48 protein-coding genes and 2 pseudogenes (1 of these 50 cut by a window edge) are annotated in these 57671 nt (G+C 71.9%); 35 read left to right on the top strand and 15 right to left on the bottom strand.

All coding sequences use genetic code 11. The features are described from left to right. Positions 1 to 210, bottom strand: partial view of a hypothetical protein gene (locus ACFZBP_RS02915; protein ID WP_391409510.1) — the 5' portion only. 93 nt of this gene lie to the left of the window's left edge; the window shows 210 of its 303 coding nt (coding positions 1-210); its start codon is at positions 208 to 210; its stop codon lies off the left edge, out of view. A gap of 479 nt (positions 211 to 689) precedes the next feature. Here ACFZBP_RS02915 and ACFZBP_RS02910 point away from each other — a divergent pair, with 479 nt between their 5' ends. The 4 genes from ACFZBP_RS02910 to ACFZBP_RS02895 are packed head-to-tail and all read left to right on the top strand — an operon-like array spanning position 690 to position 3952. Beyond that, entirely contained in the window at positions 690 to 1100 is a 411-nt protein-coding gene (locus ACFZBP_RS02910) for a transposase (RefSeq protein ID WP_391409509.1), read from the top strand. Between the two features lie 32 nt (positions 1101 to 1132). Then, positions 1133 to 2431, top strand: a complete 1299-nt coding sequence (gene pcaC, locus ACFZBP_RS02905; RefSeq protein ID WP_391409508.1) for a 4-carboxymuconolactone decarboxylase — start codon at positions 1133 to 1135, stop codon at positions 2429 to 2431. Between the two features lie 49 nt (positions 2432 to 2480). Next, the gene (locus ACFZBP_RS02900; RefSeq protein WP_383446917.1) at positions 2481 to 3116 is read left to right on the top strand and encodes an MBL fold metallo-hydrolase; all 636 of its coding nucleotides are present in this window, start codon (positions 2481 to 2483) and stop codon (positions 3114 to 3116) included. 56 nt (positions 3117 to 3172) lie between these two features. Then, a complete protein-coding gene (locus ACFZBP_RS02895) occupies positions 3173 to 3952 on the top strand; it encodes an exodeoxyribonuclease III (RefSeq protein ID WP_391409507.1) in 780 nt (259 codons plus the stop codon). A gap of 107 nt (positions 3953 to 4059) precedes the next feature. Here ACFZBP_RS02895 and ACFZBP_RS02890 read toward each other — a convergent pair whose 3' ends face one another. Beyond that, positions 4060 to 5826: a GDSL-type esterase/lipase family protein gene (locus ACFZBP_RS02890; protein WP_391409506.1), complete on the bottom strand. Its 1767-nt coding sequence runs from the start codon at positions 5824 to 5826 to the stop codon at positions 4060 to 4062. 232 nt (positions 5827 to 6058) lie between these two features. Between ACFZBP_RS02890 and ACFZBP_RS02885 the strand changes: the two genes are divergently transcribed. Together ACFZBP_RS02885 and ACFZBP_RS02880 are read left to right on the top strand one after the other, a co-directional pair. Further along, entirely contained in the window at positions 6059 to 6466 is a 408-nt protein-coding gene (locus tag ACFZBP_RS02885) for a DUF6278 family protein (RefSeq protein WP_383446927.1), read from the top strand. A 132-nt stretch (positions 6467 to 6598) separates the two neighbouring features. Beyond that, positions 6599 to 7342 (top strand): amino acid ABC transporter ATP-binding protein, encoded by a 744-nt coding sequence (locus ACFZBP_RS02880; protein WP_383446931.1) that lies wholly within the window; start codon positions 6599 to 6601, stop codon positions 7340 to 7342. Between the two features lie 226 nt (positions 7343 to 7568). Here the strand turns inward: ACFZBP_RS02880 and ACFZBP_RS02875 are convergent, their stop codons facing one another. Further along, positions 7569 to 9137 carry a CocE/NonD family hydrolase gene (locus ACFZBP_RS02875; protein ID WP_391409505.1) on the bottom strand — a complete coding sequence of 523 codons (1569 nt, stop codon included), beginning with the start codon at positions 9135 to 9137 and terminating at the stop codon, positions 7569 to 7571. A gap of 116 nt (positions 9138 to 9253) precedes the next feature. Next, positions 9254 to 10018 (bottom strand): hypothetical protein, encoded by a 765-nt coding sequence (locus tag ACFZBP_RS02870; protein WP_391409504.1) that lies wholly within the window; start codon positions 10016 to 10018, stop codon positions 9254 to 9256. Between the two features lie 120 nt (positions 10019 to 10138). Between ACFZBP_RS02870 and ggt the strand changes: the two genes are divergently transcribed. Next, positions 10139 to 11938: a gamma-glutamyltransferase gene (gene ggt / locus ACFZBP_RS02865; protein ID WP_391409503.1), complete on the top strand. Its 1800-nt coding sequence runs from the start codon at positions 10139 to 10141 to the stop codon at positions 11936 to 11938. 30 nt (positions 11939 to 11968) lie between these two features. Here ggt and ACFZBP_RS02860 read toward each other — a convergent pair whose 3' ends face one another. Together ACFZBP_RS02860 and map are read right to left on the bottom strand one after the other, a co-directional pair. Beyond that, positions 11969 to 14524: an AAA family ATPase gene (locus tag ACFZBP_RS02860; RefSeq protein ID WP_391409502.1), complete on the bottom strand. Its 2556-nt coding sequence runs from the start codon at positions 14522 to 14524 to the stop codon at positions 11969 to 11971. 191 nt (positions 14525 to 14715) lie between these two features. After that, entirely contained in the window at positions 14716 to 15483 is a 768-nt protein-coding gene (gene map / locus ACFZBP_RS02855) for a type I methionyl aminopeptidase (protein ID WP_383446952.1), read from the bottom strand. Between the two features lie 64 nt (positions 15484 to 15547). Here map and ACFZBP_RS02850 point away from each other — a divergent pair, with 64 nt between their 5' ends. From ACFZBP_RS02850 to ACFZBP_RS02810, 9 genes are all read left to right on the top strand, one after another. Next, the gene (locus tag ACFZBP_RS02850) at positions 15548 to 15832 is read left to right on the top strand and encodes a helix-turn-helix domain-containing protein (RefSeq protein ID WP_391409501.1); all 285 of its coding nucleotides are present in this window, start codon (positions 15548 to 15550) and stop codon (positions 15830 to 15832) included. Positions 15833 to 15962: 130 nt separating this feature from the next. Continuing rightward, the gene (locus ACFZBP_RS02845; RefSeq protein ID WP_391409500.1) at positions 15963 to 17702 is read left to right on the top strand and encodes a hypothetical protein; all 1740 of its coding nucleotides are present in this window, start codon (positions 15963 to 15965) and stop codon (positions 17700 to 17702) included. 191 nt (positions 17703 to 17893) lie between these two features. After that, the gene (locus tag ACFZBP_RS02840) at positions 17894 to 18736 is read left to right on the top strand and encodes a nitrilase-related carbon-nitrogen hydrolase (RefSeq protein WP_383446962.1); all 843 of its coding nucleotides are present in this window, start codon (positions 17894 to 17896) and stop codon (positions 18734 to 18736) included. Continuing rightward, positions 18733 to 20016, top strand: coding sequence for an aminotransferase class III-fold pyridoxal phosphate-dependent enzyme (locus ACFZBP_RS02835; protein ID WP_391409499.1), 1284 nt, complete (start codon positions 18733 to 18735; stop codon positions 20014 to 20016). Before ACFZBP_RS02840 ends, ACFZBP_RS02835 begins: the two co-directional genes overlap by 4 nt. Before the next feature lie 38 nt (positions 20017 to 20054). After that, the gene (locus ACFZBP_RS02830; RefSeq protein WP_391409498.1) at positions 20055 to 21638 is read left to right on the top strand and encodes a PucR family transcriptional regulator ligand-binding domain-containing protein; all 1584 of its coding nucleotides are present in this window, start codon (positions 20055 to 20057) and stop codon (positions 21636 to 21638) included. A 155-nt stretch (positions 21639 to 21793) separates the two neighbouring features. After that, positions 21794 to 22636 (top strand): nitrilase-related carbon-nitrogen hydrolase, encoded by an 843-nt coding sequence (locus ACFZBP_RS02825; RefSeq protein ID WP_391409497.1) that lies wholly within the window; start codon positions 21794 to 21796, stop codon positions 22634 to 22636. 115 nt (positions 22637 to 22751) lie between these two features. Beyond that, positions 22752 to 24155: a dihydropyrimidinase gene (hydA, locus tag ACFZBP_RS02820; RefSeq protein WP_383446976.1), complete on the top strand. Its 1404-nt coding sequence runs from the start codon at positions 22752 to 22754 to the stop codon at positions 24153 to 24155. An 11-nt stretch (positions 24156 to 24166) separates the two neighbouring features. Beyond that, positions 24167 to 25192, top strand: a complete 1026-nt coding sequence (locus tag ACFZBP_RS02815; protein WP_391409496.1) for a TIGR03842 family LLM class F420-dependent oxidoreductase — start codon at positions 24167 to 24169, stop codon at positions 25190 to 25192. Positions 25193 to 25360: 168 nt separating this feature from the next. Then, a complete protein-coding gene (locus ACFZBP_RS02810; protein WP_391409495.1) occupies positions 25361 to 26908 on the top strand; it encodes an NCS1 family nucleobase:cation symporter in 1548 nt (515 codons plus the stop codon). A gap of 52 nt (positions 26909 to 26960) precedes the next feature. Here ACFZBP_RS02810 and ACFZBP_RS02805 read toward each other — a convergent pair whose 3' ends face one another. Next, on the bottom strand, positions 26961 to 27629 hold the full coding sequence (locus tag ACFZBP_RS02805) for a hypothetical protein (protein WP_383446986.1): 669 nt from the start codon (positions 27627 to 27629) through the stop codon (positions 26961 to 26963). 161 nt (positions 27630 to 27790) lie between these two features. Beyond that, complete coding sequence (locus ACFZBP_RS02800; RefSeq protein ID WP_391409494.1) at positions 27791 to 28798, bottom strand: carboxymuconolactone decarboxylase family protein; 1008 nt, start codon at positions 28796 to 28798, stop codon at positions 27791 to 27793. A 167-nt stretch (positions 28799 to 28965) separates the two neighbouring features. On the opposite strand from ACFZBP_RS02800, the gene ACFZBP_RS02795 reads away from it, so the two are divergent. Together ACFZBP_RS02795 and ACFZBP_RS02790 are read left to right on the top strand one after the other, a co-directional pair. After that, the gene (locus ACFZBP_RS02795) at positions 28966 to 30069 is read left to right on the top strand and encodes a histidine kinase (protein ID WP_391409493.1); all 1104 of its coding nucleotides are present in this window, start codon (positions 28966 to 28968) and stop codon (positions 30067 to 30069) included. Then, complete coding sequence (locus ACFZBP_RS02790; protein WP_391409492.1) at positions 30066 to 30755, top strand: response regulator; 690 nt, start codon at positions 30066 to 30068, stop codon at positions 30753 to 30755. The genes ACFZBP_RS02795 and ACFZBP_RS02790 overlap by 4 nt, the downstream gene beginning before the upstream one ends. Here ACFZBP_RS02790 and meaB read toward each other — a convergent pair. Genes meaB through ACFZBP_RS02775 form a run of 3 tightly spaced genes read right to left on the bottom strand, consistent with a single transcriptional unit; the run spans position 30704 to position 35728 of the window. Beyond that, positions 30704 to 31747, bottom strand: a complete 1044-nt coding sequence (gene meaB / locus ACFZBP_RS02785) for a methylmalonyl Co-A mutase-associated GTPase MeaB (protein ID WP_391409491.1) — start codon at positions 31745 to 31747, stop codon at positions 30704 to 30706. The genes ACFZBP_RS02790 and meaB overlap by 52 nt on opposite strands. A gap of 4 nt (positions 31748 to 31751) precedes the next feature. After that, complete coding sequence (gene scpA, locus ACFZBP_RS02780; protein ID WP_391409490.1) at positions 31752 to 33926, bottom strand: methylmalonyl-CoA mutase; 2175 nt, start codon at positions 33924 to 33926, stop codon at positions 31752 to 31754. After that, a complete protein-coding gene (locus ACFZBP_RS02775; protein WP_383447000.1) occupies positions 33926 to 35728 on the bottom strand; it encodes a methylmalonyl-CoA mutase family protein in 1803 nt (600 codons plus the stop codon). Before ACFZBP_RS02775 ends, scpA begins: the two co-directional genes overlap by 1 nt. A 265-nt stretch (positions 35729 to 35993) precedes the next feature. On the opposite strand from ACFZBP_RS02775, the gene ACFZBP_RS02770 reads away from it, so the two are divergent. The 13 genes from ACFZBP_RS02770 to ACFZBP_RS02710 all read left to right on the top strand — a co-directional run bounded on the left by ACFZBP_RS02770 (position 35994) and on the right by ACFZBP_RS02710 (position 50839). Next, complete coding sequence (locus tag ACFZBP_RS02770; protein WP_391409489.1) at positions 35994 to 37820, top strand: gamma-glutamyltransferase; 1827 nt, start codon at positions 35994 to 35996, stop codon at positions 37818 to 37820. A gap of 128 nt (positions 37821 to 37948) precedes the next feature. Continuing rightward, on the top strand, positions 37949 to 38794 hold the full coding sequence (locus tag ACFZBP_RS02765; protein ID WP_391409488.1) for an inositol monophosphatase family protein: 846 nt from the start codon (positions 37949 to 37951) through the stop codon (positions 38792 to 38794). A gap of 144 nt (positions 38795 to 38938) precedes the next feature. Then, positions 38939 to 40351, top strand: a complete 1413-nt coding sequence (locus tag ACFZBP_RS02760; protein ID WP_391409487.1) for an FAD-dependent oxidoreductase — start codon at positions 38939 to 38941, stop codon at positions 40349 to 40351. A gap of 198 nt (positions 40352 to 40549) precedes the next feature. Continuing rightward, positions 40550 to 41548 carry an SCO3242 family prenyltransferase gene (locus ACFZBP_RS02755; protein WP_391409486.1) on the top strand — a complete coding sequence of 333 codons (999 nt, stop codon included), beginning with the start codon at positions 40550 to 40552 and terminating at the stop codon, positions 41546 to 41548. Between the two features lie 32 nt (positions 41549 to 41580). After that, positions 41581 to 42435, top strand: coding sequence for a TIM barrel protein (locus ACFZBP_RS02750; protein WP_391409485.1), 855 nt, complete (start codon positions 41581 to 41583; stop codon positions 42433 to 42435). Positions 42436 to 42725: 290 nt separating this feature from the next. Then, entirely contained in the window at positions 42726 to 43433 is a 708-nt protein-coding gene (locus ACFZBP_RS02745; RefSeq protein WP_391409484.1) for an EboA domain-containing protein, read from the top strand. Between the two features lie 2 nt (positions 43434 to 43435). Further along, positions 43436 to 44290: a TatD family hydrolase gene (locus ACFZBP_RS02740; protein ID WP_383447024.1), complete on the top strand. Its 855-nt coding sequence runs from the start codon at positions 43436 to 43438 to the stop codon at positions 44288 to 44290. 7 nt (positions 44291 to 44297) lie between these two features. Next, positions 44298 to 45455: a metabolite traffic protein EboE gene (gene eboE, locus ACFZBP_RS02735; protein WP_391409483.1), complete on the top strand. Its 1158-nt coding sequence runs from the start codon at positions 44298 to 44300 to the stop codon at positions 45453 to 45455. Continuing rightward, the gene (locus ACFZBP_RS02730) at positions 45452 to 46858 is read left to right on the top strand and encodes an alkaline phosphatase family protein (protein WP_391409482.1); all 1407 of its coding nucleotides are present in this window, start codon (positions 45452 to 45454) and stop codon (positions 46856 to 46858) included. The genes eboE and ACFZBP_RS02730 overlap by 4 nt, the downstream gene beginning before the upstream one ends. Further along, complete coding sequence (locus ACFZBP_RS02725) at positions 46855 to 48039, top strand: cytochrome P450 (RefSeq protein WP_391409481.1); 1185 nt, start codon at positions 46855 to 46857, stop codon at positions 48037 to 48039. Before ACFZBP_RS02730 ends, ACFZBP_RS02725 begins: the two co-directional genes overlap by 4 nt. 41 nt (positions 48040 to 48080) lie before the next feature. Beyond that, a complete protein-coding gene (locus ACFZBP_RS02720; RefSeq protein WP_383447036.1) occupies positions 48081 to 48590 on the top strand; it encodes an O-acetyl-ADP-ribose deacetylase in 510 nt (169 codons plus the stop codon). Positions 48591 to 48728: 138 nt separating this feature from the next. Further along, positions 48729 to 50231 (top strand): carboxylesterase family protein, encoded by a 1503-nt coding sequence (locus ACFZBP_RS02715; RefSeq protein ID WP_391409480.1) that lies wholly within the window; start codon positions 48729 to 48731, stop codon positions 50229 to 50231. A gap of 131 nt (positions 50232 to 50362) precedes the next feature. Further along, positions 50363 to 50839 carry a hypothetical protein gene (locus ACFZBP_RS02710; protein ID WP_391409479.1) on the top strand — a complete coding sequence of 159 codons (477 nt, stop codon included), beginning with the start codon at positions 50363 to 50365 and terminating at the stop codon, positions 50837 to 50839. Positions 50840 to 50848: 9 nt separating this feature from the next. Here ACFZBP_RS02710 and ACFZBP_RS02705 read toward each other — a convergent pair whose 3' ends face one another. After that, positions 50849 to 51211: a metalloregulator ArsR/SmtB family transcription factor gene (locus ACFZBP_RS02705; protein ID WP_217212654.1), complete on the bottom strand. Its 363-nt coding sequence runs from the start codon at positions 51209 to 51211 to the stop codon at positions 50849 to 50851. A 179-nt stretch (positions 51212 to 51390) separates the two neighbouring features. On the opposite strand from ACFZBP_RS02705, the gene ACFZBP_RS02700 reads away from it, so the two are divergent. From ACFZBP_RS02700 to ACFZBP_RS02690, 3 genes and pseudogenes are all read left to right on the top strand, one after another. Beyond that, entirely contained in the window at positions 51391 to 52869 is a 1479-nt protein-coding gene (locus ACFZBP_RS02700; protein ID WP_391410329.1) for an AlkA N-terminal domain-containing protein, read from the top strand. A gap of 18 nt (positions 52870 to 52887) precedes the next feature. Beyond that, a pseudogene (locus ACFZBP_RS02695) lies at positions 52888 to 53391 on the top strand (methylated-DNA--[protein]-cysteine S-methyltransferase). A 95-nt stretch (positions 53392 to 53486) separates the two neighbouring features. Then, positions 53487 to 53634: pseudogene (locus tag ACFZBP_RS02690) on the top strand (cytochrome P450); the annotation flags it as partial. A 9-nt stretch (positions 53635 to 53643) separates the two neighbouring features. Here the strand turns inward: ACFZBP_RS02690 and ACFZBP_RS02685 are convergent. The 3 genes from ACFZBP_RS02685 to ACFZBP_RS02675 all read right to left on the bottom strand — a co-directional run bounded on the left by ACFZBP_RS02685 (position 53644) and on the right by ACFZBP_RS02675 (position 56173). Next, positions 53644 to 54369: a Sir2 family NAD-dependent protein deacetylase gene (locus tag ACFZBP_RS02685; protein ID WP_391409478.1), complete on the bottom strand. Its 726-nt coding sequence runs from the start codon at positions 54367 to 54369 to the stop codon at positions 53644 to 53646. Positions 54370 to 54436: 67 nt separating this feature from the next. Continuing rightward, positions 54437 to 54931, bottom strand: a complete 495-nt coding sequence (locus ACFZBP_RS02680; RefSeq protein ID WP_391409477.1) for an NUDIX domain-containing protein — start codon at positions 54929 to 54931, stop codon at positions 54437 to 54439. Between the two features lie 156 nt (positions 54932 to 55087). Continuing rightward, entirely contained in the window at positions 55088 to 56173 is a 1086-nt protein-coding gene (locus ACFZBP_RS02675) for an ADP-ribosylglycohydrolase family protein (protein WP_391409476.1), read from the bottom strand. 201 nt (positions 56174 to 56374) lie between these two features. On the opposite strand from ACFZBP_RS02675, the gene ACFZBP_RS02670 reads away from it, so the two are divergent. Then, positions 56375 to 57505 (top strand): glycerate kinase, encoded by a 1131-nt coding sequence (locus ACFZBP_RS02670; protein WP_391409475.1) that lies wholly within the window; start codon positions 56375 to 56377, stop codon positions 57503 to 57505. Positions 57506 to 57671: the final 166 nt, after the last annotated feature.

Below are 57671 nucleotides of genomic sequence, written 5' to 3'. Positions count from 1 at the left end.
GCAGCCCTCGCCGTGCTGGTGGTCGTGGCCGTCGTGCACGGCGTGGCCGGTCTCCGCGCACTCGTCGACGTGGTCCCCGTGGACCCGGTGGACGTGGCCGTCGTGCGCGTAGTCCGTGTGGTCCCCGTGCGGGAAAGCGACGTGGCCGCAGCCTTCGCCGTGGGTGTGTGCGTGGTCGTCGTGAGTGCGGTGCTCGGTTGCGGTGGCCATGGAGTGCTCCTTGTGCGTGGTTGTGCGCCCGCGGCTCTCGCAGCGGTCAGTGCATGGCGACATTAACATATAGCGATTGCTGCATGTGTTACTGGTTCGGTGTGGAGTACTGGTCAACTCCGGGCGTCGAGGGTCGAGCCCGATGCGGGCGAGCAGCTGCGGCCACGCTCTGGGTTCAAAGAAGGCTGACGGGAATCCGCGTCAGCGCACTCGCCGCTCCTCGAGCGGCGCGGCCCGCAGCCGTCCGGCCGTGTCGCTCGGCAGGTGCGGGGTGTGGCCCACCAGGCGGGCGGAGTTGGCGACCACGGCGATGCTGCTGGTGTTGTGCAGCAGGGCGGCGAGGACGGGGTCGATGGAGCCGCCCGCGCCCGCGATGAGGCCGGCCAGGTTTCACGCCGATGGACAGGGTGTAGTTCTGGCGTACGACGCGCATGGTGTGCCGGCGCCGGATCGGCCAGCTCTCCGAGCAGATCCGGGACGTGGAAACGCGGCTTGGCCGGCTCGTGGAACGGCACGCCCCGCAGCTGCTCGACGTGGTGGGGATCGGCCCGGACACGGCGGTCGCTCTGCTGATCACGGTGGGGGACAACCCGGAACGGCTGGACAGCGAGGCGTCGTTCGCCGCGCTGTGCGGTGTCAGCCCTGTCGAGCGTTCCTCGGGACGGCGAAACTACCGTCGACTCAACCGCGGTGGCGACCGTCAGGCCAACGCCGCGCTCCACCGCATCGTCTTCACCCGCCTACGGGTCGATCCGCGCACTCAGAACTACTACGAGCGCCGCATCAAGGAGGGCAAGACCCGGCGCGAAATAGTCCGCTGCCTCAAACGCTACGCGGCCCGCGAGGTCTCCCACCTGGTAAAACACCTACGGCCAGCACCCCGCTCATAGGGGTTGTCGTGACAGATGAGAGGGTCAGGCGGGTGAGTGAGACACCGATGAACACCCTGCAATACCGCTTTGACGGGCCAGAAGACGCCCCGGTCCTGATCCTCGGTCCCTCACTGGGTACAACATGGCACATGTGGGACCGCCAGGTCCCGGAGCTGACCCAGCAGTGGCGCGTCTTCCGGTTCGACCTGCCGGGGCACGGGGGCGCCCCCGCCTACCCCGCGGGCTCCGTCGCGGAGCTCGCCGACCGACTGCTCGCCACCCTCGAGGGCCTGGGCGTGCAGCGCTTCGGCTACGCGGGCTGTGCACTCGGTGGCGCGCTCGGCATCGAACTCGCCCTGCGCCACCCGGAGCGCATCGCCTCGCTCGCCCTGATCGCCGCCTCGCCGCGCTTCGGCACGGCCGACGAGTTCCGGCAGCGGGGCGTCATCGTGCGCACGAACGGCCTCGACCCCATCGCCCGCACGTCGCCCGACCGCTGGTTCACCACCGGCTTCGCCGCCGCCCAGCCCGCGATCACCGAGTGGGCCGTGCAGATGGTGCGCACCACCGACCCCGGCTGCTACATCGCCGCCTGCGAGGCGCTCGCCTCCTTCGACGTACGGTCCCAGCTCGCCGGCGTCGCCGTGCCCACCCTCGTCCTCGTCGGCTCGGACGACCAGGTGACCGGCCCCGCCGAGGCCCGCACCCTGGTCGCCGGCATACCGGACGCGCGCCTCGCCGTCGTCCCCGGCGCCTCCCACCTCGTCCCGGTCGAGCAGCCCGCCGCGGTCACCGATCTGCTGGTCCGGCACTTCACGACCGCCTGGCAGCCCGCCTACGACTCCACGACCGGTCAGATGGCGATCGTCGCCGCCCCCGCCAAGCCGGTCCTGGCCGCCGCGCCGCCGCAGCCCGCGCCCATCGCCGAGATCGCGCCGGCCGTCGTGCAGCCGCCGGCGACGGGGCGGCCGGACCCGTACGACGCCGGGGTCAAGGTTCGTCGCGAGGTGCTCGGCGACGCGCACGTGGACCGGGCGCTGACGCAGGCGGACGAGTTCTCGGGGGACTTCCAGGAGTTCATCACCCGGTACGCCTGGGGCGAGATCTGGGACAGACCCGGACTGGACCGCCGTTCCCGCAGCTGCGTGACCCTCGCCACCCTGGTCGCGGGTGGTCACATGGACGAGCTCGCCTTCCACACCCGCGCCGCCCTGCGCAACGGCCTCACCCCGGACGAGATCAAGGAAGTGCTGCTCCAGACGGCCGTCTACTGCGGCGTGCCGGCGGCGAACAGCGCGTTCAAGGTCGCCCAGCAGGTCATCCGGGAGGAGACCACGCCCACGGAGTGACCGGGCCCGGAGCGTGATCGCGGGCCGGCCCCGGGGGCAGGATGGTGCCATGAAGCTCACGAAGAAGTCGCACGCCTGCGTCCGCCTGGAGAAGGACGGGCGCACTCTCGTCCTCGACCCCGGAGGGTTCAGCGAGGAGGACGCCGCGGTCGGCGCGGACGCGATCCTCGTCACGCACGAGCACCCCGACCACTACGACGAGGCGCGGCTGCGGGCGGCCCTGGAGGCCGACCCGGCGGCCGAGATCTGGACGCTGAGGTCCGTCGCTGAGCAGATCTCGGCGGCGTTCCCGGGCCGCGTCCACACCGTCGGCCACGGCGACACCTTCACCGCCGCAGGCTTCGACATCCAGGTCCACGGCGAACTGCACGCCGTGATCCACCCGGACATCCCGCGCGTCACCAACGTCGGCTACCTGATCGACGGCGGCCGCGTCTTCCACCCCGGCGACGCCCTCACCGTCCCCGACCACCCGGTCGAGACGCTGATGCTCCCGGTCATGGCGCCCTGGAACAAGATCTCCGAGGTCATCGACTACGTCCGCGAGGTCAAGCCCCAGCGCGCCTACGACATCCACGACGCCCTGCTCACCGACCTGGCCCGCCCCATCTACGACCGCCAGATCGGCGGCCTCGGCGGCTCGGAGCACCTGCGCCTGACCCCGGGGGACTCCGCCGAGCTGTGACCGGCCCCACCCCGGGCGGGACCGCGTTGTCAGTCCCGCCCGGTAGGTTGTCAGGCATGCGCATCGCGACCTGGAACGTGAACTCGATCACCGCACGCCTGCCGAGGCTCCTCGCCTGGCTGGAGAGCAGCGGCACCGACGTGCTGTGCCTCCAGGAGGCCAAGGTCGCCGAGGACACCTTCCCGTTCGACCCGCTGCGCGACCTCGGCTACGAGGCGGCGGTCAACGCCACCGGCCGGTGGAACGGCGTGGCGGTGCTCTCCCGTGTAGGCCTCAAGGAGGTCGTCAAGGGCCTCCCGGGCGACCCCGGCTTCGACGGCGCCGTGGAGCCCCGCGCCATCTCCGCGACCTGCGGCCCGATCCGCGTCTGGTCGGTGTACGTGCCGAACGGCCGTGAGGTGGACCACCCTCACTACGCCTACAAGCTCCAGTGGTTCGAGGCCCTCAAGGCCGCCGTCGCCGGCGACGCGTGCGGCAGCCGCCCGTTCGCGGTGATGGGCGACTACAACGTGGCGCCGACGGACGACGACGTCTACGACGTGGCCGCCTTCGAGGGCCTCACCCATGTCACCCCCGCCGAGCGCGCCGCCCTCGCCTCCCTGCGCGAGTCCGGTCTCTCCGACGTGGTCCCGCGCCCCCTGAAGTACGACCACCCGTACACGTACTGGGACTACCGCCAGCTCTGCTTCCCCAAGAACCGCGGCATGCGCATCGACCTGGTCTACGGCAACGAGCCCTTCGCCAAGGCCGTCACCGACTCCTACGTGGACCGCGAGGAGCGCAAGGGCAAGGGCGCGTCGGACCACGCGCCGGTAGTGGTCGACCTGGACGTGTAGGGGAGGTCGCCCACAATCAGCCCGTCCGGCGTTTGAGGACGAGGCCGCAAGGCCGACAGGGGGTCTGGGGGCACAGCCCCCAGGCGCCCACTCCAACGCCGCAAACCTCACGGCACCAGCAACCTCAGATCCACGGCCCGAGCCAGCGCGGCGAGCCCCGCATCGCCGGGATGCAGATGGTCCCCGCTGTCGTACGCGGCCAGCATGCGAGAGGGCCGCGCGGGATCCCGTACCACCGCGTCGAAGTCGAGCACGCCGTCGAACGCGCCGCTGGAGCGGATCCACGCGTTCACCTCGACCCGCTCCACGTCGGCCAGCGGGGTGCACTGCGCCTCGCCCTCGCAGGGCAGGATCGTCGCCGCCAGCATCCGCAGCCCTCGTGCGTGCCCCCGGTCCGCGATCTCGCGCAGCCCGGCGATCACCTGCTCCGCGCCGGTGCCCCAGCGCACGTCGTTGACGCCCTCGAACACGACCGCCGTACGCGCCGACGTCTGGGCCAGCACATCCCGGTCGAACCGGTGCAGGGCGCTCACCCCGGCCGTGTCGGTGGAGACCCCGTCGCCGGGATAGCGGTCGGAGACCACACGGTTGCCCGAGATCCCCTGGTTCAGCACCCCGTAGCGCGGGACCACACTCTGCTTCAGCAGCCGGGTGGCCAGCACATTGGGCCACCGCCGGTTGGCGTCCACCGTGGACTTGTCGCCGTCGGTGATGGAGTCCCCGAGGAGCACCACGGACCCCGGCCCACCGCTGACGTCGACACCGGTCAGCAGTGGCCAGCTGGTCAGGACAGTCGGGTACGCCGTAGCGGAGCGGTCCGCCGTGTGGTCACCGGGCGCGCTCACATACGACCGCTGCTGCGCGAGCCGGTGCACGGGCGCGGCCGGCACGGCCTGGGGGAGATGAAAGCTCACCAGCAGATTGGCGTCCGCGGGCACCTTGAAGCCGAGCGGATCGCTGTAGGCCTGGGCCCCGGCCGGGATCACGGCGCCCGCCGCACCCCGGAAGGAGACCGCCACCGGTTTCGCCCGCGCCGCCGCGCCGGCCGACTGCACGGCCACCGTGGCCCTTCCGATCCGTACCGGCGCCGCCGCGAAGGTGTTGTCGAACCGCAGCCGCACCCGCGGCCCGCCGACCGACGTGTGCACCACCAGCCGCAGCGTCCGGTCCGTCCACGGCCCCACGGTCGGATAGCCGCCCGTCGCCGTCGACCAACTCCCCGTCCAGCCCGTGGCCGGGGCCCGCACCGCCAGCGCGAACACATGCAGGCCGTTCGCCCGCGGCAGCCGTACGGAGGCGACCTCGCGTCCCGTCACGACCGGCACGGTCATGACGTACAGCCGTGGCCGCTCGGCGAGTTGGCCGTGGGGCGTGTTGAGGTGCGTCAGGGCCACCGCCTTGGTGGCGAGGGGGCCGGTGCGCCAGTCGGGGGCGGTCAGGTGGTAGGAGGTGCGGCTGCCGTCGGCGTAGGTGACGATCCCGGTGCCGGCGGCGCCGGAGCCGCCCGTCCCGGCCACCAGGAAGGCGAGGGCGTCGCCCCGCCCGCGTACCCGTACGTCCTGTCCGGCGGCGAGGACGTTGTCCGGCCGGCCCGGCTGCCGCTTCGGCCAGGTCAGCCGGGCTCCCTGCACGGTCAGCGCGCGGCCGGGTGTCCAGCCGGCGGCGGTCAGGGCCTGGGCGGACAGGGAGGCGCCCGACCCGTCGAAGTCGGCCTCGGTGGGCCGGGTGTCGTCGCTGACGGCCCTGTTGTCGAAGAGCTGGTCCAGTGGCAGCGGTCCGGCTCCGCGCTCGGGGGCGGCCTGTGCGGAGACACCCGGCACCAGGACCGCGAAGGCTGCGAGGACGACCGCGGAACTCCACACACGTCGGCGCAACTCCGACTCCTCCCGTTCACGACCGCTCAGGACGGCGTATGGCTGCACATGACAACTTCGGATGAGACGTACAGGCGCGAGACGTTCCGGCGAGACGCAAGACGCACCGTGAAGTTAGAGAGGCACCCGTGACCCGTCAACGAGCCATGCCTGAAGTCGGCGTGAACTCGCCCGGAATCGGCGGCCCGCGCGCCTGTGGTGCGTTCGGCCGTGCGAATGACACGCTGGGGGTATGAAGATCCCTTTTCTGGGCGACCGGCCCGAGAAGCGCGGGGCCCCCGACCCCGAGGGCATCGCCGAACTCCTCGCCGAGTGCGAACTCCTGCGCTCCCACGCGACCCGTGCGGGGATCCGACTCGACGACACGGCGGCCTCGTTGGAGGCGCTCGACCAGTTGCTGCCCCGGTGGCGGGAGGACGAGGAGATCCTGCCGTGGCTGGGCAACGACGCCGGTCTGTACCTCGGCACCGTCATCGTGCGCACCGTGCCCGGGGCCGCCTGGGAGATCTGGCCGGACGGTCAGCCGGTCGTGCGGCTCGCCTCCGGCCGTGAGTTCGATGTCGTGAGCTCGGGGCAGGAGTGGGCCGTGAACGGGGTACCGGAGCTTTCGCAGCTGTACGCGGAGGTCTCGGAGGCGTGACACCCCGGTCGATAGTTCGACATAAATTCGAAGTAAATACGGCTTATGCCCGAAAAGTGCGTGTCGCGCATTGAGTCAACTGCCGCCCGGATAGTTTGCGGAAACCGCTACACAGCTGAGAGTGACTGGGGCATGGCTGGCGATCCACTGATCGAGCTGCGTGACGTCAACAAGTACTTCGGGGACCTGCATGTCCTCCAGGACATCGATCTCACCGTCGGCAAAGGGGAAGTGGTCGTGGTCATCGGCCCCTCGGGGTCGGGGAAGTCGACGCTGTGCCGGGCCATCAACCGGCTGGAGACCGTCCAGTCCGGCACGATCCTGCTCGACGGGCAGCCGCTGCCCGCGGAGGGCAAGGCGCTCGCCCGGCTGCGTGCCGAAGTCGGCATGGTCTTCCAGTCCTTCAACCTGTTCGCCCACAAGACGGTCCTGCAGAACGTCTCCCTCGGGCAGGTCAAGGTCCGCGGCCGCAAGAAGGAGGACGCCGACCGGCGCTCCCGCGAGCTCCTGGAGCGCGTCGGTGTGGCCGACCAGGCGGACAAGTACCCCGCGCAGCTCTCCGGCGGCCAGCAGCAGCGCGTGGCCATCGCCCGGGCCCTCGCCATGGGGCCCAAGGCGATGCTGTTCGACGAGCCCACCTCCGCGCTCGACCCCGAGATGATCAACGAGGTGCTGGAGGTCATGCGTCAACTCGCCCAGGACGGCATGACGATGATCGTCGTCACCCATGAGATGGGCTTCGCCCGCTCGGCCGCCAACCGCGTCGTCTTCATGGCCGACGGCCGTGTCGTCGAGGACCGCAGCCCGGAGGAGTTCTTCACCAACCCCAGCAGCGAGCGCGCCCGGGACTTCCTGTCGAAGATCCTCCATCACTGAGCGGGAAGTGCGACCCATGCCGAGACGAACGGCGTTTGTCCCCGCCGGAATCCTCGCCGCGAACGACCTCGACTACGATGTTCCGTCCGTCCCCAAGGCCGTGGAGGTGGCCCCGGCCGCGACCAGGGACGCTGCTGCCGGGTGGGGATCCCCCCACGGCCCCTAGACCAAGGGGCAGCAGGGGGCAGCAGTCACAGAGCCATACCCGCCCGGCGCCGGCCGGAGATCACTGCTCACGCAGTGGAATCGACACGTACGACGGGTCGTTCGCCGGTGAGGAGAAGGTCAGCCGCGCGCCGGACGGGTTGTGCTCGATGTAGAGCGGGTCGACCGTGTCGACGACCAGGGCGAGCCGGTGCCCTGCCGGGACGTCGTAGGCCGTGGAGTACAGCTCCAGGTCGACGCCGAACGGCTTGCCCGGCGTACGTCCGTGGAAGGTGTACGGCGCGTTGCTGACCAGCTTGCCGAGGCCGAGTGGCCCCACGTCGTACAGATAGGCGACGAGGGTGCCGCTCTCCTTGGTCGGGGTGAGCGTGGTGTGCAACTTGGCCGTGCCGCGCAGGTGTTGGGCCGTGGCGTACTTCTCCGACTGCCAGACGCCCGCCCAGCGCCGGGGGATCAGCGGGATCGAGGCCATCGGGGGCAGCTGGGCCACCTGGTCGAGGATGCTGGAGAGGAAGACGACTCCGCCGTCCGCGCCCGAGTTGACGTTCGCATGGATGGTGGTCGTGCCGCCGAGGGCGATCTTCCGCTCGGTCGCGCCGACCGACTTCCAGTCCGGGTAGCCCTCGTAGCCGCCCGAGGAACGGGACTTGAGGCGGACGGGCAGCTCGCGGTCGACGCCGTTGTCCGCGCCCTTGAGGTAGTGGTCGAACCAGCGCTCGGTGTCCGTCCACACGTCGTTGGGCAGGCCGAACAGGCCGGTCAGCTCGGCGGTGGCGTGGTCGCCGGGGCGGAACTCCAGCCGCTTGGGGCCGGTCAGCTTCTCGTAGAAGTCCGCGTACTGATTGGGCGGGAAGATCGTGTCGCCCCAGGCGTTGGCCATCATGACCGCGGCGCCGTTCTTGTTGAGTTGGTCCACGTATGTTGCGACAGAACGTTTCTTCCCCCAATTGATCATGTCCTGTTCCTTGGACAGGTTGGAGGCGTAGAAGTCATTGAAGATCTGCCGGACTTCGGCGCTCTGGCGGCCGGTGACCAGGCTCGCGCCGTCCAGCAGCGCGGCGGCCTGGACGTGCTGGGTGCGGCCCGAGTAGATCGAGCCGATGAGGTCGGCCCAGCCGCTGAGGGCGGCGACGGCCCGGACCCGTTTGTCGTGCGCGGCGGTCAGCAGGCTGATGCCGGCGCCGTACGAGACGCCCGCCATGCCGACGTGAGCCGCGTCGGCCGGGGTGTTGGCGAGCGCCCAGTCGATCACTTTGGACGCGTCGGCTATGTCGGGCGGGCCCGCCACTTCTATCTCGCCGCCCGACTGCCAGAAGCCACGCACGTTGTAACTGACCACGACATAACCCGAGTTCGCGAGTTTCTGGGCCTGCGCGAAGTACTCGACCTGGGGCAGGCCCCAGCTCGTGGGCAGCACGAGCAGCGGGTAGCGGCGGCTGCCGTCGGCGCCGGCCGGCGTGATGACGTTCGCCTTGAGGGTGGTGCCGCCGTCGCCGCCGATGTCGACGAAGCGGACGCCGCCGGTGGCCGCCTGGGCGGCGGGGGCGAGTCCGAGGGCGGTCCCGGCGATCAGGGTCGCGGAGACGGCGCCCACGGCGGTCGTGCGCAGGGCCTTGCGTTGGGTTCCCACAGGTCACTCCTCACTCGTGTCAGTGCAAAGTGACCGAACGGTAACCGTGGCCCCTTACCGCAAGTAACCCGTCGGTAAGTTACGTGGCAGTAACGATTGTTGTCATGTGAACGGATTCAGGAGGCGCGGTGTGAGTTCCGTGCGGGAACGGCCTCCGTGGCCGGCGGCGGCGCCTGCGCGGTCCGGGTCACGTCCGCGACCAGTTCGACGACATCGGGGCCGTACGCCTGCGAGTTGACGACCTTCAGCAGCAGGACGAAGGGCTTGGCGCCGTGCTTGCGGGCCAGCCGCTCGTGGTTGCGGGCAAGATAGCGCGTCGCGGCCTGGTTGGTGATCGCACGCTGTCCGCAGAAGAGGAAGACCGGCCGTGCCTCGCGTCGCTCGCCCGCGGTGAGACGGGCCAGCAGGACGTACTCCGTCACACCGGCCTCCATGCGGTAGCGCTCGCCGCCGATCTGGAAGGCACCCCGGTCCGGGCCCGGTTCCGGGTCGATGTTCACGCGCACCCCGGGCAGCATCGCCGCCATGTGGGCCAGCATCCGCCGGTTCGAGCCGGGGCCGCCGACGCAGAACTCGGTGCGTTCGCCGAAGCCCTGCTGGACGTTGTCCTGGGTCACCATCTGAAGGTGCGCCCCGCAGTCCTTGATCAGCGCCGCGAGCTCCAGCAGGGCGAACACGTCGAACCGGTGGACCGCGGGCTCGGAGGTGGCCGGGTCCCGGTTGACGACGAGCAGGGACTCCGAGTTCTGCGGCAGCCCGAAGAACTCCTGCTTGCGGCGGAGCTTGCGCTTCCACAGGTAGGTACGGGCGAGCCAGCCCAGCCCGGCGCTGATGCCCGCCGCGAGCACGCCCAGCACGATGTTGCGCACGTCGTCATTCATGGGCGCGCATGGTAGCGGGCCCACGCAAACCCGTGTTCGAGCAGTGCCCCGGCGCGGTCCTGCTGACGGGGGCATGCCGATCGCATAGGCTGCCCGGACGGTCCCTGGCTGGAGGTGCGGATGCGTCGCCCTGTCGCGCGGAAACTGTCGGTCCTGGCGGTCTCGGCCGCCGTGGTGTCGGTGGGGGCGGCAGCGCCACCCGCCGCCGAGAGCACGGCAGTCGAGAAGGTCCCGGTCGCCGTCGGCTATGGCGGCGCGGTGTCCAGCGTCGACGCGGACGCCTCCGCGGCCGGCATCGAGGTCCTGCGCAAGGGCGGCAACGCCGTCGACGCCGCCGTGGCCACGGCCGCCGCGCTCGGCGTCACCGAGCCCTACTCGGCCGGCATCGGCGGAGGCGGCTACTTCGTCTACTACGACGCCAAGTCCCGTACGGTGCGCACCATCGACGGCCGTGAGACCGCGCCCCTGAGCGCCGACTCCGGCCTGTTCGTGGAGAACGGCACGGCGATGCCCTTCGCCGAGGCCGTCAGCAGCGGCCTCAGCGTCGGGACCCCGGGCACGCCCGCGACCTGGCAGCAGGCGTTGGACAAGTGGGGGAGCCGGCGGCTCGGGACGGTGCTGAAGCCCGCCGAGCGGCTCGCCCGGGACGGCTTCACCGTCGACGGCACCTTCCGCGACCAGACCGCCGCGAACGAGACCCGTTTCCGCTACTTCCCGGACACCGCGAAGCTGTTCCTCCCGGGCGGGCGGCTCCCTGTCGTCGGCTCCACCTTCAAGAACCCCGATCTCGCCCGTACCTACGCCGAGTTGGCACGCAAGGGCGTCGGCGCGCTCTACCGCGGCGACCTCGCCGACGACATCGTCGACACGGTCAACCACCCGCCCGTCGACCCGGGTTCCGGCTGGAACGCCCGCCCCGGCGACCTGACCGCCAAGGACCTGGCGACCTACCGCACCAAGTCCCAGGCCCCCAGCAGGACCTCGTACCACGGCCTCGGCGTCTACTCCATGGCTCCCTCGTCATCCGGCGGCACGACGGTCGGCGAGGCGCTCAACATCCTGGAGAACACCGACCTGTCCAAGGCGAGCGAGGTCCGGTACCTGCACCGCTACATCGAGGCCAGCCGTATCGCGTTCGCCGACCGGGGGCGCTGGGTCGGCGACCCGGACTTCGAGGACGTCCCGACGAAGGAGCTGCTGTCGCAGCGGTACGCCGACTCGCGGGAGTGCCTGATCAAGGACGACGCGGTGCTGACCAGCCCGGTCGCGCCGGGCGACCCGCGCGATCCTGCTGCCTGCGACGCGAGCGGCACGGCGGCGCCGACCACCTACGAGGGCGACAGCACGACCCACCTGACGGTGGCCGACAAGTGGGGCAACGTCGTCTCGTACACGCTCACCATCGAGCAGACCGGCGGCAGCGGCATCACGGTCCCGGGCCGCGGGTTCATCCTCAACAACGAGCTGACGGACTTCTCCTTCACGCCCGCCAGCCCCGACGTCCACGACCCGAACCTGCCGGGGCCGGGCAAGCGGCCGCGCTCGTCGATGTCGCCGACGATCGTGCTCGACCGGCACGACAAGCCCGTGGTGGCGCTCGGTTCGCCCGGTGGCGCGACCATCATCACCACCGTGCTGCAGACCCTGACCGGCTTCCTCGACCGGGGCCTGCCGCTGGTCGACGCCATCGCCGCCCCGCGCGCCAGCCAGCGCAACCAGACCACCACCGAGCTCGAACCGGGCCTCTACAACAGCCCGTTGCGGGCGCGGCTGGAGGCCATCGGGCACGGCTTCCGGCTCAACCCGGAGATCGGCGCGGCCACCGGCGTACAGCGGCTGCCGAACGGCAAGTGGCTGGCCGCAGCCGAGAAGGTACGGCGGGGCGGCGGCTCGGCGATGGTGGTGCGGCCGGCGTCGTAGGACCGGCCCGGAACGTCACCACCCGGCAGGTCACAGCTCGGGGGCGGGCGGCAGCTCTTCCGCACGGAAGGTGAGTCGCCCGTCCTCCACGTCCACCGTCACCCGGCCACCCTCGCCGATCCGGCCGTCCAGCAGCAGCCGGGAGAGCTGGTTGTCGACCTCCTTCTGGATGGTCCGGCGCAGCGGACGGGCGCCGTACTCGCGCTGGTAGCCGCGCTCGGAGAGCCAGTCGACGGCCGTGCCGGTGAAGTCGACCGAGACGCCCTGGGCCTGGAGCAGCCGACGGGTCTTGTCCAGCATCAGGTTGGTGATCCGCTGCAACTGCTCCGGGGTCAGCTGGCGGAAGACGACCACCTCGTCGATGCGGTTGAGGAACTCGGGCCGGAAGTGCTCGCGCAGCGGCCGCAGGACCCGCTCGCGCCGGGCCTCCTCGTCGGCCTCCTCGCCGCCCGCGCCGAACCCGATGCCGGCGCCGCCCCTGCTGATCGCGTCCGAGCCCAGGTTGCTGGTCATCACGATGACCGTGTTGGTGAAGTCCACCGTGCGGCCCTGGGAGTCGGTCAGCCGGCCGTCGTCCAGGACCTGGAGCAGGATGTTGAAGACGTCCGGGTGGGCCTTCTCGACCTCGTCGAGCAGCAGCAGCGAGTACGGGTGCCGGCGCACCACCTCGGTGAGCTGGCCTGCCTCCTCGTGGCCGACGTAGCCGGGCGGGGCGCCGATCAGCCGGCTCACGGTGTGCCGCTCCTGGTACTCGCTCATGTCGAGGCGGACCATGCGCTCCTCGCTGCCGAACAGCGCCTCGGCGAGCGCCCGGGCCAGTTCGGTCTTGCCGACGCCGGTCGGGCCGAGGAACAGGAAGCTGCCGATCGGCCGGTCGGGGCTCGCGAGCCCGGCCCGGGAGCGCAGCACCGCCTCGGAGACGACGCGTACGGCCTCGTTCTGGCCGACGACCCGCTCGTGCAGGTGCTCCTCCAGACCGAGCAGCCGGTCCTTCTCCTCCTCGGTGAGACTGCTCACCGGGATGCCGGTCTGCCGGGAGACGACCTCCGCGATGGCCTCGGTGGTGACCTCCAGGTGCAGGCCCTCGTCGACCTCGCCGTTGCCGGACGCGTCGGCGATGCGCTGCTTCAACTCGACGATCCGGTCACGCAGTTGGGTCGCCTGTTCGTACTGCTCGTCGGCGACCGCCTGGTCCTTGTCCCGGTACAGCTGCTCGACCTCGCGCTCCATGGCCCGTACGTCCGTGCCCTTGGTCCGCGCCCGCAGCCGCACCCGGGCGCCCGCCTGGTCGATCAGGTCGATCGCCTTGTCCGGCAGCCGGCGGTCGGTGAGATAGCGGTCGGACAGCTCCACGGCGGCGACGAGCGCCTCGTCGGTGTACCGGACCTGGTGGTGGGCCTCGTAGCGGTCGCGCAGGCCGCGCAGGATCTCGATCGCGTCGGCGGTGGTCGGTTCGGGGACCAGGATCGGCTGGAAGCGGCGGGAGAGCGCCGCGTCCTTCTCGATCCTGCGGTACTCCTCCAGCGTGGTCGCGCCCACGATGTGCAGCTCGCCGCGCGCGAGGGCCGGCTTGAGGATGTTCCCGGCGTCCATGGAACCGCCCTCGCCGCCGCCTCCGGCGCCCACGACGGTGTGCAACTCGTCGATGAACACGATCAGTTGGTCGGAGTGCGAGCGGATCTCGCCCACGATGTTGTTGAGCCGCTCCTCGAAGTCGCCCCGGTAGCGGGTGCCCGCGACCACGCCCGTCAGGTCCAGCGCGACCACGCGGCGGCCGCTGAGCACGTCGGGCACGTCGACGTCGGCGATCCGCTGGGCCAGGCCCTCCACGATCGCGGTCTTGCCGACGCCCGCGTCCCCGATCAGCACGGGGTTGTTCTTGCCGCGCCGGGACAGCACCTCGATGGTCTGCTCGATCTCCTCGTCCCGTCCGATCACCGGGTCGATACGCCCCCGGCGGGCGAGGTCGGTGAGGTCGCGGCCGTACTTGTCGAGGGTGGGCGTACCGGAGTCGACGCGCGGCCGCTGGTCGATACGGGGCCGGGGATCCGGGGCGTCCGGGGCCTCGGGCGGCCCGCCGGAAGGGCTGAACCGGGCCGCGTTGAGGATGTGCCCGGCCGCCGAGTCGGGGTTCGCGGCGAGGGCGCTGAGCACGTGCTCCGGGCCGATGTACCCGGTGCCGCGCGCCCGGGCCAGGTCGTGCGCGTCCAGCAGGGCGCGTTTGGCGGCGGGGGTGAGGGAGAGCGAGGTCGGCGGCGGGGCCTCGCCCGGCGGGTGCTGCACCGGCCCCGACCGCTCGTCGATCTCCGTCGCCAGCGAGTCGGGATCCGCGCCGGCCCGGCTCAGCAGACTCCGGGTCGGCTCGGCGGACAACGCGGCGCGCAGCAGATGCTGGGTGTCCAGATCGCGGCTGCCGTGCTCGGCGGCGTACTGCGCGGCGCCCCGCACCAGCTCGCGGGCCGGCTGGCTGAGCAGACGGCCGATGTCGATCTGACGGGGGCCGGGGCGCGGTCCGCCGAAGAAGCGGGCGAGGAATTCTCCGAAGGGGTCGTAGTCTTCCGGACCACCATTGAAGCCGCTGGTCATGGCGTTCCCATCCGGCGTCCCTGCGCGGGCAGGGTCGCCCTCGCTTGATCGGCGTGCCGGAGTCGGGTAACCCGGGCGGAAGCCGGTTACACCTGGCCGCGTTCGTAGAACACCTTCGCACGAACGATGGCGGGGGGCACCTTCAGGGAGCGCCGCGGCAGGGCGAGGTCGGTTTCACGCGCCGGAGGCGGTCAGCGGGCTGTCAGGACGCGCGGGCCCGTCTCGGTGATGGCCACCGTGTGCTCCACGTGGGCCGCGCGGGAGCCGTCGTTCGTGCGGAGGGTCCAGCCGTCCGGGTCGGCGTGGAAGTCGTCCTTGCCGCCGGCGATGAGCATGGGCTCGATGGCGAGGACCAGGCCGGCCCGCAGGGGCATGCCGCGGCCCGGGCGGCCCTCGTTCGGGACCGAGGGGTCCTCGTGCATCCGGCGGCCGATGCCGTGGCCGCCGAAGCCGTCCGGGACGCCGTAGCCGGCCGACCGGCACACCGTGCCGATGGCGTGGGCGATGTCGCCGATGCGGTTGCCGACGACGGCCGCCTCGATGCCCGCGGCCAGCGCCCGCTCCGCCGTCTCGATCAGGCGTACGTCGGCGGGGCGCGCCGTGCCGACCGTGAAGCTGATCGCCGAGTCGCCCGCCCAGCCGCCCAGTTCGGCGCCGAAGTCGATGGAGACCAGGTCGCCGTCGCGCAGGCGGTACCCGGTCGGGATGCCGTGCACGATCGCATCGTTCACGGAGGCGCAGATGACGGCCGGGAAGGGCGTGGGCGCGAAGGAGGGGCGGTAGCCGAGGAAGGGGGATGTCGCGCCCGCCGCGCTCAGCACCCCGCGCGCCACCTCGTCCAGCTCCAGCAGGGAAACCCCCACGTCAGCGGCCTTGCGTACGGCCGTGAGCGCCTGCCCCACCACCTGCCCGGTCCGGTACATCGCTTCGATCGACTCTTCCGTCTTCAGTTCCACCATGCCAATTACTATACCGGTATTTGAATGGGTGATCTCAACCGGGTGCGGTATTAGAATCGGCGTCATGGTGCGCACCCCTCTCACCCCCGAAGAGCGTGAACGCGGCGAGCGGCTCGGCCGGCTCCTCCGCGAGGCCCGCGGCGGCCGCAGCATGCCGGAGGTCGCCGCGAGCGCCGGCATCTCCGCCGAGACCCTGCGCAAGATCGAGACCGGCCGGGCGCCCACCCCGGCCTTCTTCACGGTCGCCGCGCTGGCGCACGCCCTCGGGCTGTCGATGGACGAGCTGGTCGGCCGCTGTGCACCGGTCGCCGACGCCGACGCCGACGCCGACGCCGACGCCGCCGCCTGAGCGGCCGCACGTCACGTTCCGGCAGCCGCGGCGTACTCTGCGTCCATTCGGAAAACTCCCCGTAGCCCATTCGTAACATGACTGGTGTTGCCTACGGACCGGAGTGCTCCGGTCTGGCGGGAGTTGGGCAATGTCAGTGGAACAACTCCCGGCCCGGGTACGGGAGTTCGTGAACTACCTGGACGGCCTTCTGGCGCGCCTCGACCAGGGCGGCGGCTGGTGCGGGGTGTTCTGGCAGCGCGACCCGGAGGGCATGCAGGCCTGCCTCGACGGACGTGAAGTACCGCCCTGGGACGTCGTGGAGGCACTCCTGCACGACCTCGCCGCCCAGTACGGCCCCGGCGGCGCCGGCCCCGAGACGGAACGCGCCCGCGCCCTGCACGCCGCCGCCCTCGCCGCGTACGACGCCCGGCCGGGCGGCCGTGACGCCCTCGGCGACCGCCTCGACGTCATGCTCCGCGAACAGCGCTACGCCGCCGAACGGCAGGCGGAACTCGGCAGGTCGCTCGCCTTGGCGACCAGCCAGGAGGAAGCCGACGCCATCCGCCTCGACCTCGCCTGGGCCCGCGACGACCACGAACGCGCCACCGCCCGCTGCGCTGAACTCCGCGCCCGTACGGCCGACCTGGACCGCAGGTCGGCCGGCGCCCAGAGGCCTGCGATACGGCGGGAGCGGGTGGGGGAGGGGTCCGTCTTCCGGGGCGATGACCGGTTCGCGGCGGACGACGGGGTGGGGGCCGACGGGTTCGCCGCCGACAGGTTCGCGGCCGACCGATCCGCAGGTGATGCTTTCGCAGGTCAGGGGTTGACGGGCCAAGGGCTCGCAGGCGACGGATTCGGCGGCGAGGGGTTCGCGGGCGAAGGGTTCGGAGGTGCCGGGTTCGCGGGCGCCAGGGACGCGGCCGCTGTCCGGGACGCCTGGGCCGCGACAGACCTCACGGACGCCATGGCAGCCGCGGACCGTGCACAGCCGAACGAGGCCCGGGCCGCCGACGGCGGACACCGTGCCGCACCGGATCAGCGCGATGTGCGGCCGGCCGCCGTGACGACGTCCTGGGCGGCCGAGGAGCCGGAGAAGCCGGCTGCCGAGGAGCAGGGCCGGTCCGGCGGGCGGGGGACGCAGCAGCGCAAACGCCGCCGGGGCAGCGCCCGCTTCGCCGGGATCGTCGAGGAGGAGGCGGCCCCCGTCGTGGTACCGCCCGCCGCCGCCCCCGTACTGCCCACCCTCCCCGCCCAGCCCGCCGCCGGCCGCCGTACCCCGCGCGGCGCGCGGTTCGCCGGGGCCGAGGCCGAACCGGTCGTGGCCGCCCCGGTGGAACCGAGGGCCGAGCAACTGGACGGGGCGGACCGGCGGGACGTCGTCGAGGTCGTTCGGACGCTGGTGCGGCTGCGCGGCGAGGGACGCAGCGGTGAGGCGCACGCGCTGCTCGTCGATGCCGCGTACTGGCCCGCCGTACGCATCCCCCTGCTCGCCGCCGAGATGCAGCGCGCCGGTCTCGGGGCCGACTGGGCGACCCTGCTGTGGGAGGCCGCCTCACTGCCCGCCGAGCGGCTCGTGGCCGCCGCCGACGCGCTGACCGCGGCGGGCAGGGCCGACGACGGGGAGCAGATCCTGCGGCAGGGCGTCGGACGGCCCGCGCACGAGATCGGGCAGGCCGTCGTCGCGCTGACCGGCGACGGACGGCACCGCGAGGTCCGCGCCCTGCTCGACGCCTACGTCCGCGTCCGCACCCCGGAGGAGGCCGCCCGCAGCGCCGCACCCGACCCGAAGACGCTCGTACCGCTGCTGCTGGCGGCCGCGCAGGGGGTCTCGGACGAGTGCCGGTGGGATCTCGTCCACGCGCTGCGGGTGGCGGGCCACACGGCTTGAGAGTTGGCGTGCACAGGAGGCGACACCCCTCCCACCGGCCCCATCAGTCACCCACAGGAGTGTGAAACGCGATCGACTCTGCGGGTTAACGACGATGGTCTTGGCAAGGCTGTTCCAGGGGCTTACTTTCGAGCCTCTACGGCCCCCTCTACGGGCGTAGAGGCTCTGACGTCCCGTCGAAGGAGCAGCTCATGGCCAACGTCGTTCGTGCCGCTCTGGTCCAGGCCACCTGGACCGGCGACACCGAGTCCATGGTGGCGAAGCACGAGGAGCACGCCCGCGAGGCGGCCCGTCAGGGTGCGAAGATCATCGGGTTCCAGGAAGTGTTCAACGCGCCCTACTTCTGCCAGGTCCAGGAGCCCCGGCACTACGACTGGGCCGAGCCGGTCCCCGACGGGCCGACCGTGCGGCGGATGCGGGAGCTGGCCCGCGAGACGGGCATGGTGATCGTCGTCCCGGTCTTCGAGGTCGAGCAGGCCGGCTTCTACTACAACACCGCGGCCGTGATCGACGCCGACGGCACCTTCCTCGGCAAGTACCGCAAGCACCACATCCCGCAGGTCAAGGGCTTCTGGGAGAAGTACTACTTCAAGCCGGGCAACGTCGGCTGGCCCGTCTTCGACACCGCCGTGGGCAAGGTCGGCGTCTACATCTGCTACGACCGCCACTTCCCGGAGGGCTGGCGGCAACTCGGCCTGAACGGCGCTCAGCTCGTCTACAACCCCTCCGCCACCCACCGCGGCCTCTCCTCCTACCTGTGGCGCCTGGAACAGCCGGCCGCCGCCGTCGCCAACGAGTACTTCGTCGCCGCGATCAACCGGGTCGGTGTCGAGGAGTACGGCGACAACGACTTCTACGGCACCTCGTACTTCGTCGACCCGCGCGGCCAGTTCGTCGGCGAGGTGGCCAGCGACAAGACGGAGGAACTGATCGTCCGCGACCTCGACTTCGACCTCATCGACGAAGTGCGCCAGCAATGGGCCTTCTACCGTGACCGCCGCCCCGACGCCTACGAAGGACTGGTGCAGCCGTGACCAAGGACCTGCTGGGACGCCACCGCGCCGTGCTGCCCGACTGGCTCGCCCTCTACTACGAGGAGCCGCTGGAGATCACCCACGGCGAGGGCCGCCATGTGTGGGACGCCGAGGGCAACCGCTACCTCGACTTCTTCGGCGGCATCCTGACGACGATGACCGCGCACGCGCTGCCCGAGGTGACCAAGGCGGTGAGCGAACAGTCCGGGCGGATCATCCACTCCTCGACCCTGTACCTCAACCGGCCGATGGTCGAACTGGCCGAGCGCGTCGCCCAGTTGAGCGGCATCCCGGACGCCCGAGTCTTCTTCACCACCTCCGGCACCGAGGCCAACGACACCGCCCTGCTGCTCGCGACGACCTACCGGCGCAGCAACACGATCCTCGCGATGCGCAACAGCTACCACGGCCGCTCCTTCAGCGCGGTCGGCATCACCGGCAACCGTGGCTGGTCCCCGACCTCGCTGTCACCGCTGCAGACGCTGTACGTCCACGGCGGGGTGCGCACACGCGGGCCGTACGCGCACCTGAACGACGACGACTTCATCGCCGCCTGCGTCGACGACCTGCGGGACGTCCTCGGCCACACCCGCCCGCCGGCCGCGCTGATCGCCGAACCCGTCCAGGGCGTCGGCGGCTTCACGTCCGGCCCGGACGGGCTGTACGCCGCCTTCCGCGAGGTCCTCGCCGAGCAGGGCATCCTGTGGATCGCCGACGAGGTGCAGACCGGCTGGGGCCGCACCGGCGACCACTTCTGGGGCTGGCAGGCGCACGGGCAGAACGGTCCGCCGGACATGCTGACCTTCGCCAAGGGCATCGGCAACGGCATGTCCATCGGCGGTGTCGTCGCCCGCGCCGACATCATGAACTGCCTGGACTCCAACAGCATCTCCACCTTCGGCGGCACCCAGATCACCATGGCGGCCGGCCTCGCCAATCTCTCCTACCTGCTGGAACACGACCTCCAGGGCAACGCCCGACGGGTCGGCGGGCTGCTCCTCGAACGGCTGCGGACCGTGGCCCCCCAGGTGCCGCACGTCCGGGAGGTACGCGGCCGGGGCCTGATGCTGGGCGTCGAGATCACCCGGCCCGGCACCGACGAGGCCGACCCGGCCGCCGCGTCGGCCGTGCTGGAAGCGGCCCGCGAGGGCGGCCTCCTCATCGGCAAGGGCGGCGGCCACAACACCACCTCCCTGCGCATCGCCCCGCCCCTGTCCCTCACCGTCGCGGAGGCCGAGGAAGGCGCCGCCATCCTCGAGAACGCTCTGAGGAGCATCTAGCACGACCCATCCGAGCACCCGAGTGAGGGAACGTCGCCATGGTCACCACCTCCGGGCCCCTGGAGCCTTCGCAGCCCTCGGAACCCGCCCTGTCGGTCCGGCAGGTCCTCACCCTGGAGCGGGTGCTCGCCGGGGAGCCGGAGGTGGTGGCCGGCACCGGTCAGCTCGACCGGCCGGTGCGCTGGGTGCACGTCGCCGAGGCGCCGGACGTCGGAGTGATGCTCAGCGGCGGCGAGATGGTGCTCACCACCGGGGTGCTGCTCGCCGGGGACGAGGACAAGCAGGCCGAGTACATCCGCTCCCTGCACCGGGCCGAGGCGGCGGCCGTCGTCCTGGGCCTCGGCCGGGCGTTCCCCGCGCCGCCGGACGTGATGCGCCGGGCGGCCGAGCGGTGCGGGCTGCCCATGGTGGTCCTGCACCGGCCGTTCCCCTTCGCCGAGCTGACCGAAGAGGTCCAGTGCCGGCTCGTGCGGCGGAAGTTCGCCGCCGTCAGCCTCTCGGAGTCCGTACGGACCGCCCTCACCGGACTCATCACCGCGGGCGCCCCGCTCCAGCGGCTCCTCGACGAGATCGCCTCGCACAGCGCCTGCCCCGTCGTCGTCACCAACCTCGCCCACCGCGTCCTCGCCACGGCCGGTGAGCGCTCGGCCGTGGACGACGTGCTGCGCGACTGGGAGCGCATCGCCCGGCAGGCCGGCGGCAACGAGGGCGACGGCTGGATCCGCGCCGAACTCGGCGGACGCGGCGAGCGGTGGGGCCAGATCACGCTGTGCGGGTACCGCGGCGACACCGCCACCGGACGGCTGCTCGCCGACCGCGCCGCCGAGGCGCTCGTCCTGCACCGCATGCTCGGCGGCACCTCCGCGCACACCTGGGAGGAGCAGTCCGCGCAGAGCCTGCTGACCGACCTGGTCAGCGGGGTCGTACCGGCGAGGCAACTGCTGCCCCGCGCGCGGGCCGCCGGCCTGCCGGTCAACCGGCGTGCCTTCGTTCCGCTGGTCGTGCGCCATGGTGACGCGGCCCGACTGGAGCGGGTTCTGCGGCTGTTGGGGCTGTCCGGGATCGTCGCCGAGCTCGCCGACGGAGCCACCGCCGTGCTGCTCAGCCTCGCCCGGGACCAGGATGCCGCCGTGCTCGCCGCGAACTTCGCGGGCCGGGTGCGTACCGAGTCGGGGGAGGCCCGGACCGTCGTGGCCGCCGCCGACGCCCGTACCGCGTGGGACGACGTGCCCGCCGGACTGCGCGAGGCCCAGCATGTCGCCGACGCCGTCGCCGACTCCTCCGCCGCCCTCGACCTGCCGGCCGTCGTACGCCTCAAGGACGTCCATCTGCGCGGCCTGATCCGGCTGTTGCGGGACGACCCGCAGGTGCAGTCCTTCGCGGAGCGGGAACTGGACGGGCTGCTGTGCGCGGCCGACGAGGACATGCTGTCCGTGCTGCGGACCTATCTCGCGACCGGCCGCAACAAGTCCCGCACCGCCCAGCTCCACCATGTCTCACGGCCCGCGCTCTACCGGCGCCTGGAGGCGATACAGACCCGGCTCGGCGTCGACCTCGACGACTTCGAGCAGGCCGCGTCCGTCCACATCGCACTCCTCGCGCATGACGCGCAACAGAGCTGAAACCTGCCACGACCTGGGAAAACGGCGGTGAAACATGAGACCACGACAGGGTGACACCGTGGCACGCCGCACGCCCTCAGACGTGACACCGTGCAACTCAAACCGCCGCTCCGGACTTCCTAGCCTTCTCGCACACCGAGCGACCGGAGGTCCCGATGAGCCGAGTGATTCGTGCCGCCCTCTTCCAGACCGCCTGGACCGGCGACAAGGAATCGATGATCCAGGTACACGAGCAGGCGGCCCGCGACGCGGCCGCGCAAGGGGCTCAAGTGCTGTGTTTCCAGGAGCTGTTCTACGGGCCGTACTTCTGCCAGGTGCAGGACAAGGCGTTCTACGAGTACGCCGAGCAGATCCCCGAGGGTCCGACCGTGCGCCGCTTCCAGGCGCTCGCCAAGGAACTCGGCATCGTCCTCGTCCTGCCCATGTACGAGGAGGAACAGCCGGGCGTCCTCTACAACACCGCCGCGGTGATCGACGCGGACGGCTCCTACCTCGGCAAGTACCGCAAGACCCACATCCCCCAAGTGCAGGGATTCTGGGAGAAGTTCTACTTCCGTCCGGGGAACAGCGGCTGGCCCGTCTTCGAGACCGCCGTCGGGAAGATCGGCGTCTACATCTGCTACGACCGGCACTTCCCGGAGGGCTGGCGCGCCCTCGGCCTGGCCGGTGCCGAGATCGTGTTCAACCCCTCGGCCACCTCCCGCGGCCTCTCCCGCTACCTCTGGCAGCTGGAGCAGCCGGCCGCGGCCGTCGCCAACGAGTACTTCGTGGGCGCGATCAACCGGGTCGGCGTGGAGGACCTCGGCGACAACGACTTCTACGGCACCACCTACTTCGTCGACCCGGAGGCCCAGTTCGTCGGCGAGGTGGCCGGCGACAAGGAGACCGAACTCGTCGTCCGCGACCTGGACCTGGCCAAGCTACGGGAGGTCCGAGACCGCTGGCAGTTCTACCGGGACCGCGCACCGGGAGCGTACGGCCCCCTGACAGCACCGTAAAAGCGCCGGCAGGGCAGCCCGCCTAGGGGCGCGGGGCTGTATCGACATGCGGCTCCGCCGCGCGGGCGCGACCAGCCCCACACATCCGGCACATGACCACCGAGGGAGAGGACCCATGACCGGCCGAACAGTAATCCGCGGCGGCCTCGTCATCACCGCATCCGACGAGACACACGCCGATGTCCTGATCGAGGACGGCCGCATCACCGCCCTCGCCGCCACCGGAACATCCGTCGCCGAGGCCTGGACGGCCGACCGAACCATCGACGCCACCGGAAAATACGTCATCCCGGGCGGCGTAGACGTCCACACCCATATGGAGCTGCCCTTCGGCGGCACCTTCGCCTCCGACACCTTCGAGACCGGCACCCGCGCCGCCGCCTGGGGCGGTACCACCACGATCGTGGACTTCGCCGTGCAGAGCGTGGGCCACACCCTGCGCGAGGGCCTCGACGCCTGGCACGCCAAGGCCGAGGGCAACTGCTCGATCGACTACGGCTTCCACATGATCGTCTCCGATGTGAACCAGGAGACGCTCAAGGAGATGGACCTGCTGGTGGAGGAGGGCGTGACCTCCTTCAAGCAGTTCATGGCGTACCCGGGCGTCTTCTACTCCGACGACGGCCAGATCCTGCGCGCCATGCAGCGCTCCGCCGAGAACGGCGGCCTGATCATGATGCACGCCGAGAACGGCATCGCGATCGACGTCCTCGTGGAACAGGCGCTGGCGCGCGGCGAGACCGACCCCCGCTACCACGGGGAGGTGCGCAAGGCCCTGCTGGAGGCCGAGGCCACCCATCGCGCCATAAGGCTCGCCCAGGTCGCGGGCGCCCCGCTGTACGTCGTGCACGTCTCGGCCATGGAGGCAGTGGCCGAGCTGGCACGGGCGCGCGACGAGGGGCTCAACGTCTTCGGCGAGACCTGCCCGCAGTACCTGTTCCTGTCGACCGACAACCTCGCCGAGCCCGACTTCGAGGGCTCGAAGTACGTGTGCAGCACACCGCTGCGGCCCAAGGAGCACCAGGCCAAGCTGTGGCAGGGGCTCAGGACGAACGACCTCCAGGTCGTCTCCACCGACCACTGCCCCTTCTGCTTCGTGGGCCAGAAGGAGCTGGGACGCGGCGACTTCTCGAAGATCCCCAACGGTCTGCCCGGCGTCGAGAACCGGATGGACCTGCTCCACCAGGCCGTCGTCGACGGCCACATCTCACGCCGCCGCTGGATCGAGATCGCCTGCGCCACCCCGGCCCGGATGTTCGGCATGTACCCCAAGAAGGGCACCATCGCGCCCGGCGCGGACGCCGACGTCGTGATCTACGACCCCCAGGCCGAGCAGGTCATGTCCGCCGTGACGCACCACATGAACGTCGACTACTCGGCGTACGAGGGCAAGCAGACCACCGGCCGGGTCGAGACGGTCCTCTCGCGCGGCGAACCCGTCATCACCGAGCGGGAGTACACCGGGCGCGCCGGGCACGGCGTCTACACCCCCCGCTCCACCTGTCAGTACCTCAACTAGGAGCGGAGCCCATGGACTTCGGACTCGTCCTGCAGACCGACCCGCCGGCCTCGCGGGTCGTCAGCCTGATGAAACGCGCCGAGCGCAGCGGGTTCAGCCACGGCTGGACCTTCGACTCGGCGGTGCTGTGGCAGGAGCCGTTCGTCATCTACAGCCAGATCCTCGCCAACACCCAGACGCTCAAGATCGGCCCGATGGTGACCAACCCGGGCACCCGCACCTGGGAGGTCACCGCCTCCACCTTCGCCACCCTCAACGACATGTTCGGCAACCGCACCATCTGCGGCATCGGCCGCGGCGACTCGGCCATGCGCGTCGCCGGCCGCAAGCCCAACACCCTGGCCCGGATCAGCGAGGCCATGAAGGTCATCCGCGCGCTCGGCAGCGGCCGCGAGGCCGACCTGGGCGGCGGCACGGTCGTCAGGTTCCCCTGGATCAAGCCCGGCGCCGAACTCCCCGTCTGGATGGCCGCGTACGGCCCGAAGGCCCTGAAGATGACCGGCGAGGAGGCCGACGGCTTCATCCTCCAGCTCGCCGACCTCTATCTGACCGAGTACATGGTCAAGGCCGTGAAGGACGCGGCGGTCGCGGCCGGCCGCGACCCCTCCGAGGTGAAGATCTGCGTCGCCGCTCCCGCGTACGTCACCGAGGACGACTCGCCCGAGGCCCTCGCCCACGCCCGGGAGCAGTGCCGCTGGTTCGGCGGGATGGTCGGCAACCATGTGGCCGACCTGGTGTCCAAGTACGGCGAGCACTCCGCCGCCGTGCCCGACGAACTCACCGAGTACATCAAGGCGCGTGAAGGGTACGACTACTCCCACCACGGCCGTGCCGACAATCCGGACACCCAGTTCGTTCCCGACGAGATCGTCGACCGGTTCTGCGTCATCGGCCCGGTCCAGAAGCACATCGAGAAGCTGAACGCGCTGCGTGAGCTGGGCGTCGACCAGTTCGCCGTCTACGACATGCACGACGCGCAGGAGGCGGTGATCGACGCGTACGGCTCGTCGGTCATTCCGGCGGTCAACAACTCCTGACGTATGTCGGCGAGTTGAGGGCCACAGCACCGCAACACCGCTCCACCCGACCCCCCCACACCTTGTCACCCTCCCCGCGGTCCCCGGCCTCCCCGCCGCCCCGGGGAGGGGCCCAAGGCCCCCGCACGGCCTTTCTCATCCCGTCCCGCCCTGTCGATTGGCCTGCTCATGACCGAAACAGTCCCCACGGGGTCGCCGATAGCCCAGTCCGCCGACGCCGGCGGACGTGTCGAACTCGCCCCCGAGGCCTTCCCCGCCGACAGCCCCTTCGCCAACGAGGACCTGCGTCCCGTCCCGGTCGCCGAGCGCAAGTGGACGACGTACAACTTCGCGGCCCTGTGGATCTCCATGGCCCACTGCATCCCCAGCTGGACCCTGGCCTCCGGCCTGGTCGCGCTCGGCATGGACTGGAAGCAGGCCGTCTTCACCATCGCCCTGGCCAATGTCATCGTGCTGCTGCCGATGCTGGCCACCGGGCACGCCGGTCCCAAGTACGGCATCCCGTTCCCGGTGCTGGCGCGGGCCTCCTTCGGGCTGCGGGGCGCCAACATCCCGGCGCTGATCCGGGCGGCCGTGGCCTGCGGCTGGTTCGGCATCCAGACCTGGATCGGCGGCAGCGGCATCTTCGCGCTGGGCTCCAAGCTCACCGGGGGCGGCTGGGAGAACGCCGGGAAGATCGCGGGCAACCCGTGGCCGCTGTGGCTGTGCTTCCTCCTCTTCTGGGCGCTGCAGATCGCGATCATCTACCGGGGCATGGACTTCCTGCGGCACTTCGAGAACTGGGCCGCGCCCTTCGTGATCGTCGGCGCGTTCGTGCTGCTGATCTGGATCGCGGTCAAGGCGGACGGGTTCGGCGCGCTGCTGGACCAGCCGTCGAAGCTGGGCTGGGGTGCCGACTTCTGGCCGGTCTTCTTCCCGTCCCTGATGGGAATGATCGGCTTCTGGGCCACTCTGTCGCTCAACATTCCTGACTTCACGCGCTTCGGCGCCAGCCAGAAGGCGCAGACCTGGGGCCAGTCCCTCGGCCTGCCCACGACGATGACGCTGTTCGCGATCCTCGCCGTGCTGGTCACCTCCGGCTCCGAGGTCGTCTACGGCGAGGCGATCTGGGACCCGGTCGCCCTCGCGGCCAGGACGGACAACGCCTTCGGACTGCTCTTCGCCCTGGTCATCGTCCTCGTCGCGACCGTCTCCGTGAACATCGCCGCCAACGTCGTCTCACCGGCGTACGACCTCGCCAACCTGGCGCCGAAGCTCATCAACTTCCGCACGGGCGCGCTGATCACGGGTGTCGTCGGCATCCTGATCTTCCCGTGGAAGCTGATCTCGACGCCGGAGTTCTACATCTTCACCTGGCTCGGCGTGGTCGGCGGCCTGCTCGGCACGGTCGCGGGCATCCTGATCGCCGACTACTGGATCGTCCGCCGTACGGTCCTGCACCTGGCCGACCTGTACACGCCCGGCGGACGCTACTGGTACTCGTCCGGCTGGAACTGGCGGGCGATCGTCGCCTTCCTCGTCGGCGGTGTCCTCGCGGTCGGCGGCTCGTACTCGGGCGTGGGTGCCGACGGGGCGAAGACCGGACCGTTCCCGGCGGACGGACTGATCCCGTTCCTCAAGCCGCTGGCCGACTACGGCTGGGCGGTGGGCCTGGGTGCCTCGCTGGTGCTGTACGTGGTGCTGATGGCCGGCCACCGCGAACGCGCCGCCGTCTGAACCGGACGGACGGCTGCGGAGGACGGCGGTGGAGGGCGGCCTCGGAGGGCGGTCAGCCCTTCTGGCCGTCCTCCAAGGCGGCCACCGCCTCCCGGGCCGCCTTGATCGCGCCCTTGTTGATCTCGTCCGTGTCGGGTGCCTTCTTCGACTCGAAGTCACTGCCGCTGTAGGTGATGGAGACCAGAGCGTTGGACACGCGGACCAGCACCACGCCCTCGCGGGTCTGCTGCTTGTCCTCGGTGGTGAGGTTGACGACCGAGTATCCCGAATCGCCGATGCCCGGGACGTCACCGCCGCCGCTGCGGTCCGCGACCCGCTCCTTGTAGGACTTCTCCGCCGCCTCGTCCGACTTGGTGATCTCGAAGGACACGTCCAGCCACCGGTAGTCGTAGCCCTTGAGCGCGTTCCACGAGCAGGTGCGGCGCAGCTTGGAGTCGGTCGACGGGATCTCCTTGCCGGCCGTCTTGGCGCCCGGGACGAGCGCCTTTATCGACTTCGAGCCCAGGCTGCCGCAGGGTGAGGGAGCGGCGGCGTACGTCTTCGACACGGCCGCCGTCGCGGGCGCCGTGGGCGAGTCGTCGCCGCTCTTCTGGGTCGCCTGGTCCTCGGCCGCCGGGGTCGCGGCGAGCGGTCCGGACGACAGCGCCCAGCCCGCCGCGGCGAGCACGACGACGGGCGACAGACGCGCGGTGAGGGCGAGCGGCAAGGGCAGAGAACGCACGGCGCACTTCTCGTGGGGGACGGTGCGGAAGGAGTCCGCACTGCGGACGGGACGCCAGTGTCACATGACTCCCTGTGGGGCGGAAGTGCCAACTCGCTCCGTGCTGACGCCATTACAGAAGGGCGGCGAAGAGGCGGCAATTACGGGGTGTCCTGGGCGAGTTACCTGGCCTCTTGGGTGATTTGAGCGCAGATAGCGCTTTCGATTCGGTCCACCGCCACAAAGGCGCCGTACGCGACGAGATGCACCAGACAGTGATCGGTGTGCTCCGGCCTGCGCCACGCCCGCACGTCCTCGTCGGTGATGCGGTACGGGGCCAGGGCGGCCAGCAGCGCCAGGCGTGCCCCCGGACGCTCCCGGCGGTCCGGGAACCCGTCCGGGGCGAGCGGCGGATGCGAGCCGTCCCAGTCCTGGAGGGTCTGCTCCACCAGGTCGTGGTCGTCGGCGTCCAGCAGCCCGGCGCCCCGCATGGCCGCCCTGAGCAGCGCCGCGTACGCGATCCCGACGGGCGTGCCCTGCGCCCAGGCGGGGGCCTCGCCGGGGTCGACGGGGTCGAGCAGCTGGAGGGAGGTGCCGGGGCGGGCGGGACGGCGCACGGTGCGGGCGAGGGTGCGGCCCGCCAGGCTGCGGACCGCCCGAAAACGCTGGGCGCCCGCCGGCAGCAGGTTCTCGGTCAGCAGGGCCGACGCGATCCGGTTGATGAAGTGGAAGGTGAGCGCGGTGCCGAGATAGGCGGGCGCGTGCTCGCGCGGGAAGGGGTACGGCTCCAGGGCGGCGCCCGGCACGCGCGTGTGCTCGCCCCACGCCAGCACCCGCGCGTGTTCCTCGTTCTCCGGCCGCTCCCCGCGGGCCAGACGTTCGGCCAGCGCGTGGTCGCCGGTGGCGTGCAGGAGCACGGTGTGCGCGTCCACGCAGAACGGGCACCTGTTGGCCAGGGACACCCCGAGGGCCGCCAGTTCCCTGCCGGTCCGGCTGCCCGCCCCAGCGATGAGGGACTCGCGCATCAACGCCCAGGTGGGGGCGAGGAGTTCGGGCGCGGAGGACAGGACCACGAAGGTGACGGGTTCGGCGATGCCGAAGTCGAGGGCTATCTGCGCGTACACCTCGGCGACGGTGCCGGTGGCCGACCTGGGCGGGAGGGGTTCGGTGAATCGGAAGGGTGTGGTCATGGGCAGCAGCGTGCGCCGCCGGGGCGGCCCGGGTCGTCGTACCGCCGAAGACAGTCGGCGCTGCGACGGCGGGGCGGGTCGGCGCCCGGCACTACTACGCGGGGAGTAGTCGCGGAGCCGTCCACAGGGCTGACGCCGCTGTCGGTGGGACGGTCTACTGTGCGGGCATGAGGGGGTACCGGATCACACGCGAGCGGCTCGGCGACCTGACCGTCGCGGTCGTGGTCGGCGTGATCACCGTGCTCGCCGCCGTCGCGGACGACCGGGCGGGGCCCGTGGACTGCGCGCTGATCGTGGCCGGTTCGCTGGCCCTGGCCGCGCACCGCACCGCCCCGCGCGCCGTCCTCGCCGTCACCACCTCCGGCCTGCTCGCCGACGTCGTCCTCGCCGGGCCCGCCGCCGGGCTGGCCGTGCCCGTCGTGGGCGCGGTCCACACGGCGTCCCGGACCGGCCACCGGGGCACAGCGGCGGCCGCGGCCGCCGTCTTCCTCGGCGGGTACGCGGCGGCGGGCTCGGCGACCTCGGACATCGTCCGCGAGACACTGCTGCTCGCCGGCTGGTTCCTGTGCGCGGTGGTCACGGGCCTCGCCGACCGCAACTGGCAGGCGTACCTGCGACAGACCGAGCAGCGCGCCCTGGAGGCCGAACGCACCCGGGAGGAGGCGGCGCTGCGCCGGGCGGGTGAGGAACGCCTGCGCATAGCGAGGGAGTTGCACGACTCCCTCACCCACAGCATCTCCATCGTCAAACTCCAGGCGGGCGTCGCCGTGCACCTGGCCCGCAAGCGCGGCGAGGAGGTGCCGCCCGCCCTGCTAGCCATCCAGGAGGCGAGCGGCGAGGCCATGCGCGAGCTGCGGGCCACCCTGGAGGTGCTGCGCACCGACGAGCCGACCGGGACTCCCGCGCTGCTGGTGGAGCGGGCGCGGGCGGCCGGGCTGGCGGTCGACCTGACGGTGACGGGGGAGGAGCGCCCGCTGACGGCCACCGTGGACCGGGCGATGTACCGCATCGTCCAGGAGGCCCTCACCAACGCGGCACGGCACGCGGGACCGGCCAAGGTCAGCGTGCGTCTCGCCTACGCGGACGGTGACCTGACGGTGTTCGTCGAGGACGACGGCGCCGCCGACCCGTCCCGTCCGCCCACGCCCGGCATCGGCCTGACCGGCATGCGAGAGCGTGTCACGGCCCTCGGTGGCACCTTGGACGCCGCCCCGCGCGAGCAGGGAGGCTTCGCGGTACGGGCGCGGCTGCCGCTGGGGGAGGCGGGATGACGGACGGGGTGATCAGGGTGGCGCTCGTCGACGACCAGGCGCTGATGCGGGCGGGCTTCAGGGCGCTGCTGGAGGCCGAGGACGGCATCGAGGTGGTCGGCGAGGCGGCGGACGGCGAGCGAGGGCTGGCACTGGTCCGCGCCCAGGTTCCGGACATCGCGCTGATCGACGTGCAGATGCCGGTCATGACGGGCATCGAGGCGACCCGCCACATCGCCGCCGACCCGGCCCTGTCGGGTGTGCGCGTGGTGATCCTCACCAACTACGGGCACGACGAGTACGTCTTCGAGGCGCTGCGGGCCGGCGCGAGCGGCTTCCTGCTGAAGGACACCGATCCGGCCGACCTGCTCCAGGCGATCGAGGTGGTGGCGGGCGGCGAGGCACTGCTGTCCCCGGCGGTGACCCGCACCCTGATCGGCGAGTTCGTCTCCCGCCCACCCGACCGGGCCACCGCCCCCGGCCTGGAGTGTCTGACCCGCCGCGAACGCGAGGTGACGGCGCTGGCGGCGCGCGGGCTGACCAACGAGGAGATCGCCGAGCACATGGTGATCAGCCCGTTCACCGCGAAGACCCATATCAGCCGGGCGATGACGAAGCTGGGCGCCCGCGACCGCGCCCAACTCGTCGTGTTCGCCTACGAGTCGGGGCTGGTGGCGCCGCGCAGTACCGACGCGTCGGCGCTCTGAGCCCCTGCCCCGTGCCCGTCACCGAACGCCGCGAGGATCCGCTCCGCGGCGAGCGTCGCCGTCAACTCACCGTCCCTGACCTGCTGTTCGAGCTCCGGAGTCACCGCCCGCACCGCCGGGTCGGCATGCAGCCGGCCGAGGAGCTCGTCGCGCACCATGGTCCACGTCCAGTCGACCTGCTGGTCGCGTCGCTTGGCGGCGAGACGGCCGGTGGAGTCGAGCAGGGAACGGTGCTGTTCGAGACGCTCCCAGACGGCCTCCAGACCGATCGACTCGCGCCCGCTGCAGTGCAGCACGGGTGGCGTCCAGGCGGCGTCCTTGCCGTGCATCAGCCGGAGCGCGCCCGACAGTTCGCGCGCGGCGGCCTGCGCGTCCCGCTCGTGCGGGCCGTCCGCCTTGTTGACGGCGAGCACGTCGGCCAGTTCCAGGACGCCCTTCTTGATGCCCTGGAGCTGGTCGCCGGTGCGGGCCAGCGTCAGCAGCAGGAAGGAGTCGACCATGTTCGCGACCGCGGTCTCCGACTGGCCCACCCCGACCGTCTCGACCAGCACCACGTCATAACCCGCGGCCTCCATCACCACGATCGACTCACGGGTCGCCTTCGCGACCCCGCCCAGCGTGCCCGCCGTGGGGGAGGGCCGGATGAAGGCCGCCGGATCGACCGCCAGGCGCTCCATCCGCGTCTTGTCGCCCAGGATCGACCCGCCCGTACGGCTCGACGAGGGGTCGACGGCCAGGACCGCGACCCGGTGGCCGAGCCCGGTGAGCATCGTGCCGAACGCGTCGATGAACGTCGACTTCCCGACCCCCGGCACCCCGCTGACGCCGATCCGGCGCGCCTTCCCGCTGTACGGCAGCAGCTCGGTCAGCAACCGCTGGGCCAGCACCCGGTGTTGGGGCCGGGTGGACTCGACGAGGGTGATGGCGCGGGCGACGATCGCCCGCTTCCCGTCGAGCACACCCTTGACATACGCATCGAGTTCGATCGCCATGGACTCAGACGCCGTGCCCGAGGTCGGCCGCCAGCCGCTCCACCAGGTCGTGGGCCGCGTCCGGGATCACCGTCCCGGGCGGGAAGACGGCCGCCGCACCCATCTCCAGCAGCGTCGCCACGTCCTGCGGCGGGATCACCCCGCCGACCACGATCATGATGTCCTCGCGGCCCTCCTCGGCCAGCGCCTCCTTGAGCGCCGGGACGAGGGTGAGGTGCCCGGCGGCCAGCGACGACACCCCGACGATGTGCACGTCCGCCTCGACGGCCTGGCGGGCCACCTCGGCCGGGGTCTGGAACAGGGGGCCGACGTCGACGTCGAAACCGAGGTCGGCGAAGGCGGTGGCGATCACCTTCTGACCGCGGTCGTGGCCGTCCTGGCCCATCTTGGCGACCAGGATGCGCGGGCGGCGGCCCTCGCTCTCCTCGAAGGCGTCCACGAGGGTACGGGTGCGGTCCACGGACGGCGACTCCCCGGCTTCGTTGCGGTACACCCCGGAGATCGTACGGATCTGGCTCGCGTGCCGCCCGTACACCTTCTCCAGGGCGTCCGAGATCTCCCCGACGGTGGCCTTGGCGCGGGCCGCGTTCACCGCCAGCTCCAGCAGGTTGCCCTCACCGCCGGCCGCCCGGGTGAGCGCGTCCAGCGCGTCCCGGCAGGCCGTCTCGTCCCGCTCCTCGCGCAGCCGCCGCAGCTTGGCGATCTGCTGGGCGCGCACCGAGGAGTTGTCGACCTTGAGCACGTCGATCTGCTCGTCGCTGTCGACGCGGTACTTGTTCACGCCGATCACCGGCTGGCGACCGGAGTCGATCCGGGCCTGGGTGCGGGCGGCGGCCTCCTCGATGCGCAGCTTCGGGATGCCGGCGTCGATCGCCTTGGCCATGCCGCCGGCCGCCTCCACCTCCTGGATGTGCTGCCAGGCGCGCCGGGCGAGGTCGTACGTCAGCTTCTCCACGTAGGCGCTTCCGCCCCACGGGTCGATGACCCGGGTGGTGCCGGACTCCTGCTGGAGGAGCAGCTGCGTGTTGCGGGCGATGCGCGCCGAGAAGTCGGTCGGCAGGGCCAGCGCCTCGTCGAGGGCGTTGGTGTGCAGCGACTGCGTGTGGCCCTGCGTCGCCGCCATCGCCTCGACACAGGTGCGCGTGACGTTGTTGAACACGTCCTGCGCGGTCAGCGACCAGCCCGACGTCTGCGAATGGGTGCGCAGGGACAGCGACTTGGAGTTCTTCGGGTCGAACTGCTTGACCAGCTTCGCCCACAGCAGGCGCGCCGCGCGCAGCTTGGCGACCTCCATGAAGAAGTTCATTCCGATCGCCCAGAAGAACGACAGCCGGGGCGCGAACGCGTCCACGTCCAGGCCGGCCTCCCGGCCCGCGCGGATGTACTCCACGCCGTCCGCGAGCGTGTACGCCAGCTCCAGATCGGCCGTCGCACCGGCCTCCTGGATGTGGTAGCCGGAGATGGAGATGGAGTTGTAGCGGGGCATCCGCTGCGAGGTGAACGCGAAGATGTCGGAGATGATCCGCATCGACGGCTTCGGCGGATAGATGTAGGTGTTGCGGACCATGAACTCCTTCAGAATGTCGTTCTGAATGGTCCCGGCCAGCTTCTCCGGCGGTACGCCCTGCTCCTCCGCCGCCACGATGTACAGCGCCAGCACCGGCAGCACGGCGCCGTTCATCGTCATCGACACGGTCATCCTGTCGAGGGGAATCCCGTCGAACAGCTGCCGCATGTCGTAGATCGAGTCGATCGCCACGCCCGCCATGCCGACGTCACCCGTCACCCGCGGGTGGTCGCTGTCGTAACCCCGGTGCGTGGGCAGGTCGAAGGCGACCGACAGGCCCTTCTGACCGGCCGCCAGGTTGCGGCGGTAGAACGCGTTGGACTCCTCGGCGGTCGAGAAGCCGGCGTACTGCCGGATCGTCCAGGGCTGGTTGACGTACATCGTCGGGTACGGGCCGCGCAGATACGGGGCCATGCCGGGGTAGGTGCCGAGGAAGTCCAGGCCCTCCAGGTCACGGCCGGTGTACAGCGGCTTGACCGCGATGCCCTCGGGGGTCTCCCACAGCGGCTCGTCGCCGCCCGTGGCCTGCTTGACGGCCGTACGCCACTCGTCGGCGCCGCCGCCGGTGGCCGGGGTCCCCAGTTCGATCCCGGAGAAGTCGGGGATTCCCATCAGGACACTCCCATGCGGTCGAGGGTGGCGGACAGCACGGCGACGGCGTCACAGCCCGCGAAGACGTAACTGTCGACATCGGTGTACTGCCCGGGCCGGCCCGCGAGGAACACGTGCGTGGCGCCCGCCGACCTGAACCCGGCGGCCACCGTCGCGGCCTGCTCCTCGTACAGGGCGTCGCTGGAGCACAGGCACACCTCGGTGGCGCCGCTCTCCTCGAAGGTGCCCTCGGTGACGGGCTCGACGCCGCCCGCCTGGAACAGGTTCGAGGCGAAGGTGAGGCGCGCGGTGTGGGCGGCGGCCGGGCCGAGCGCGGCCAGGAAGATCCGCGGCCGGGAGCCGGTGGCGGCCAGGTGGGCGTCGGAGCGGGCGCGCAGCGCCTCGTACGCCTCGTCGCGCCGGACCCGGGGGAGACCGCCGGACGGCGGCTCCGGCGCGGGCTCGCGCTCCACGGGCGGCTCGGAGAGGTACGGGAACTCGCTGACGCCGGTGACGGGTTCGCGCCGCTTGGCCAGCTTGCCGCTGCGCGCCTCCCAGGTGGCGGCCAGGTCCTGACGCAGCTGACCGGAGCGCAACACGGCGGCCTGGCCGCCCGCCTGCTCGATCCGCTGGAAGAACTCCCAGCCCGCACGGGCCAGTTCGTCGGTGAGGGACTCCACGTACCAGGAGCCGCCCGCCGGGTCGATCACCCGGGCGAGGTGCGACTCCTCGATGAGGATGGTCGAGGTGTTGCGGGCGATGCGCCGCGCGAACGCGTCCGGCAGACCGAGGGCGTGGTCGAAGGGCAGCACGGTCACCGCGTCGGCGCCGCCGACCCCGGCGGCCAGCGTGGCCACCGTCGTGCGCAGCATGTTCACCCACGGGTCGCGGCGCGTCATCATCACCGGCGAGGTGACGGCGTGCTGCACCTGCGCGGTCGGCGCCCCGCACACCTCGGTCACCCGCGCCCACAGCCGGCGCGCGGCGCGCAGCTTGGCGATGGTCAGGAACTGGTCGGCGGTGGCCGCGTACCGGAACTCCAGCTGCGCACAGGCCTGTTCGACCGTCAGTCCGGCCTCGGTGAGCTCCCGCAGATACGCGACGCCGGTCGCCAGCGAGGAGCCCAGCTCCTGGGCGGCCGAGCCGCCGGCCTCGTGATACGGCAGCGCGTCCACGGTCAGCGCCCGCAGCCCCGGGTACTCCTCGGCGCACAGCCGCGCCAGCGCGGCGACCGGCGCGAACGCCGAGGGCTTTCCGGTACGGGCCTCGTGGCCGAGGGGGTCCCCGCCGAGGTTGCCGCGCGCGGCCTCCTTGGCGACGCCCCGCTCCTCGTACAGCCGCAGCAACTCGCGGGCGGCGGGCTCCACGTCGGCTCCCGCGTCGAGGACGACGGGCGCGAGGTCGAGATAGACGCCGTCCAGGACCCGGCCGAGCGACGACACCGGGATGCCGCCCTCGCCGAGGACCAGCCAGAGCGAGGTGACGCCGTTCTCCAGGTCCGCGAGCGCCACACCGTCCGCGACCGCCGTGTGCCGCTGCCGCAGATCCCAGCCGCCGACCGTGGTGCCCTCGGCCCGGGAGCCGCGGACGAACGGGGCGAACCCGGGCAGGCCGGGGTCGGGCGCGGCATCGCGCGCGGTGAACAGCGGACGGGTACGGAGCCCGTCCTCCAGAGCTGTGGACAGGGCGTCTTCCGCTGCCGCGCCCGAGACGTCCTTGCCCGACTTGCGCAGCACACCTTCCACCAGGTGTTGCCACTGCTCATGGGTTGCGTCAGGGAACTCGGCGGCCAGCGAGAGCCCGTCGTCAGGCAGGACCGTCATGCTCGGATGCTAGGTCAGATCGACAAAGGAGCAGCAGAGGGCACGGCTGTGACCTTTCCCTCTCCGACGCTGTGACCTGGGTCTCCGGGGCGTCCCGGCCGGTGTTTGCGGGGGCTGGATCGCCTTGGGCCGGGCAGAAGTGTCGCGGGACGATCGATAGCCTGCTCGATGATCGGGCGACCCCGTGTCACCGGACTCCGGCTCCCGGACGCCGCACCCCACAGTACGACTCCGCACCGAGAATCTCCGCGAGGTGAGAGGCCACATGTTCACCACCCGCCCCACCCTCCAGGGCACCTTCGGCATGGTGTCCTCCACCCACTGGCTCGCCTCGCAGTCCGCGATGGCCGTGCTGGAACGCGGGGGCAACGCCTACGACGCCGCCGTGGCCGGCGCGTTCGTGCTGCACGTCGTCGAGCCGCATCTCAACGGACCGGCCGGTGAGGTGCCGATCCTCGTCGCCCCGACCGGCGGCGAGGTGCGCGTGCTGTGCGGACAGGGCGTGGCACCGGCCGGGGCGACCGTCGCCCACTACCGGGGGCTCGGGCTGGACCTCGTGCCGGGCACGGGCCCGCTCGCCGCCGCCGTGCCCGGCGCGTTCGACGCCTGGATGCTGCTGCTGCGGGACCACGGCACGAAGTCGCTCGCCGAAGTGCTCCAGTACGCCATCGGCTACGCCGAGCACGGCCACGCGCCCGTGGAGCGCGTCGGCGAGACCGTGGAGACCGTGCGGGAGCTGTTCGAGACGGAGTGGACCTCGTCGGCGGAGGTGTACCTGCCCGGCGGGAGGGCGCCCCGGCCCGGGGAGCTGCTGCGCAACCCCGCCCTCGCCGCCACCTGGAAGCGGCTGCTCGACGAGGTCGCCGGCGGCGGGGACCGGGTCGCCGAGATCGAGGCCGCGCGGGAGGTGTGGCGCACCGGGTTCATCGCCGAGGCCCTCGTACGGCAGTCCCAGCGCCCCACCAGGGACACCAGCGGCGAGCGGCACACCGGCACGCTCACGGCCGCCGACCTCGCCGGCTGGTCCGCGACCTACGAGGCGCCGGCGACGTACGACTGGAACGGCTGGACCGTGTGCAAGGCCGGCCCCTGGAGCCAGGGCCCCGTCCTCCTCCAGCAGCTCGCCCTGCTTCCGCCCGAGTTGCCCCGGTACGGGTCCGCCGAGTACGTCCATCTGCTGATCGAGGGCTGCAAGCTGGCCATGGCCGACCGGGAGGCCTGGTACGGGGACGCGGCCGAGGTGCCGCTCGCCGACCTGCTGTCCGACCGGTACAACGCGGCCCGCCGGGAACTGGTCGGCGAGAAGGCCTCCCACGAGCTGCGGCCCGGCAGCCCGGGCGGACGCGCCCCGCGACTGTGCGCCCACGCGCGCGTGGTGGCCTGCGACGAACCCGGCTTCGACGTGCTGGGCGTGGGCGAGCCGACCGTCGCCAAGAGCCCCACGTCGCCGGTGCCGGGCGAGCCCGACGTCTCCGCCGACGGCGCCACCCGGGGCGACACCTGCCACCTCGACATCGTCGACCGCTGGGGCAACATGATCGCGGCCACCCCGAGCGGCGGCTGGCTCCAGTCCAACCCGGTCGTCCCCGAACTGGGCTTCCCGCTCGGCACCCGGCTCCAGATGACCTGGCTGGAGGAGGGCCTGCCGAACTCGCTCACGCCGGGACGGCGGCCCCGTACGACGCTCACGCCCTCGATCGCCCTGCGCGACGGCGTGCCCGTCATGGCCTTCGGCACGCCCGGCGGGGACCAGCAGGACCAGTGGCAGCTGCACTTCCTCCTCGCGGTCGCCCTGCGCGCCCCGGTCCGCGGCGGCCTCGACCTCCAGGGCGCGATCGACGCCCCGAACTGGCACAACGACAGCTTCCCCGGATCCTTCTACCCGCGCGGGATGCGCCCGGGAAGCGTCACCGTGGAATCCCGTACGCCCGTCGAGGTGGTGGAGGAGCTGAGGCGGCGCGGGCACGAGGTGACCGTCGGCGACGCCTGGTCGGAGGGGCGGCTGTGCGCCGTCGCGCGGGACCCGGAGACCGGCGTGCTGTCGGCGGCGGCCAATCCCCGCGGGATGCAGGGCTACGCGGTCGGGCGCTGAGGACAGGCCCCTGACGCCGGGCCTTCGACGTCTGACCTGCTGATGTCCGCCCCTCATGTTCACGCCGAGGCCATCCGTCGGCCACCCGGCGGGCGGGGATTGTCAGTGGGGCGTGCTCTCATGGAGGGGTGATCGAAGAAAACGAAACCATCGACGAGTTTCTCGGCAGGCACGCGGCAGACGTGGAAGAAGCGGTCCGCAAGGCGGCAGCGGCCGAGATCATGCCCCGCTTCCGGCAGCTGGCCGACCACGAGGTCGACCAGAAGGCCGGACCGCACGACCTGGTGACCGACGCCGACCGGCTCGCCGAGAAGTACCTCACCGAGGCGCTCGGCGCGCTGCTGCCTGGCTCGGTCGTCGTCGGCGAGGAGACGGTGGACGCCGACCCGGCGTCGTACGAGGCGCTCCAGGGCGACGCCCCGGTCTGGATCGTCGACCCCGTCGACGGGACCCGCCAGTTCGTGCACGGCGACACAGGCTTCTGCACCCTGGTCGCGCTCGCCCAGCACGGCGTCGTGCTCGCCTCCTGGACCTACGCCCCCGCCCGCGACCAACTGGCCACGGCGATACGGGGCAAGGGCGCCCACCTCGACGGGGTGCGGCTGCGCTCCGGCGCGCCGGAGCCCGGCCGGGACCTGGACATCGCCACCTCCCACCCGGACTACACGACCGACGAACAGAAGCGCCAGCTGCTGGGCCTGTGGACCGACGGGGTCAGGCCGCGCCCCTGCGGTTCGGCGGGCCTCGAGTATCTCGCCGTCGCCCGGGGCGAGTTGGACGCGACCGCGTTCAGCTGGGACCTGGCCTGGGACCACGCCGCGGGCATCCTCCTGGTCGAGGAGGCGGGCGGCGCCCACCTGACCCACGCGGGCGAGCCCTTCCGCATCACGGGTGGTAACGCGCTGCCGTTCACCACGGCCCGGGACGCGGCCACGGCTCGCCGGGTCGCGGGACTGCTGTCGGCCGGACGCTGATCGTCCAACAGCCCGGCCGACCCCGTAACGAGACGGCCCCGCGTCCCCCCGGGTGCGGCACCGCACCCCTGCGCTGTCAGCACCCCGGCATATCCTGATCCTTCAATGGCCATCGGCTGACGAAGGAGTCCGAAGGTGCCGTCGATGCTCGATGCGGTCGTGGTGGGTGCGGGGCCGAACGGACTGACCGCTGCCGTGGAGCTGGCCCGCCGCGGCTTCTCCGTGGCCGTGTTCGAGGCCCGGGACACCGTCGGCGGCGGGGCCCGCACCGAGGAGCTGACCCTCCCCGGCTTCCGGCACGACCCGTGCTCCGCCGCGCATCCCCTGGGCATCAACTCGCCCGTGTTCCGGACCATGCCGCTCGACCGCTACGGCCTCGAGTGGCTGCACGCCGAGCTGCCCATGGCGCACCCCTTCACCGACGGCAGCGCCGCCGTGCTGTCCCGGTCCGTCGCCGAGACCGCCGCCTCCTTCGGCCCGCGCGACGCGGGCACCTACCGCAGGCTGGTCGAGCCGTTCCTGGCCAAGTGGGACACCCTGGCCCGGGACTTCATGTCCCTGCCCCTCACCGCGCTGCCCAGGGACCCGGTCACCCTCGCCCGGTTCGGCCTGGTCGGACTGCCCCCCTCGACCTGGCTGACGCGCCGCTTCCGCGACGAGCGGGCCAGGACGCTGTTCGCCGGCCTCGTCGCACACGTCATCGCCCCGCTGGGCGGCTTCGCCACCAGCGCCATCGGCCTGGTCTTCGCCCTCGCCGCGCACGCCCGCGGCTGGCCCGTGGCCCGCGGTGGCTCCCAGTCCATCTCCGACGCCCTCACCGCCTATCTGAAGGACCTCGGCGGCACCGTCCACACCGACTACGAGGTCAAGCGGCTCGACGACCTGCCGCCCGCCCGCGCGTACGTCTTCGACACCTCACCGACCGCACTGGCCCGCATCGCGGGCTTCGGCCGCTACTACGAGAACTACCGCTACGGCGCCGCCGCCTTCAAGATCGACTATGCGCTGGACGGCCCCGTGCCCTGGACCTCGCCGGAGGCGCGGCGGGCCGGCACCGTGCAGGTCGGCGGGAACAGCGCGGAGATCGGCGCCGCGCTGCGCGCCGCGTCCCGGGAGGGCCGGGCACCCGACAAGCCGTTCATGATCACGGTGCAGCCCAGCGTCGTCGACCCCACCCGGGCGCCCGAGGGCAAGCACGTCTTCTGGGCGTACGGCCATGTGCCCAACGGCTGGACCGGCGACCTCACCGACGCCCTCGAACGCCAACTGGAGCGCTTCGCCCCGGGGTTCCGCGATCGCGTCCTCGCACGCGCGACCGCCGGACCGGCCGAACTCGCGGCCCGCAACGCCAACTACGTCGGCGGCGACATCGCCTCCGGTGCGGCCTCCGGGCTCCAACTCCTGCTCCGGCCCAGGCTGTCGCTCTTCCCCTACCGCACCCCGCACCCGGCCGTCTACATCTGCTCGTCGGCCACCCCGCCCGGACCGGGCGTGCACGGCATGTCGGGGCACAACGCGGCCAAGGCGGTGTGGCGGCGGTTGCGGCAGGAGCCGTGAGCCGCTCGGCGGGGAGCGTCCAACTGCTCAAACGGCCTACGTTTACCGGGTGTTCGGGTGCCAGGGTAAGAAAGTTTCTCTGTCTACTTTGTCACTTCGCTTACCGGGAGGTAGGTACCTGAAGGGTCAGCAGCCGCGAGTAGGGTGCCGCCCATGAAAGATCGGAAAGCGGTTGCCCGCTGTGGATCCCGGTCTGCCGTGCGCCTCAGTGACCTCGCCGAACTTGTCAGAGCTCCGGCCGCGCTGAGTGTGCCCGGCGACGTGATCGCGGGAGCGGCCACCGCCGGACGCCCGCTGGGCGCCCGTACCTTCGGAGTGATCGGTTCCTCCGTCTGTCTGTACTGGGCCGGCATGGCCCTGAACGACTACGCCGACGCCGCGGTGGACTCCGTCGAGCGGCCGGGGCGGCCGGTGCCGTCGGGGCGGGTGCCGCGGCGCACGGCGCTTGCCGTGGCCGGAACGCTCACGGCGGCGGGGCTCGGTCTCGCCGCCGCGGCGGGGGGTCGGCGCAGTGTGGGTGTCGCGCTGCCGTTGGCGGGGCTGGTATGGGCGTATGACCTGAAGCTGAAGTCCACCCCGGCGGGGGGCTTCGCCATGGCGGGGGCTCGGGTGCTGGACGTGCTGGCCGGAGCGGTCGTGGCCGCGGGCGGGACGCAGCCGGTCGGGCGTGTGCTGCGGCGGGCCGCGGTGCCTGCGGGGCTGGTCGGGGTGCATACCGGGACGTTGATGGCACTCAGTCGGTATGAGGTCGGTGGGGCGCCTGCGCGGGTGCCTTCGGCGACGCTTGCGGTGTCCGCGGTGACGGCGCTGGCAGCGGGGGCCGTTCCGGTCTCGGGTGGCGCCTCAAGGGGTGCCGCGAGAGGCTGTTCGGCGTCTGCCGCGCCGTCGGGGCTTGTCGCGCAGTTCCCCGCGCCCCTTAAGGGGGTTGCCGGCGCCGTGACTTCCAAGAGGCTGCGGGCTGCCGTCGCCCTTGGTGGTGCCCTTGCCTATCTGGGGACCTACGGGGCCGCTCAGGTCCGGGCCATGCGGGAGCCGTCGGGGGAGAACGTGGGGCGGGCCGTGGGGGCCGGGATCATGGGGCTGATGCCCTTGCAGGCCGCGCTGACCGCGCGCGGTGGGGCGCCGGGGGTCGCCGCGGCGCTCGGTGTGATCCATCCCCTCGCGCGACGGCTCGCCCGGCGCATATCGCCCACCTGAGACCACCACACCTCCGTGTGAGGACCCGCAGCATGAGACCTCCCCCCACTTCCTCGTCCACTCCTCTCAAGTTCGGCTACGGCACCAACGGCTTCACCAACCACCGGCTCTCCGACGTCCTGGCCGTCCTCGCCGACCTCGGCTACGACGGCGTCGCGCTGACCCTCGACCACGGTCATCTCGACCCGTACGCCGACGACCTGCCCCGACACGTCGGCGACCTCGCGCGGCAACTCGCGCGGCACGGCCTGGATGTGACGGTGGAGACCGGGGCGCCGTACTTCCTCGACCCCTGGGGCAAGCACCTGCCCACGCTGATGTCCGACGGCTCCGAGCCGAGGGTCGACCTGCTGCGGCGCGCTCTGCGCATCGCCGCGGACCTCGGGTCGCCCACCGTGCATCTGTGCAGCGGTCCGGCGCCGCACGGGCTGCCGGAGCGGGACGCGTGGAAGCGGCTCGCGGCCGGTGTCGAGACCGTGCTGCAGACGGCGGAGGCGTACGGGGTGGCGCTGGCCTTCGAGCCGGAGCCGTACATGTTCGTCGACACCGTGGAACGCTGCCTGCGTCTCGCCCAACTGGTCGACGGGCACGAGCTGTTCGGGATCACCCTCGACATCGGCCACGCGCACTGCGTGGAGAATCGTTCCGTGCTCGACTGCGTGCACGACGCGGCGCCTCTTCTGCGCAACGTGCAGATCGAGGACATGCGGCGCGGCGTCCACCAGCACCTCGAACTCGGCGCCGGCGAGATCGACTTCCCGCCCGTCCTGGACGCCCTGCGCGCGATGAACCACCGCGGTCTGATCTCCGTGGAGATCCAGGGCGGCTCGCTCGACGCGCCCGAGGTCGCCCGCCGCTCGATCGAGTTCCTGCGCGCGATCGGCTAGGGCAGCGTGTTGCGAAAGTCCCGCCTGCCGGGCGACGCCTGGCACGCTCCCCCCAGCGGGGGCGCCCCCTCGCCGCACCGGGCGCTCGAACAACCTCGCGGGGGGGGGACCCCCATGACGCCGCCCGGCCCGACTGCGACGGTCTGGGCGGGGCGTCGGTGCTCACCGACTGGGTGCCGTCGAAGACCCCTCCGGGCCGACGCCGGGACCTTCGCAACCCGCCCTGGGTCCACCCCCACCCCGCCCTCCTTCCGGCCCCACCCCTCCCACCTCGCAGAAGGTGTCCCCCCATGGCTGTCACGACCGCCTCAGCCTCGGCCCCGCCGAACCCCCACCCCGCCCTCGTCGCCGTACTGGACCCCACGGCCCGCGCCTGGCTGGACGACGGCGTCGTCAAGGTGACGGCCGAACCCGTCGCCGTGCGCAGGCTGTTCCCCGCCGTCCGAAGGCGCTGCGGACACGGCCGTGTCGACGTCCACTGGACCGTCGACGAGGCCGCCCGGGCCGTCCTGCTCACCGCGCTGCCCCTGCGCGGCCAGGCCCTCGCCGACGAGGTGACCCGCCTGCACCGGCACGGCGACCCGGCCGAGCAGCGCGCCGTCCTGCGCGCCCTGCCGCTGCTCGACCTGGGCGACCTCGCCCTGCCCCTCGTACGGGAAACCCTGCGCGGCAACGACATCACCCTGATCGAGGCCGCCCTCGGCCCGTACGCCGCCGCGCACCTCCCGGACGCCGAGTTCCGCCAGGCCGTGCTGAAGTGCGTGTTCTGCGGGATCCCGCTCGACCGCGTCACCGGCCTCGACAGCCGCGCCGACCGCGAACTGGCCCGGATGCTCGCCGACTTCGCCCACGAGCGGATCGTCGCGGGACGGGACGTACCCCAGGACATCGTGCCGGTCGTCCGCGCCTTCCCGGACGTCATCGGCGCGGAACTCCAGCACGCACTCACGGAACGACCGACGGACCGACTCACGGACGTACTCAAGGAAGAGGGCTGACCGTGCGCATCTTCGACCCCCATATCCACATGACCTCCCGGACGACCGACGACTACGAGGCGATGTACGCCGCCGGGGTGCGCGCGGTCGTGGAACCCGCCTTCTGGCTCGGCCAGCCCCGGACCTCGCCGGAGAGCTTCTACGACTACTTCGACGGACTGCTCGGCTGGGAGCCCTACCGTGCCGCCCAGTTCGGCATCCAGCACTTCTGCACGATCGCGCTCAACCCGAAGGAGGCCAACGACCCCCGCTGCCTCCCGGTCCTCGACGAACTCGACCGCTACCTCGCCAAGGACCGGGTCGTCGCCGTCGGCGAGATCGGGTACGACTCGATGACACCGGAGGAGGACGAGGCACTCGCCCGGCAGCTGCAGCTCGCCGTCGAGCACGAGCTGCCCGCCCTCGTGCACACCCCGCACCGCGACAAGGCGGCCGGTACGCGGCGCACACTGGACGTCGTACGGGAGTCGGGCATCGCCCCCGAACTCGTCGTCCTCGACCACCTCAACGAGCTCACCGTCGGCATGGTCCTCGACAGCGGCTGTTGGGCCGGGTTCTCGATCTACCCGAGGACCAAGATGAGCGAGGACCGGATGGTGCAGATCCTCAAGGAGCACGGCACGCAACGGGTGCTGGTGAACTCCGCGGCGGACTGGGGGCGTTCGGATCCGCTCAAGACCCGCAAGACGGCCGACGCCATGCTCGCCGCCGGGTTCGACGACGACGCCGTGGACGCCGTGCTGTGGCGCAACCCCGTCGCCTTCTACGGCCAGAGCGGGCGGCTGGAGCTGGACGAGCCCAAGCCGGCCGAGGAGGCCACCTTCCAGGGCAACTCCATACGTCGTGGGGGAGCGTGACCGTCCCATGCGCTTTCTGCATCAGGACGGCACGACCGTCCACCTCGGCTACTGCAGCAACGTCCACCAGGCCGAGGACCTGGAGGGCGTCATCGCCCAACTCGCCACGTACGCCGAGCCGGTGCGCGAACGCCTCGGCGTCGACCGGCTCGGAATCGGGCTGTGGCTGGCCCGGGGCGTGGTCAGCGAACTCGCCAAAGACCAGGGGGCGTTGGCGCGGCTGAAGCGCGAGTTGCGGGCCCGCGGGCTGGAGACCGTCACCCTCAACGCCTTCCCGTACGCCGGTTTCCACCGTGACGTCGTCAAGAAGGACGTGTACCTGCCCGACTGGGCCGACGAGGCCCGGCTGAAGTACACCCTGGACTGCGCCCGCGTCCTCGCCGCGCTCCTCCCGGACGACGTCGACCGCGGCAGCGTCTCCACGCTGCCGCTGGCCTGGCGCACCCCCTGGACACCCGCCTGCGCCGAGGAGGCCCGGCACGCCCTGGACCGGCTGACCACCGGTCTCGCCGCGCTGGAGGCGTGGACCGGCCGCCGTATCCGCGTCGGCTTCGAACCCGAACCCGGGTGCGTCGTCGAGACCACCACCCAGGCGGTACGGGCACTCGGCGGACTGGACCCCGACCGGCTCGGCGTCTGCCTGGACGCCTGCCATCTCGCCGTACAGTTCGAGCCGCCCGCCGAGGCCCTGCGCCGGCTCGCGGAGGCCGGGATGCCCGTCGTCAAGCTCCAGGCGTCCTGCGCCGTGGAGGCCGCCGACCCGGCCGACCCCGCCGCCCGCGCGGCCCTGCGCCGGCTCGCCGAACCCCGGTTCCTGCACCAGACCCGGACCACGCACGACGGTGACGTCGTCGGCGTGGACGACCTCCCGCAGGCCCTGGACGGCGGGCTTCCCGCCGACGGCGGACCCTGGCGCGTCCACTTCCACGCGCCGCTGCACACCGAGCCCGAACCCCCGCTGCGTACGACGGCCGACCAGCTCGACCAGGTCCTCGCCGGGCTGCTGGGCGGCGCCTCGGCCGGCTGCGACCACATCGAGGTCGAGACCTACACCTGGTCCGTCCTGCCCGACCCGCCCGCCGACCTGCCCGGCGGCATCGCCGCCGAACTCGCCTGGGCCAGCGACCGGTTGACCGCCCTCGGCCTCAAGGAGGACCCGTCATGACGACCGACCACCCCGCCAACCGCGTTGTCGTCCTCGACATCGTCGGCCTCACCCCCGACCTGCTCGAGCACATGCCGTCCGTCGCCGCCCTCGGCGAACGCGGCTTCCGGTCCCGGCTCGACACCGTGCTGCCCGCCGTCACCTGCACCGTCCAGTCCACCCTCCTCACCGGCGAACCCCCCTCCACGCATGGCGCGGTGGCCAACGGCTGGTACTTCCGCGACCTGGGCGAGGTCATGCTCTGGCGCCAGCACAACGCGCTCGTCGGCGGCGAGAAGATCTGGGAGACGGCCCGCAGGTCGAACCCCGACTACAAGGTCGCCAACATCTGCTGGTGGTACGCGATGGGCGCCGACGTCGACTGGACGGTCACGCCGCGCCCCGTCTACTACTCCGACGGCCGCAAGGAACCCGACTGCTACACCTGGCCGCCCTCTCTGCACGACGAACTCACCGACCGGCTCGGCCCGTTCCCCCTGTTCACCTACTGGGGCCCGAACGCCGGCCTGCCCTCCACCCAGTGGATCCTGGCCGCCGCCCGCCAGGTCTTCGACGACAAGCGCCCCGACCTCACGCTCGTCTACATCCCGCAGATGGACTACGAGCCGCAGCGCTCCGGCCCCGACTCGAACGCGACGATCGAGGCGGCCCGCCGGCTCGACGACGCCCTCGGCCCGCTGATCGACCACTTCCTGCGCGAGGGCGCGACGGTCGTGGCACTCAGCGAGTACGGCATCACACCCGTCTCCCGCCCGGTCGACATCAACCGCGCCCTGCGCAGGGCCGGCCTGCTGGAGGTGTACACGCAGGACGGTATGGAGTACCTCGACCCGTGGACCTCCCGGGCCTTCGCGGTCGCCGACCACCAGGTCGCCCACGTCTACGTCCGCGACCCCGCCGACACCGAGGCCGTGGCGAAGATCGTCGGTGAACTCGGCGGTGTGGAGCGGGTGTTGGACGCCGAGGGTAAAGCGGCCCACGGCCTGGACCACGAGCGCTCCGGTGAACTCGTCGCCGTCGCCGACCCCGACGCCTGGTTCACGTACTACTACTGGCTGGACGACGAACGCGCCCCCGACTTCGCCCGCCAGGTCGAGATCCACCGCAAGCCCGGCTACGACCCCGCCGAGCTCCTCTACGACGAGACGGTCCCGGCGGTGAAGCTGCGCGCCGTCGGCCAGATCGCCCGCAAGAAGCTCGGCTTCCGCTACCGCCTCAAGACCGTCCCCCTCGACCCGTCCGGCGTCCGCGGCAGCCACGGCCGGCTGCCCGCCGACCCCGACCACGGCCCCGTACTGCTGTGCTCCGACCCGGAGCGGGCCCGCGACGCCTACGCGGCCACCGAGGTCAAGTCCCTGCTGCTGGGCCTGGCCGGTCTGCACACCGAAGGAACGGACACATGACGACCCACCCGTCGCTCCCCACCATCCGCCCCCTGCTCGACCCGGCCCCCGAGTACGCCAAGTGGCAGTCCGAAGAGCCGATCCGCCGGGTGACGATCTGGGGCGACAACAGCCCCTGGCTGGTCACCGGTCACGAGGACGCCCGCACGGTCCTCGCGGACCCCCGCTTCAGCGCGGACGCCAACCACCCGAACTTCCCCCACACCCGCCCGGGCGCGCCCCCACAGGCCCCCGGCCTCTTCCACCAGATGGACCCGCCGGACCACACCCGGCTGCGCCGGATGCTGATCCCCGACTTCACCTTCCGGCGCATCGAGCAGATGGAGGGCGCCGTCCAGCGGATCTGCGACGACCTGCTGGACGCGATGACGGACGGCGACGCGACGGAGGCGGACCTGGTCGCGTCGTACGCGCTGCCGCTGCCCACTCTCGCCATCTGCGAACTGCTCGGCGTCCCCTACGAGGACCACGGCTTCTTCCGCGCGAAGTCCAACGCCCTCACCAGCGTGGCCGGCGACCCGGCCGAGGCGATGTCCGCCCGCATGGCGCTCTACGGCTATCTGCGCGCCCTCATCGAGCGCCGCACGCACGACCCCGCCGACGACCTGGTCTCCCGCCTGGCCACGGAACGCGTCGCGACCGGCGAGGCCACCCTCGACGAGGCGACGGGCATGGTCTCCCTCCTGCTGCTGGCGGGCCACGAGACGACGGCCAACATGTTCCCGCTGGCCGCCATCGCCCTGCTCCAGCACCCGGCCCAACTGGAGGCACTGCGTGCCGACGACTCCCTGTGGCCGGGAGCGGTGGAGGAACTCCTGCGCCATCTGACCGTCATCCACTCCGGGATACGGCGGGTCGCCACGGAGGACGTCGACCTGTCGGGCGTCCGCATCCGCGCGGGCGAGGGCGTGGTGGTCGCCCTGCAGGCCGCCAACCGGGACCCGGCCGTGTACGCCGACCCCGACGCCCTCGACGTCCGCCGTGACGCGAGCGGCCACCTCGCCTTCGGCCACGGCCTGCACCAGTGCCTCGGCCAGTCCCTGGCCCGCACCGAGCTCCGCCTGGGCCTGTCCACCCTGTTCCGCAGGCTCCCGTCCCTGCGCATGACGGCCCCGCCCGAGTCGCTCGCCCTCTCGACGAGCACGGTCCACGGGGTGCGCTCGCTGCCCGTCGCCTGGTGATGAACCTGCGGTGGCCGGGCCGGCCTGCTATAGAGGCAGCCATGACCACCATCAGGCTCGTCCAGGGCGACATCACCCAGGAGAGCGCCGACGCGATCGTCAACGCCGCGAACTCCTCCCTCCTCGGCGGGGGAGGAGTGGACGGCGCGATCCACCGCCGCGGCGGCCCCGCCATCCTCGACGAATGCCGCAAACTGCGCGCCTCCCGGTACGGCAAGGGCCTGCCCACGGGGCAGGCGGTCGCCACGACCGCCGGGGAACTGGACGCCCGCTGGGTGATCCACACGGTGGGCCCGGTCTTCTCGCCCCAGGAGGACCGCTCGGCCCTCCTCGCCTCCTGCTACCGCGAGTCCCTGCGCGTCGCCGACGAACTCGGCGCCCGGACCGTCGCCTTCCCGGCGATCTCCACCGGCGTCTACCGCTATCCGCTGGAGGACGCCGCCCGCATCGCCGTGGAGACGGTGCGGGCGGCTGAGACCGGCGTGGAGGAGGTCAGGTTCGTGCTGTTCGACGAGCGGGCGTACGAGGTGTTCGCGGCGCGGGTCGGCTGACGGCCTCGACGGCGAGGCGATTGACATCAATCCCGCGCCGATCAAGGCGATCTTGTTGTTGGACTCGGCGTACCGAGTGACGCGAAGCTGGCTCTCGGTCCATCCCGGCGATCCGGCCTGTCAAGAGAGGCAGTCTTCATGGACGTCTTCAAGACGACGAGCGGTTCGGTCCGAGGTTTTCGGGCCTCCGCCGACGTCGTCGCCGTCCTCGGCATCCCCTATGCCGCACCTCCGTTCGGCGCGAACCGGTTCCGGGAACCTCTTCCGGCACGGACGTGGACGGGTGTGCGGGACTGCGGGGACTTCGGCCCGATCGCCCCGCAGTCGGCGCAGTTGCCCGGCGCGCCCGTGTGGTCACCGGGCAGCGAGAACATCCTCACCGTCAACGTGTGGACGCCGGTTCCCGACGGAGGCCGCCTTCCCGTCCTGGTATGGATACACGGCGGCGCCTACACCTTCGGATGCTCGGCCCAGCCCGACTTCGACGGGACCGTCCTGGCCGGCGCCGGGCTCGTCCTGGTCACCCTCAACTATCGGCTCGGCTTCGAGGGCTTCGGCCACGTACCCGGTGGGGACACAGCCGCCTACCCGGACAACCGGGGTCTGCTCGACCAGGTCGCGGCCCTGCGCTGGGTACGCGAGAACATCGCCGAGTTCGGTGGGGACCCCGACAACGTCACGATCGCGGGCCAGTCCTCCGGGGCCGCGTCGGTGGCCTGCCTGATGGTCATGGACCGCGCCCGCGGCCTGTTCCACCGCGCCATCGCCCACAGTGCCGCCAGCCCGTGCTACACGCTCGACATCGCCGCGGCGACCACACACGAAGTCGCCGCGGCGGCGGGCTGCCCGGCCACACCCCGGGGCTTGGTATCGACGACTCCGCAGGCACTGGTCATGGCATCCGACCGGGTGGTCGAGGACTACCGGCGGAATCCTCTCTCCGGATCCCGGCACTACGACCCCTCGCTCTACGCGCCGGTCCTCGACGGTGATGTCCTGCCTACCGATCCGCTCATGGGGATGAGCACCGGAGCGGCCCGGGGCGTGGACCTGCTGGTCTGTCACACCACGGAGGAGTACTGGTTGCTCGATGCCGTCGGTAGCAGCGCGAAGATCACCACCGATGAACAGCTGGCGATCTTCGCCGAAGACTTCGGCCTGCCCGACGGCCTGGTGGCCGGCTATCGCGCCGCGATGCCCCACGCTCCCGTCCTGGACGTCTACCTCGCTGTCTTCGGCGACCTGCTGTTCGGGGAGTACAGCAACCGACTCGCCGAGGTGCACAGCCAAGCCGGAGGCCGGACCTACCTGTCGCGGTTCGATCGTCGACGCGCAGGCGACGACGGGGTGGTGCGGGCCTGGCACTGTGCGGACATCCCCTTCGCCTTCGGCAACCTCGAAGACGACCGTCTCGCATTCCTGATCGGGGGCGCACCCACCTCCGCAGACCAAGGACTGTCACACCGAATGGTCCGCGCATGGGCCGATTTCGCAGCGACCGGTGACCCGGGCTGGCCATCGGTCGACAACTCCACCACCCACGCGAAGGTGTGGACCACCGACGCCCACCCAGCCTCCGACAGGCCCGCCGCTCCGCGTGCTCTCTGGGCCGAGGTCGGCTTTCCACTCCTGTACGCGTGAGGCGCCCACGACCAGGTGACACCGTTCCACCCGCACCCGCTCCTGTACCCGCACGGCACACCCAGGTGAACGGCTCCCACCCCCGATCCGTACCACTTCTCGTGCAGCCACAGTCACACCGAGGAAGCTTCGTGCAGTCACACCGAGGACGCGTCGGCCGCGGCGCCCGGATCGCGACGGCGACCGGCGGCCTGGCCCTGCTGCTTCTGACCACCGCGTGCGGCGGAGGCGAGGACGGGAAAGCCGCCGCGCGGAGCAGCCCGACGAACGTCGCCGCCACCGTGGCCGGCGTCGTGGCCCCGGCCAAGGTGGAGGTGATCGCCGACCTGACGGGCTGCAAGGTCAAGATCCGCACCGAGGCGGACGAACTGCGCGAGGGGGTCTGCCACACCGGGAAGGGCGACTACCTCATCACGACGTTCCCGCAGGAGAAGCTCAAGCTCACCTGGCTGGACGCGGCATCCGTCTACGGCGGCAAGTACCTCGTCGGTACCCGCTGGGTGGTCAGCGCGAAACCGGCCCTGCTGGAGCAGCTGCGTCCCCAACTCGGCGGGAAGATCCAGGAGTTGCGGGGCGTGGGGCCGACTCCGGGCCCGACGGCGCCGTGACGAGCGGGCTCACTCGGCCGCGTCGCTGATGCCCAGCCGCAGATGTTCCACGTGGTACACGGCCTGGTCGAGCAGCTCGGCGACATGGTGGTCGTGCAGCGCGTACACGACCGAACGGCCGCGCCGCTCACCGACCACCAGACCCAGGTTGCGCAGCAGCCGCAGCTGGTGCGAGCAGGCGGACTGCTCCATGCCCACCTCGGCCGCGAGCTCCGTGGCCGGCAGCGGCCCCTCGCGCAGCCGCGCCAGGATCAGCAGCCGGGAGGGGGTGGAGAGGGCCTGGAGGGTGGTGGCCACCTTGGCCACGTTGGCCGCGTCCAGACGTACGCGCTCCGGGGCGTCCTGCGCGGTGGTGACGGCTCCATGACCCATGGACGGCATCTTACCCGCCACGCCTGAACACATGAATGATTATTCATGTGGTTGGGTGGCCGCCTGGGCGTACGGCTCACCGAGGTGATCCGGCAGCTCCCAGCACAGACGAGGTCGATGTCGGATTCTCGCCAGCCCCGTCGCCCCACGTCGTCGATGCTGGACCCATGCAGAAGGGGATGCACACCGACACCGAGCGCTGCGTGCGCGCGGTCCAGTCCAAGGACGCCCGCTTCGACGGCTGGTTCTTCACGGCGGTCGTGACGACCGGGATCTACTGCCGGCCCAGCTGCCCGGTGGTCCCGCCCAAGCCGGAGAACATGCGGTTCCTTCCGAGCGCCGCAGCCTGCCAGCAGGCCGGGTTCCGGGCCTGCAAGCGCTGCCGCCCCGACACCAGCCCCGGTTCCCCGGAGTGGAACCAGCGCGCCGACCTCGTCGCCCGGGCCATGCGGCTGATCGCCGACGGCGTCGTGGACCGCGAGGGCGTGCCCGGCCTCGCCGCCCGGCTCGGCTACAGCACCCGGCAGATCGAACGCCAGCTCCTCGCCGAACTGGGCGCCGGTCCGCTCGCCCTGGCCCGCGCCCAGCGCGCCCAGGCGGCCCGGCTCCTCATCGAGACGACACCCCTGCCCATGGCGGACATCGCCTTCGCGGCCGGGTTCGCCTCCATCCGCACCTTCAACGACACCGTCCGCGAGGTCTTCGCCCTGGCCCCGACCGACCTGCGCGCCCGCGCCCCCCGCAGCACCCCGGGCACCCCACCGAACACCGGGGGCGCCCTGACCCTGCGCCTGCCGTTCCGCGCCCCCCTCAACCCCGACAACCTCTTCGGCCACCTCGCCGCGACCGCCGTGCCCGGCGTCGAGGAATGGCGGGACGGCGCCTACCGCCGCACGCTCAGGCTGCCGTACGGCCACGGCCTCGTGTCCCTGTCACCCCAGCCCGACCACATCGCCTGCCGCCTCACCCTCGGCGACCTGCGCGATCTGACCGTCGCGATCAGCCGGTGCCGCCGCATGCTCGACCTGGACGCCGACCCGGTGGCGATCGACGACCAGTTGCGTACGGATCCCCTGCTCGCGCCGCTGGTCGACAAGGCGCCGGGCCGCAGGGTGCCGCGCACGGTCGACGAGGCGGAGTTCGCCGTACGGGCCGTACTCGGCCAGCAGGTCTCCACGGCCGCCGCCCGCACCCACGCGGCCCGCCTGGTCAGGGCCCACGGCGAACGGGTCGACGACCCCGAGGGCGGCCTCACCCACCTCTTCCCGTCCCCCGAGGCGCTGGCCGCCGTGGACCCGGAGTCCCTGGCGATGCCCCGCACGCGCCGCACGACGTTCACCACGCTGGTCCGTCAACTCGCGGACGGAGACGTGCGGTTGGGTCCCGACAGCGACTGGCCGGAGACCCGGGCCCGCCTCCTGGCCCTCCCCGGGTTCGGCCCCTGGACCGTCGACGTCATCGCGATGCGCGCCCTCGGCGACCCCGACGCCTTCCTCCCCACCGACCTCGGAATCCGCCGCGCCGCCCAGGAACTGGGCCTACCCGCCACCCCGGCGGCCCTCACGGCCCGGGCGGCCGCCTGGCGCCCCTGGCGGGCGTACGCCGTCCAGTACCTGTGGGCGACGGACAGCCACCCGATCAACTTCCTCCCCGTGTAAGGACGTCAGGAACTCCCGATGAAACAGCACACCGTCATCGACAGCCCGTACGGCCCGCTCACCCTCGTCGCCGACGACGGCGTCCTGTGCGGCCTCTACATGACCGAGCAGCGCCATCGCCCGCACGAGGAGACCTTCGGCACCCGCGACGACTCCCTCTTCGGCGAGGCCACCGACCAGCTGGACGCCTACTTCTCGGGCGAGTTGAAGGAGTTCACCCTCGAACTGCGCCTGAACGGCACCGAGTTCTAGCGCCGCGTCTGGGAACAGCTGCGCCGGATCCCCTACGGCGAGACCCGCTCCTACGGCCAGCTCGCCGACGCCCTCGGCAACGCCGGCGCCTCCCGCGCGGTCGGCCTCGCCAACGGCAGGAACCCGATCGGCATCATCGTCCCCTGCCACCGCGTCGTGGGTGCCAACGGCGGCCTCACCGGATACGGCGGCGGCCTGGACCGCAAGCAGCGGCTGCTGGACTTCGAGAGCGGAACGGCGCTGTTCCAGGTCGGGTCCGCGGGTCCCTGAGCGGACCGGTGGTCACGACCTGGATGGCGCATCGCGGGCTCCCTCGCGGGAGACCATGGAGCGGAAGCACGAGCGCCTCGCGACACCCTGGGCCGCCGGACCGCCCGGACATCGAACACCTTCGGCCTGGGCGGCGGCATCCACAGCTGCTTCGGCGCCCCGCCGGCCCGGCTGGAGGCCCAGCACGCCCTGTCGGAACTGGCCCGCAGCCTGGACAACCCACGCCTGCTCCAGGACGCCCCAGCGGACCAACTACCCGCCGAGCCGGCGCAGCAGCTCCGGCAGCGCCGTGCCGATGGGCTCCCGTACGACGTCGTGGGCGCGTTCGTCGTACGGCGTCGGCTCGGCGTTGACGATGACCAGCCGCGCCCCGTGGTCGGCGGCCACCCCGGCGAGTCCGGCGGCGGGCTGTACCTGCAGGCTGGTGCCGACGGCGATGAACACCTGGCAGGCCTTGGTGATCGCGACCGCCTCACCGAGGACCACCGGATCGAGCCGCTCGCCGAACATCACCGTCGCCGACTTCAGGATCCCGCCGCACTCCAGGCACGGCGGATCCTCCTCACCGGCCTCGACCCGCGCGAGGGCGTCCTCCATCGGCCCGCGCGCATGACACTCCGTACAGACCACACTTCGCGCGCTGCCGTGCAGTTCGAGCACCTTGCGGGCGGGCATCCCGGCGAGCTGGTGCAGCCCGTCCACGTTCTGCGTGATCACCCGCACCGGCACCCCGGTCCGCTCCAGCTCGGCCACGGCGCGGTGCGCGGCGTTCGGCTCGGCCTTCAGCGTCCGGTTCCTGCGCCGCATCTGCCATGAGCGCCGCCGGATCTCCGGATCGCCCATGTAGTACTCGTACGTCACGAGCTTCTCGGCCTCCGGGTCACGCCGCCACAACCCGTTCGGCCCGCGGTAGTCGGGGATCCCGGAGTCGGTGGAGATACCGGCGCCGCTGAGGAGGGCGACGAGGGGCTTGGTCATGCTGCCGAGGGTAGGACGGTGCCGTGCGGGCGGCGAATGGATATTCGAGCGGCTCGGTGCGACGCCGTCAGCCCACCCGGTGACCGTTCTCCAGCTCCACCGTCCCGCCGCCGTCCGCGAGGACGTCCAGCGCGGCCAGGACGCGGCGGCCCAGGGCGCCCGGCAGATACTCCGGGACGTCCCGCGGCCGCACGAGCCGCCAGGACAGCAGCTCCTCCTCCTGCAACCGGATCGCCTTGAGGTCGTCCTCGCCGAGGACCCCGCCGTCGTACAGATACGACACCAACGGCGGCCGCCCCGCCCCGACCGTCCAGTCCACCGCGAGCAGCCGGCTCGGCTCCCGGTCCAGGCCGATCTCCTCGGCCGTCTCCCGGCGCGCGCCCTGGCGGGGCGTCTCGCCGTCGTCGGACTCGATCGTGCCGCCCGGAAGCGCCCAGCCGTCCCGGTAGTTGGGCTCCACGAGCAGCACCTGACCCTCGCCGTCCCGGAAGAGGGCGGCGGCACTGGCGAGGACGCGGGGGAGACCCGCGATGTACGTGGCGAAGTCCTGCGTCGTCGTCATCCAGGAAGAGTAACCAGCCCACGCGCACTCGCCCCGACCGTGGGGTCGGCTCGGGGAAGCACACGCCCCGCTCCCTGAAGCCGAAGCCGCGCACCGCAGGCCCCGCGCGCCGCGACCGGACCCCTCGGGTCCCCTGGACCCGCGTACCCACCGGACCTACCCGCCCTCCCGAGCCGCCGCCCGGGCCAGACGCACCGTCCGCTCCGCCAGCTCGCTGATCCGCACCCCGTCGAACCCGAACACCGCACTGCGCACCGTGTCCTCCAGCGGCGCGGTCCACTGGCCCGGGATCGCCGCGGCCCCGGTCAGCACACCCGCCACCGAGCCGGCCGTCGCCCCGTTGGAGTCGGTGTCCAGGCCGCCGCGGACGGTGAGCGCGATGGTCCGGGTGAAGTCGCCGTCGCCGTACAGGAGCCCGGCGGTGAGCACGGCCGCGTTCGGGACGGTGTGGATCCAGCCGAGCCCGGCGGTCTCCTCGGCGACCGTGGTGAGCGTGTCCTCCCAGCTCATCCGGGTGTCATGGAGCGAGACGACCCGCCGTACGGTACGGGCGAGGCGGCTGCTCGCCGGGATCACGGCGAGCGCCGCGTCGACCGCCCCGCGCACCGTGGACGCCGTGAACGCCGCCGCGATCAGCGCCGCCGCCCACATCGCGCCGTACACGCCGTTGCCGGTGTGCGACAGCACCGCGTCCCGGCGGGCGAGGGAGGCGGCGCGGCCCGGGACGCCGGGGCAGGTCCAGCCGTAGATGTCGGCGCGGATCAGGGCGCCGATCCACTCCTGGTAAGGGTTGTCGTACGTCGCGGTCAGCGTCGGTTTCAGCCCGTTCGCGAGGTTGCGGTACGCGGCCCGCTCCGCCGTGAAGGTCTGGAGGTACGGCAGCCGCAGCAGCCACAGGTCGCCGACCTGCTCGGTGCTGAAGCCGAAGCCGTGGGTCTCCAGGAGGTCGAGTCCGAGGATCGCGTAGTCCACGTCGTCGTCGCGGCAGCTGCCGTGGATACGGCCGCGCACGCACTGCCGCCACTCGGGCCGCAGCCGCAACCCGTCGTCCTCGCTGACCGGCTCGGGGAGATAGTCGGTCAGGGGCAGGGCGGCGGCCTGCCGCAGATACCGGTCGATGCGGTCCCGCGTCCACAGGTCGCCCTGCTCGACCGGTTTGCCGAGCATGTTGCCCGCGATCCGGCCCAGCCAGCCTCCGAGGATGCGGTCGGCGAGCTCCGGCTCAGTGCCCACAGGGGTCATAGGACCGGTTTACCCAATTCCGGCGGTGGTCGCTCGGGGTTCGGCGGCTCGCACAGCCGCTTCCCAGGCCGCTCGTACGTTGTTCCCACAGCGTTCTCAGGGGCCGGGCAGCGCATGACGCCGCGGGCTTCCTCCGGTTAAGGTCGCAGCGGCGCGACTGGCCTTGGCGTGCGCGAGGCCCGGAGAGCAAGGGGATATCAGGTGACACAGCGCGTGCTCATCGCCGCGGACAAGTTCAAGGGGTCGCTGACGGCCGTGCAGGTCGCCGAGCGGGTGACGGCCGGTCTGCGCCGGGTCGTGCCGGATGTCGCGGTCGAGGCCATGCCCGTCGCGGACGGCGGCGACGGAACCGTGGACGCGGCGGTCGCGGCCGGCTTCGAGCGCCGCGAGGTCCGGGTCGCCGGGCCCCTCGGGGACGAGGTGACGGCGGCGTTCGCGCTGCGCGGCGACACGGCGGTCGTGGAGATGGCGGAGGCCAGCGGCCTGCAGCGACTGCCGGCCGGCGTCTTCGCGCCGCTCACGGCGTCCACCTACGGCTCCGGCGAACTGCTGCGTGCCGCGCTGGACGCGGGTGCCCGCACCATCGTGTTCGGGGTCGGCGGCAGCGCCACGACCGACGGGGGCGCCGGGATGCTGACGGCGCTGGGCGCCCGCTTCCTGGACGCCGACGGGGAGCCCGTGGCGCCCGGCGGAGGCGGTCTGGGCGCTCTCGCCACGGCCGACCTCTCGGGGCTGGACCCGAGGCTCGCCTCCGTCGAACTGGTGCTCGCCAGCGACGTCGACAATCCGCTGACCGGGCCGAAGGGCGCGCCCGCGGTGTACGGGCCGCAGAAGGGTGCCTCCCCGGACGACGTGGAGACGCTGGACGCCGCGCTCGCGCACTTCGCGAAGGTGCTGGAGGGGGCGGTCGGCCCCGAGGCCGCCGAGCACGCCGCGTCGCCGGGTGCGGGGGCCGCGGGCGGCATCGGCTACGGTGCCCTGCTGATCGGCGCGGGCTTCCGGGCCGGCATCGAGGTCATGCTCGACGTCCTCGGCTTCGCGCCCGCGCTGGAGCGGGCGGATCTCGTCATCACCGGTGAGGGTTCCCTGGACGAGCAGACCCTCCACGGCAAGGCTCCCGCCGGGGTTGCCGCCGCTGCTCGCGCGGCCGGCAAGGAGGTCGTCGCCGTCTGCGGCCGCCTCGCGCTCGCGCCGGACGTGCTCGGCCGGGCCGGGATCCGGCGCGCCTACCCCCTGACGGCGATCGAGCCCGACGTCGCCAAGTGCATCGCGGACGCGGGCCCCATCCTGGAACGCTCGGCCGAACACATCGCCCAGGACTTCCTCTCCTAGCCGGCCCCTCCCTCCCCCCCGCCGCCCCTACCCGTCCCGGGTGCGGGCCGGTGGGGGCTGGTCGCGCCCACGCGGCGGAGCCGCATATCGACACAGCCCCGCGCCCCCTTTCTGGGGCTCCGCCCCAGACCCCGCTCCTCAGACGCCGGAGGGGCTGGATTTACCG

The sequence above is a fragment of the Streptomyces sp. NPDC008086 genome, from assembly GCF_042957325.1.
In the GTDB taxonomy this organism is placed as follows: domain Bacteria; phylum Actinomycetota; class Actinomycetes; order Streptomycetales; family Streptomycetaceae; genus Streptomyces.
This window is presented reverse-complemented; position numbering and strand designations above follow the sequence as displayed.

Coding starts and splice junctions, on each gene's coding strand:
- ACFZBP_RS02900 (WP_383446917.1), top strand. CDS start 2,481: ATGAAGCTCACGAAGAAGTCGCACGCCTGCGTCCGCCTGGAGAAGGAC.
- ACFZBP_RS02895 (WP_391409507.1), top strand. CDS start 3,173: ATGCGCATCGCGACCTGGAACGTGAACTCGATCACCGCACGCCTGCCG.
- ACFZBP_RS02885 (WP_383446927.1), top strand. CDS start 6,059: ATGAAGATCCCTTTTCTGGGCGACCGGCCCGAGAAGCGCGGGGCCCCC.
- ACFZBP_RS02880 (WP_383446931.1), top strand. CDS start 6,599: ATGGCTGGCGATCCACTGATCGAGCTGCGTGACGTCAACAAGTACTTC.
- ACFZBP_RS02870 (WP_391409504.1), bottom strand. CDS start 10,018: ATGAATGACGACGTGCGCAACATCGTGCTGGGCGTGCTCGCGGCGGGC.
- ggt (WP_391409503.1), top strand. CDS start 10,139: ATGCGTCGCCCTGTCGCGCGGAAACTGTCGGTCCTGGCGGTCTCGGCC.
- ACFZBP_RS02860 (WP_391409502.1), bottom strand. CDS start 14,524: ATGACCAGCGGCTTCAATGGTGGTCCGGAAGACTACGACCCCTTCGGA.
- map (WP_383446952.1), bottom strand. CDS start 15,483: ATGGTGGAACTGAAGACGGAAGAGTCGATCGAAGCGATGTACCGGACC.
- ACFZBP_RS02850 (WP_391409501.1), top strand. CDS start 15,548: ATGGTGCGCACCCCTCTCACCCCCGAAGAGCGTGAACGCGGCGAGCGG.
- ACFZBP_RS02845 (WP_391409500.1), top strand. CDS start 15,963: ATGTCAGTGGAACAACTCCCGGCCCGGGTACGGGAGTTCGTGAACTAC.
- ACFZBP_RS02840 (WP_383446962.1), top strand. CDS start 17,894: ATGGCCAACGTCGTTCGTGCCGCTCTGGTCCAGGCCACCTGGACCGGC.
- ACFZBP_RS02830 (WP_391409498.1), top strand. CDS start 20,055: ATGGTCACCACCTCCGGGCCCCTGGAGCCTTCGCAGCCCTCGGAACCC.
- ACFZBP_RS02825 (WP_391409497.1), top strand. CDS start 21,794: ATGAGCCGAGTGATTCGTGCCGCCCTCTTCCAGACCGCCTGGACCGGC.
- hydA (WP_383446976.1), top strand. CDS start 22,752: ATGACCGGCCGAACAGTAATCCGCGGCGGCCTCGTCATCACCGCATCC.
- ACFZBP_RS02815 (WP_391409496.1), top strand. CDS start 24,167: ATGGACTTCGGACTCGTCCTGCAGACCGACCCGCCGGCCTCGCGGGTC.
- ACFZBP_RS02810 (WP_391409495.1), top strand. CDS start 25,361: ATGACCGAAACAGTCCCCACGGGGTCGCCGATAGCCCAGTCCGCCGAC.
- ACFZBP_RS02800 (WP_391409494.1), bottom strand. CDS start 28,798: ATGACCACACCCTTCCGATTCACCGAACCCCTCCCGCCCAGGTCGGCC.
- ACFZBP_RS02795 (WP_391409493.1), top strand. CDS start 28,966: ATGAGGGGGTACCGGATCACACGCGAGCGGCTCGGCGACCTGACCGTC.
- ACFZBP_RS02790 (WP_391409492.1), top strand. CDS start 30,066: ATGACGGACGGGGTGATCAGGGTGGCGCTCGTCGACGACCAGGCGCTG.
- meaB (WP_391409491.1), bottom strand. CDS start 31,747: ATGGCGATCGAACTCGATGCGTATGTCAAGGGTGTGCTCGACGGGAAG.
- scpA (WP_391409490.1), bottom strand. CDS start 33,926: ATGGGAATCCCCGACTTCTCCGGGATCGAACTGGGGACCCCGGCCACC.
- ACFZBP_RS02775 (WP_383447000.1), bottom strand. CDS start 35,728: ATGACGGTCCTGCCTGACGACGGGCTCTCGCTGGCCGCCGAGTTCCCT.
- ACFZBP_RS02770 (WP_391409489.1), top strand. CDS start 35,994: ATGTTCACCACCCGCCCCACCCTCCAGGGCACCTTCGGCATGGTGTCC.
- ACFZBP_RS02760 (WP_391409487.1), top strand. CDS start 38,939: ATGCTCGATGCGGTCGTGGTGGGTGCGGGGCCGAACGGACTGACCGCT.
- ACFZBP_RS02750 (WP_391409485.1), top strand. CDS start 41,581: ATGAGACCTCCCCCCACTTCCTCGTCCACTCCTCTCAAGTTCGGCTAC.
- ACFZBP_RS02745 (WP_391409484.1), top strand. CDS start 42,726: ATGGCTGTCACGACCGCCTCAGCCTCGGCCCCGCCGAACCCCCACCCC.
- eboE (WP_391409483.1), top strand. CDS start 44,298: ATGCGCTTTCTGCATCAGGACGGCACGACCGTCCACCTCGGCTACTGC.
- ACFZBP_RS02730 (WP_391409482.1), top strand. CDS start 45,452: ATGACGACCGACCACCCCGCCAACCGCGTTGTCGTCCTCGACATCGTC.
- ACFZBP_RS02725 (WP_391409481.1), top strand. CDS start 46,855: ATGACGACCCACCCGTCGCTCCCCACCATCCGCCCCCTGCTCGACCCG.
- ACFZBP_RS02720 (WP_383447036.1), top strand. CDS start 48,081: ATGACCACCATCAGGCTCGTCCAGGGCGACATCACCCAGGAGAGCGCC.
- ACFZBP_RS02715 (WP_391409480.1), top strand. CDS start 48,729: ATGGACGTCTTCAAGACGACGAGCGGTTCGGTCCGAGGTTTTCGGGCC.
- ACFZBP_RS02705 (WP_217212654.1), bottom strand. CDS start 51,211: ATGGGTCATGGAGCCGTCACCACCGCGCAGGACGCCCCGGAGCGCGTA.
- ACFZBP_RS02700 (WP_391410329.1), top strand. CDS start 51,391: ATGCACACCGACACCGAGCGCTGCGTGCGCGCGGTCCAGTCCAAGGAC.
- ACFZBP_RS02685 (WP_391409478.1), bottom strand. CDS start 54,369: ATGACCAAGCCCCTCGTCGCCCTCCTCAGCGGCGCCGGTATCTCCACC.
- ACFZBP_RS02680 (WP_391409477.1), bottom strand. CDS start 54,931: ATGACGACGACGCAGGACTTCGCCACGTACATCGCGGGTCTCCCCCGC.
- ACFZBP_RS02675 (WP_391409476.1), bottom strand. CDS start 56,173: ATGACCCCTGTGGGCACTGAGCCGGAGCTCGCCGACCGCATCCTCGGA.